General features: G+C 40.1%; 50 protein-coding genes, 1 pseudogene and 1 riboswitch (1 of these 52 only partly in view). Of the genes and pseudogenes, 20 read left to right on the top strand and 31 right to left on the bottom strand.

The window, feature by feature from the left end:
- The 4 genes from M1F14_RS13435 to M1F14_RS13420 form a co-directional block, all read right to left on the bottom strand.
- Positions 1-1,150, bottom strand: the 5' portion of a protein-coding gene (locus M1F14_RS13435) for an FdhF/YdeP family oxidoreductase (RefSeq protein ID WP_181468505.1). It extends 1,133 nt beyond the left edge of the window; the window shows 1,150 of its 2,283 coding nt (coding positions 1-1,150); the start codon lies at positions 1,148-1,150; its stop codon lies beyond the left edge, outside the window.
- A 293-nt stretch (positions 1,151-1,443) separates the two neighbouring features.
- Positions 1,444-1,749, bottom strand: coding sequence for a DUF333 domain-containing protein (locus M1F14_RS13430; RefSeq protein ID WP_042843609.1), 306 nt, complete (start codon positions 1,747-1,749; stop codon positions 1,444-1,446).
- A gap of 48 nt (positions 1,750-1,797) precedes the next feature.
- Positions 1,798-2,130 carry a multidrug efflux SMR transporter gene (locus M1F14_RS13425; RefSeq protein WP_042843608.1) on the bottom strand — a complete coding sequence of 111 codons (333 nt, stop codon included), beginning with the start codon at positions 2,128-2,130 and terminating at the stop codon, positions 1,798-1,800.
- Between the two features lie 140 nt (positions 2,131-2,270).
- Entirely contained in the window at positions 2,271-3,470 is a 1,200-nt protein-coding gene (locus M1F14_RS13420; protein ID WP_405127784.1) for a sugar transporter, read from the bottom strand.
- 352 nt (positions 3,471-3,822) lie between these two features.
- Here M1F14_RS13420 and M1F14_RS13415 point away from each other — a divergent pair, with 352 nt between their 5' ends.
- Complete coding sequence (locus M1F14_RS13415) at positions 3,823-4,044, top strand: DUF2594 family protein (protein ID WP_042843606.1); 222 nt, start codon at positions 3,823-3,825, stop codon at positions 4,042-4,044.
- 189 nt (positions 4,045-4,233) lie between these two features.
- Here M1F14_RS13415 and M1F14_RS13410 read toward each other — a convergent pair whose 3' ends face one another.
- From M1F14_RS13410 to M1F14_RS13380, 7 genes are all read right to left on the bottom strand, one after another.
- Positions 4,234-4,512: a hypothetical protein gene (locus M1F14_RS13410; RefSeq protein ID WP_042843605.1), complete on the bottom strand. Its 279-nt coding sequence runs from the start codon at positions 4,510-4,512 to the stop codon at positions 4,234-4,236.
- A gap of 217 nt (positions 4,513-4,729) precedes the next feature.
- Positions 4,730-6,112 carry a sodium:alanine symporter family protein gene (locus M1F14_RS13405; protein ID WP_042843604.1) on the bottom strand — a complete coding sequence of 461 codons (1,383 nt, stop codon included), beginning with the start codon at positions 6,110-6,112 and terminating at the stop codon, positions 4,730-4,732.
- A 329-nt stretch (positions 6,113-6,441) separates the two neighbouring features.
- Positions 6,442-7,323 carry a protease HtpX gene (gene htpX / locus M1F14_RS13400; RefSeq protein WP_042843603.1) on the bottom strand — a complete coding sequence of 294 codons (882 nt, stop codon included), beginning with the start codon at positions 7,321-7,323 and terminating at the stop codon, positions 6,442-6,444.
- Positions 7,324-7,754: 431 nt separating this feature from the next.
- Complete coding sequence (locus tag M1F14_RS13395; RefSeq protein ID WP_181468506.1) at positions 7,755-8,477, bottom strand: cell envelope biogenesis protein TolA; 723 nt, start codon at positions 8,475-8,477, stop codon at positions 7,755-7,757.
- A gap of 232 nt (positions 8,478-8,709) precedes the next feature.
- Entirely contained in the window at positions 8,710-10,755 is a 2,046-nt protein-coding gene (prc, locus tag M1F14_RS13390; RefSeq protein WP_129465964.1) for a carboxy terminal-processing peptidase, read from the bottom strand.
- A gap of 19 nt (positions 10,756-10,774) precedes the next feature.
- A complete protein-coding gene (gene proQ / locus M1F14_RS13385; RefSeq protein WP_042843600.1) occupies positions 10,775-11,464 on the bottom strand; it encodes an RNA chaperone ProQ in 690 nt (229 codons plus the stop codon).
- Positions 11,465-11,574: 110 nt separating this feature from the next.
- Positions 11,575-12,057, bottom strand: coding sequence for a GAF domain-containing protein (locus tag M1F14_RS13380; protein ID WP_405127791.1), 483 nt, complete (start codon positions 12,055-12,057; stop codon positions 11,575-11,577).
- 132 nt (positions 12,058-12,189) lie between these two features.
- Between M1F14_RS13380 and yebS the strand changes: the two genes are divergently transcribed.
- The 3 genes from yebS to M1F14_RS13365 all read left to right on the top strand — a co-directional run bounded on the left by yebS (position 12,190) and on the right by M1F14_RS13365 (position 16,110).
- Positions 12,190-13,416: a membrane integrity lipid transport subunit YebS gene (gene yebS, locus M1F14_RS13375; RefSeq protein ID WP_042843598.1), complete on the top strand. Its 1,227-nt coding sequence runs from the start codon at positions 12,190-12,192 to the stop codon at positions 13,414-13,416.
- Entirely contained in the window at positions 13,391-15,730 is a 2,340-nt protein-coding gene (locus tag M1F14_RS13370) for a PqiB family protein (protein WP_048607308.1), read from the top strand. Before yebS ends, M1F14_RS13370 begins: the two co-directional genes overlap by 26 nt.
- A 146-nt stretch (positions 15,731-15,876) precedes the next feature.
- On the top strand, positions 15,877-16,110 hold the full coding sequence (locus M1F14_RS13365) for a DUF1480 family protein (RefSeq protein WP_042843596.1): 234 nt from the start codon (positions 15,877-15,879) through the stop codon (positions 16,108-16,110).
- A gap of 427 nt (positions 16,111-16,537) precedes the next feature.
- Here the strand turns inward: M1F14_RS13365 and M1F14_RS13360 are convergent, their stop codons facing one another.
- The 4 genes from M1F14_RS13360 to ftnA form a co-directional block, all read right to left on the bottom strand.
- The gene (locus tag M1F14_RS13360; protein ID WP_042843595.1) at positions 16,538-16,885 is read right to left on the bottom strand and encodes a YebY family protein; all 348 of its coding nucleotides are present in this window, start codon (positions 16,883-16,885) and stop codon (positions 16,538-16,540) included.
- Positions 16,886-16,950: 65 nt separating this feature from the next.
- On the bottom strand, positions 16,951-17,847 hold the full coding sequence (copD, locus tag M1F14_RS13355; protein WP_129465968.1) for a copper homeostasis membrane protein CopD: 897 nt from the start codon (positions 17,845-17,847) through the stop codon (positions 16,951-16,953).
- A 1-nt stretch (position 17,848) separates the two neighbouring features.
- Positions 17,849-18,235 carry a copper homeostasis periplasmic binding protein CopC gene (copC, locus tag M1F14_RS13350; protein WP_042843591.1) on the bottom strand — a complete coding sequence of 129 codons (387 nt, stop codon included), beginning with the start codon at positions 18,233-18,235 and terminating at the stop codon, positions 17,849-17,851.
- 233 nt (positions 18,236-18,468) lie between these two features.
- Positions 18,469-18,972, bottom strand: a complete 504-nt coding sequence (gene ftnA / locus M1F14_RS13345) for a non-heme ferritin (protein WP_042843590.1) — start codon at positions 18,970-18,972, stop codon at positions 18,469-18,471.
- 289 nt (positions 18,973-19,261) lie between these two features.
- Between ftnA and M1F14_RS13340 the strand changes: the two genes are divergently transcribed.
- A complete protein-coding gene (locus tag M1F14_RS13340) occupies positions 19,262-19,492 on the top strand; it encodes a DNA polymerase III subunit theta (protein ID WP_042843589.1) in 231 nt (76 codons plus the stop codon).
- Between the two features lie 153 nt (positions 19,493-19,645).
- Here M1F14_RS13340 and yebF read toward each other — a convergent pair whose 3' ends face one another.
- Together yebF and M1F14_RS13330 are read right to left on the bottom strand one after the other, a co-directional pair.
- On the bottom strand, positions 19,646-20,011 hold the full coding sequence (gene yebF / locus M1F14_RS13335) for a protein YebF (RefSeq protein ID WP_048607312.1): 366 nt from the start codon (positions 20,009-20,011) through the stop codon (positions 19,646-19,648).
- Between the two features lie 191 nt (positions 20,012-20,202).
- Positions 20,203-20,382: a YoaH family protein gene (locus M1F14_RS13330; RefSeq protein ID WP_042843587.1), complete on the bottom strand. Its 180-nt coding sequence runs from the start codon at positions 20,380-20,382 to the stop codon at positions 20,203-20,205.
- A 127-nt stretch (positions 20,383-20,509) separates the two neighbouring features.
- Here M1F14_RS13330 and pabB point away from each other — a divergent pair, with 127 nt between their 5' ends.
- From pabB to mntP, 8 genes are all read left to right on the top strand, one after another.
- Entirely contained in the window at positions 20,510-21,880 is a 1,371-nt protein-coding gene (gene pabB, locus M1F14_RS13325; protein WP_042843586.1) for an aminodeoxychorismate synthase component 1, read from the top strand.
- Positions 21,873-22,433, top strand: a complete 561-nt coding sequence (locus M1F14_RS13320; protein ID WP_105881033.1) for a CoA pyrophosphatase — start codon at positions 21,873-21,875, stop codon at positions 22,431-22,433. The genes pabB and M1F14_RS13320 overlap by 8 nt, the downstream gene beginning before the upstream one ends.
- Before the next feature lie 279 nt (positions 22,434-22,712).
- Positions 22,713-24,077: an L-serine ammonia-lyase gene (locus M1F14_RS13315; protein WP_131680768.1), complete on the top strand. Its 1,365-nt coding sequence runs from the start codon at positions 22,713-22,715 to the stop codon at positions 24,075-24,077.
- Positions 24,078-24,746: 669 nt separating this feature from the next.
- Entirely contained in the window at positions 24,747-25,709 is a 963-nt protein-coding gene (manX, locus tag M1F14_RS13310) for a PTS mannose transporter subunit IIAB (protein ID WP_215573047.1), read from the top strand.
- 82 nt (positions 25,710-25,791) lie between these two features.
- The gene (locus tag M1F14_RS13305; protein ID WP_042843583.1) at positions 25,792-26,592 is read left to right on the top strand and encodes a PTS mannose/fructose/sorbose transporter subunit IIC; all 801 of its coding nucleotides are present in this window, start codon (positions 25,792-25,794) and stop codon (positions 26,590-26,592) included.
- A gap of 13 nt (positions 26,593-26,605) precedes the next feature.
- Positions 26,606-27,457 carry a PTS mannose transporter subunit IID gene (locus M1F14_RS13300; RefSeq protein ID WP_042843581.1) on the top strand — a complete coding sequence of 284 codons (852 nt, stop codon included), beginning with the start codon at positions 26,606-26,608 and terminating at the stop codon, positions 27,455-27,457.
- A gap of 89 nt (positions 27,458-27,546) precedes the next feature.
- Entirely contained in the window at positions 27,547-28,005 is a 459-nt protein-coding gene (locus M1F14_RS13295) for a DUF986 family protein (protein WP_042843580.1), read from the top strand.
- Between the two features lie 151 nt (positions 28,006-28,156).
- Positions 28,157-28,298: riboswitch (yybP-ykoY riboswitch) on the top strand.
- A 48-nt stretch (positions 28,299-28,346) separates the two neighbouring features.
- Complete coding sequence (gene mntP / locus M1F14_RS13290) at positions 28,347-28,928, top strand: manganese efflux pump MntP (protein WP_042843579.1); 582 nt, start codon at positions 28,347-28,349, stop codon at positions 28,926-28,928.
- A 43-nt stretch (positions 28,929-28,971) separates the two neighbouring features.
- On the opposite strand, the gene rlmA is transcribed toward mntP, so the two are convergent.
- The 3 genes from rlmA to alr all read right to left on the bottom strand — a co-directional run bounded on the left by rlmA (position 28,972) and on the right by alr (position 32,278).
- Complete coding sequence (gene rlmA / locus M1F14_RS13285) at positions 28,972-29,796, bottom strand: 23S rRNA (guanine(745)-N(1))-methyltransferase (RefSeq protein ID WP_042844319.1); 825 nt, start codon at positions 29,794-29,796, stop codon at positions 28,972-28,974.
- 287 nt (positions 29,797-30,083) lie between these two features.
- Positions 30,084-30,821: a phosphatase gene (locus tag M1F14_RS13280; protein ID WP_042843578.1), complete on the bottom strand. Its 738-nt coding sequence runs from the start codon at positions 30,819-30,821 to the stop codon at positions 30,084-30,086.
- A gap of 224 nt (positions 30,822-31,045) precedes the next feature.
- Positions 31,046-32,278 (bottom strand): alanine racemase, encoded by a 1,233-nt coding sequence (gene alr / locus M1F14_RS13275; protein ID WP_181468507.1) that lies wholly within the window; start codon positions 32,276-32,278, stop codon positions 31,046-31,048.
- Between the two features lie 407 nt (positions 32,279-32,685).
- On the opposite strand from alr, the gene M1F14_RS13270 reads away from it, so the two are divergent.
- The 3 genes from M1F14_RS13270 to M1F14_RS13260 are packed head-to-tail and all read left to right on the top strand — an operon-like array spanning position 32,686 to position 34,604.
- Complete coding sequence (locus M1F14_RS13270; protein WP_181468508.1) at positions 32,686-33,435, top strand: GntR family transcriptional regulator; 750 nt, start codon at positions 32,686-32,688, stop codon at positions 33,433-33,435.
- Positions 33,436-33,438: 3 nt separating this feature from the next.
- The gene (locus M1F14_RS13265; RefSeq protein ID WP_042843575.1) at positions 33,439-34,290 is read left to right on the top strand and encodes a sulfite exporter TauE/SafE family protein; all 852 of its coding nucleotides are present in this window, start codon (positions 33,439-33,441) and stop codon (positions 34,288-34,290) included.
- On the top strand, positions 34,287-34,604 hold the full coding sequence (locus M1F14_RS13260; protein ID WP_181468509.1) for a DUF1634 domain-containing protein: 318 nt from the start codon (positions 34,287-34,289) through the stop codon (positions 34,602-34,604). Before M1F14_RS13265 ends, M1F14_RS13260 begins: the two co-directional genes overlap by 4 nt.
- A 62-nt stretch (positions 34,605-34,666) precedes the next feature.
- On the opposite strand, the gene M1F14_RS13255 is transcribed toward M1F14_RS13260, so the two are convergent.
- A complete protein-coding gene (locus M1F14_RS13255) occupies positions 34,667-35,536 on the bottom strand; it encodes an SDR family oxidoreductase (RefSeq protein WP_181468510.1) in 870 nt (289 codons plus the stop codon).
- A 557-nt stretch (positions 35,537-36,093) separates the two neighbouring features.
- Here M1F14_RS13255 and M1F14_RS13250 point away from each other — a divergent pair.
- Together M1F14_RS13250 and M1F14_RS13245 are read left to right on the top strand one after the other, a co-directional pair.
- Positions 36,094-37,581, top strand: a complete 1,488-nt coding sequence (locus tag M1F14_RS13250; RefSeq protein ID WP_042843572.1) for a SulP family inorganic anion transporter — start codon at positions 36,094-36,096, stop codon at positions 37,579-37,581.
- A gap of 10 nt (positions 37,582-37,591) precedes the next feature.
- Positions 37,592-38,443, top strand: a complete 852-nt coding sequence (locus tag M1F14_RS13245) for a universal stress protein (RefSeq protein WP_042843571.1) — start codon at positions 37,592-37,594, stop codon at positions 38,441-38,443.
- Positions 38,444-38,649: 206 nt separating this feature from the next.
- Here M1F14_RS13245 and M1F14_RS13240 read toward each other — a convergent pair.
- From M1F14_RS13240 to guaB, 5 genes and pseudogenes are all read right to left on the bottom strand, one after another.
- A pseudogene (locus tag M1F14_RS13240) lies at positions 38,650-38,918 on the bottom strand (integrase); the annotation flags it as partial.
- Positions 38,919-39,302: 384 nt separating this feature from the next.
- Positions 39,303-41,255, bottom strand: coding sequence for a DUF262 domain-containing protein (locus tag M1F14_RS13235; RefSeq protein WP_042843569.1), 1,953 nt, complete (start codon positions 41,253-41,255; stop codon positions 39,303-39,305).
- Complete coding sequence (locus tag M1F14_RS13230) at positions 41,252-42,532, bottom strand: DUF262 domain-containing protein (protein ID WP_042843568.1); 1,281 nt, start codon at positions 42,530-42,532, stop codon at positions 41,252-41,254. Before M1F14_RS13230 ends, M1F14_RS13235 begins: the two co-directional genes overlap by 4 nt.
- Positions 42,533-42,915: 383 nt before the next feature.
- Positions 42,916-44,493 carry a glutamine-hydrolyzing GMP synthase gene (gene guaA, locus M1F14_RS13225; protein WP_042843567.1) on the bottom strand — a complete coding sequence of 526 codons (1,578 nt, stop codon included), beginning with the start codon at positions 44,491-44,493 and terminating at the stop codon, positions 42,916-42,918.
- Positions 44,494-44,576: 83 nt separating this feature from the next.
- Positions 44,577-46,043, bottom strand: a complete 1,467-nt coding sequence (gene guaB, locus M1F14_RS13220) for an IMP dehydrogenase (RefSeq protein ID WP_042843566.1) — start codon at positions 46,041-46,043, stop codon at positions 44,577-44,579.
- 171 nt (positions 46,044-46,214) lie between these two features.
- Between guaB and xseA the strand changes: the two genes are divergently transcribed.
- On the top strand, positions 46,215-47,582 hold the full coding sequence (gene xseA, locus M1F14_RS13215; protein ID WP_181468511.1) for an exodeoxyribonuclease VII large subunit: 1,368 nt from the start codon (positions 46,215-46,217) through the stop codon (positions 47,580-47,582).
- A gap of 62 nt (positions 47,583-47,644) precedes the next feature.
- On the opposite strand, the gene M1F14_RS13210 is transcribed toward xseA, so the two are convergent.
- The 5 genes from M1F14_RS13210 to maeB form a co-directional block, all read right to left on the bottom strand.
- Positions 47,645-49,891, bottom strand: a complete 2,247-nt coding sequence (locus M1F14_RS13210) for a TonB-dependent receptor domain-containing protein (protein WP_181468512.1) — start codon at positions 49,889-49,891, stop codon at positions 47,645-47,647.
- A gap of 141 nt (positions 49,892-50,032) precedes the next feature.
- Positions 50,033-52,087, bottom strand: coding sequence for a S9 family peptidase (locus M1F14_RS13205; protein WP_230683863.1), 2,055 nt, complete (start codon positions 52,085-52,087; stop codon positions 50,033-50,035).
- 117 nt (positions 52,088-52,204) lie between these two features.
- Positions 52,205-52,999, bottom strand: coding sequence for an energy transducer TonB (locus tag M1F14_RS13200; RefSeq protein WP_181469337.1), 795 nt, complete (start codon positions 52,997-52,999; stop codon positions 52,205-52,207).
- A 128-nt stretch (positions 53,000-53,127) separates the two neighbouring features.
- Entirely contained in the window at positions 53,128-54,000 is an 873-nt protein-coding gene (locus tag M1F14_RS13195) for a ChaN family lipoprotein (RefSeq protein WP_181468513.1), read from the bottom strand.
- Between the two features lie 128 nt (positions 54,001-54,128).
- Entirely contained in the window at positions 54,129-56,408 is a 2,280-nt protein-coding gene (gene maeB / locus M1F14_RS13190; RefSeq protein WP_181468514.1) for an NADP-dependent oxaloacetate-decarboxylating malate dehydrogenase, read from the bottom strand.
- A gap of 615 nt (positions 56,409-57,023) precedes the next feature.
- On the opposite strand from maeB, the gene M1F14_RS13185 reads away from it, so the two are divergent.
- Entirely contained in the window at positions 57,024-57,644 is a 621-nt protein-coding gene (locus M1F14_RS13185) for a LuxR C-terminal-related transcriptional regulator (protein WP_042843561.1), read from the top strand.
- The last annotated feature ends 27 nt before the right edge of the window (positions 57,645-57,671 follow it).

The raw sequence follows: 57,671 nt of genomic DNA, 5'->3' as shown, positions 1-57,671 counted from the left end.
TGACTAATTGCTGTACGTTTTTAGTTCCATGCTGATGCTGAGTTATCCCCATGCCATAGCAAATTATGGTGCTTTTCGCTTCAATATAAAGGTCTGCGATTTCATCAATAGACTCATGCGATAAGCCTGATACCCTTAAAATATCGTCCCAACTGGTCGTCAGTAAATCATTTTTTAACGTTTCATACCCATCGGTATGGGCTGATATAAACTCGGTATCTAGGAGCGCTTTTTCGCCTGAGTCAATGGCCGCCTGATGTCGCTCAATCAGCCGCTTCATGACCCCTTTGATTAAAGCTGTATCTCCCCCAATCCGCACTTTATAATAATGACCAGCAAGTGGGGTTGATTCTAATGTCAGCATTTCTATTACGTCTTGCGGATATGTAAAACGTTCAAGACCACGTTCTCTTAACGGATTAATCGCTATAATTTTAGCTCCCCGTTTAGAAACTTCACGTAACGAACTAAGCATTCGTGGATGGTTAGTCCCAGGGTTATGGCCGATACAAATAATTAAATCCGCTTTATCAAAATCCTCTAATAATACCGTTGCTTTACCAACCCCTATCGAAGCAGCTAGCCCAACACTTGTGGGCTCATGACACATATTTGAACAGTCAGGAAAATTATTTGTTCCGTATTCTCTGGCCAGTAATTGATATAAAAATGCCGCTTCATTCGAAGTTCTACCTGACGTATAAAATTCAACAGTATTTGGATCAGAATAACTCCGCAGACGCTCTCCTATTTGTTGAAATGCATCATCCCATTCGACCGGTTCATATTTATCTGTTAATGAATTATATTTCATTGGGTGCGTTAAACGTCCTTCATTCTCTAAATGAAAATCATCCCAATCAAGTAATTCAGTTACTGTATGTTTTTCAAAAAAATGGGGGGTAGTACGTTTTGACGTGGCCTCCCAAGCAATGGCTTTGGCTCCATTTTCGCAGATATCGAAAGAAGCGGTATGTACTGGATCTGGCCACGCACACCCCGGACAGTCAAAGCCGTCGACCTTATTCATATCAAACATTGCAATAATATCATGACCCACTTTCATTTGTTCACGCAATGCTTCTGCAACAGCTTTAACTGCCCCCCAACCGGCGGCAGGTCCAGTGTATTCTTCAATTTTCTTTTTCATTTGTCATTACTCTTTAATAAATAGAACATGTATTTATCTGTGTTTTTATAATTATCTAAATTGCTTTTACAATTTAATACTAGTAATTAAAAAATTAAATATCAATAATTAAATTAAGGACTTAAATAGATGCTCGCAATTAGATGATGGACAAATGAATGTTTTAAAATAAAAATAAAACCTAATAAATAATTATTAAAATTATTTTATGAATTTAATGTTTAATATTTAATAAGTAATCAACCTCATATTAACGATTAATAAGAGGTTAATACATTTCATAAAAAGATGAGTTATATGCAAGCACCGGATTGAATAATATCAGCAGCGCAACGTTTACCATTGGCGAATTGACAAACCGCAGTTTGAGTTCCATTTAACTCTAGAGTAAGTGCAGGTAAACCGCCAGCCGAAACACAAGCTTCTTGTACCCCTGGGCCCAAATTAACAATTTGTTGAGCATAATTTGCAGCTACGGTATCTGCTTGGTCGGTTTTATTTCCACCAGAACTGCTACAGGCGGATAAAGTGAAAACGAATGCCCCAGCAGCAACCATTGACATTATCGTTTGTAACCGCAAATTGATTCTAAGTCTCATTTCTTTCTCCGCTAACACTCGCTCTACATAATGATTTTGTAGCACTTATTAATGCGTACCACTCTTTGAGAGTAGATTGATGATTAAAACACCAACTATAATAAACAGCATACCAATAATTGCAGGTAAATCGAGCTTTTGGTTGTAAATATAAATTGCAGCAATAGAAACTAACACAATCCCTAACCCTGACCAGATCGCATAAGCTATCCCTAATGGCATTACTTTGACTACTTGCGAAAGTCCCCAAAAAGACACCGCATAACCAATCACCACCACTAAAGAAGGCCAAAAACGACTAAAACCATCTGAAGCCTTAAGCGTTGTCGTAGCAATAACCTCAGCGATAATAGAAATAAATAAAAAGCTCAGCCCTTTCATACATTTTCCTTATTATTAAAATTATTAACGGTAAAATTTACCCTATACCTTTTATTTATACAAATAATGAACAATAAAAAGCCCCATCTTTCTTTACGAAAGACAGAGCGTTATTTTTATAAATTTTCTTACAAAACTGACTAATGGCTTGTTGAAACTGCAGTTTTATCTTCCAGCGATTGACTATAGCGTTTAAATAAGTAAATACACAAAATCAATGTAATTATACCAATACACCCGCCAATATAACCAATATTAGTCATCCCCATATGAACAATAACTAGGTTCCCCAGTAGCGCACCGCCACCAATACCTATATTAAAAATCCCTGAGAAAATTGACATTGCCAAGTCAGTTGCATCAGGAGATAAATCAATCACTTTAACCTGTAGACCTAAGCCGATACACATCATGGCGATACCCCAGAAAACGGATAGCATAATCAACGACCAGACATCTGAGCCTAAAGGCATTAGCAATAATAAACACACCGTCATTAGGGCAATTGCTGTTGGTAAGAAAAACAACGAAAACTTGCTACTATAACGACTAAATATAACACTCCCGATAATGCCAGCCCCACCAAAAATCAGTAACAATAATGTCGCAAAATTTTGGCTTTGCAATGCGATTTCACGGACAAAAGGTTCAATGTAACTGTAAGCAGTAAAATGAGCAGTCACAGCTAGAACAGTTAACGCAAACATCCCCACCAGTGCGGGACGTTTAAATAAGACGGGGACACTTTTTAACGAACCGGAGTGTTCACTCGGTAAACGGGGTAGGAAACGTATTAACACTATCATGGTAAATAAGGCAATAACACCAATACATAAAAAGGTGACCCTCCACCCTAAAAATTGCCCTATTACACGCCCAATTGGTAGCCCTAAAACAGTTGCTAATGCGGTACCTGTTGCTAATAAGCCCAACGCTTGCGCCTTCTTGCCTGCAGGTGCAACACGAATAGCTAAAGAAGCCGTTATCGACCAAAATACCGCATGCGATAAAGCAACGCCAATTCGCCCACCAATTAGTATTTCAAAGCTCCATGCAAACCCTGAAATAATATGGCTAACAATAAAAATGACAAATAAAAAAGCTAATAATTTACGACGCTCAATTTTACTGGTTAATAACATTAAGGGTAACGACATCAATGCTACGACCCAAGCATAAATCGTAATCATTAACCCTGTATGAGCGACTGACATGTCAAAACTTTGTGCAATATCACTAAGTAGTGCAACTGGGACAAATTCTGTTGTATTAAAAACAAACGCTGCAACCGCAAGAGCGACTACGCGGATCCACGCTGTTCTTCTAGAAACCTGAGTCATATTCATCTTAGCCTTCATTTCCCACAAGTAAAATGCACTAACTGATTAACAGCTTGTGAAAGTTGCCGCGAAAGGATATTAGTATTCGATATGGGTTTGATTAACCATTCAGCTCTTATTTAAGCTAAAACCCATTTTTGTGAATTATATCACAACTTTCAGTGGGGCTTAAAGGTCAGGCTTCCGCCAGCAAGCACAAAAACAGGAAGGTTTCCCTGTTATATCCCCCTTAACGTATCTAGGTTCCCCTTGTTTAGCAAATAACTATTACGCTCATTTATCTGAAAGCACATATCATTCCTTTTTATGCTACAATCTCACGATTATTTTTTATTTTTAAAGGACCTTGTTAATGAAAAACCATTTCCCTACTGATCCTGACGTGAATACTTTAGCTGATGAGATAACTTGTTTAAAAAATTTACTCACTCATATGCTTAAAGCTATTGGTCAAGCTGATGCAGGTAAAATTTTAATCAAAATGCAACGTGAAATCGCACTCATAGAAGATGAAAAACAAGCAGAAACCTATAAAAACACGTTAGAACAAATAAAAACGGCCTATCGCCAATAGATTATTTAGCGATAAATGCTATTTTAAGGATATATATTCTATTGAGTGGTTTAAACTGCACAAATAACTAAGTTTTGAATTTTTAAATCAACTATCTTAGTTCTCGAATTAAACCATTCTTTATTCATTTAGCTCCCCCTTCAGACCCTATGAAGGGGGCTTTTTTTATCTACCAACACAGTTTATTAATTAAACATTATTCCGCTTATAAATATCTTGGCAGTACTGCACGTACTCATCGAGTGTTGTAGTTGAAGTTTGTTTTTCCCAACATTTTTGTTCTTCGAAGGCCCATACTTTGAACAATTGACCAAGATTGGCTCCTGACATCCCAACCTCTTTATAGATCCTATGATAAAAACCTTGTTCAGAACGGTAGATTTCAAATTTAAATGCAACTAGTCGTGCGGGATTTGTCGTTGTCATAAAATCATTACCAAACACCAACGTTTTTTCCAGAATATCCATTTGGTCTCCTTGTGAATAAGTCAAAAGTTAATAGATAATATTTCATAAGTGAAAATTGATTAACTATTCTTAGCATAGCGCATTTAAACCTATTGCGTAGTTTGGTTTACATAAAACCCATTGAAAGCACTTAGAGATGATTAACCAAAAAGGGGTAAGGATACACACTAATTTAATGAAGAAGCTTCACCGAAGTGAAGCTTTTTACAGGGGGTATTTATGATTTGTTATCGTATAACTGTTTAGCCATATCAATACTATCCGCATTAACATCTTTTATATGGTCTCGAGTTAGTCGATACACTACAGGGCTCAATAACAACAATGCAATTAAGTTAGGGATTGCCATCATCGCATTTAGCGTATCAGCCAATAACCAGACAAAATCAAGTGATTGGGTTGCACCGATTGGTAAAGCGATTAACCAAAGCACTCTAAACGGTTTGATAGCCCTTAATCCAAATAGATACTGCACACATTTTTCACCATAAAAACTCCACCCTAAAATGGTGGTAAATGCAAAAACAGCTAACGCAATAGCGACAATATAATTCCCACCCGGTATTGCTGATTGAAATGAAAAAGCGGTCAGCGTTGCGCCTGTCTGGCTAGTCAACCACCCTCCAGTGATAATGATCGTCAAACCAGTGACTGAACACACAATAATAGTATCAATAAACGTACCAAGCATTGCAATTAGCCCTTGGCGAATAGGGTTCTGTGTTTTCGCCGCAGCATGGGCAATAGGAGCACTTCCTAAGCCTGCTTCATTGGAAAAAACCCCTCTCGCAACCCCAAAGCGAATCGCAGCCCAAACAGCAGCACCGGCAAAGCCACCTTGTGCCGCCACAGGGTTAAACGCAGACGTCACTACTAAGGAAATTGCAGCAGGGATTTGCGTAAAATAAATACCAAGTACAATTAACCCTGCACCAAAATAAGCGACAGTCATAAATGGTACTAACTTACCAGCGACATCAGAGATACGGCGTAATCCACCAATCAACACTGCACCAACAAGTAAAACCAATACCCCTGCTGTTAACCACTTATGCACTCCAAAGTTACTTTCTAGTACATCCGCCACTGAGTTAGCTTGTACCGTATTACCGATGCCAAAACTTGCACATGCACCAAAAAAAGCAAATAGAGTACCTAACCAAATCCATTTAGGCCCCAATCCATTTTTTATGTAATACATTGGGCCACCAATATATTGCCCATATTTATCCACTTCACGAAAACGAACTGCAAGTACAGCTTCAGAGTATTTAGTTGCCATTCCAACCAACGCTGTCATCCACATCCAAAAGAGTGCTCCAGGTCCTCCCATCACAACAGCAGTTGCCACCCCTGCAATATTCCCAGTCCCAATTGTTGCAGACAATGCTGTCATCAAAGCATTAAATGGCGATATTTGCCCTTCACCGCGTGACTCGTTTTTTTGAAATAATAATCTAAAACCTGTTCCTATTTTCCTTATTGGCAAGAACGCGAGCCTAATTTGCATGTATATACCAACGCCTAAAATCCCAACTAGCATAGGTACGCCCCATACTATCCCGTTGAGTTCACTTAACCACGTAGTTATTAGCTCCATCTTACCCCCAAGTTAATCACTCTTATTTTTTAATTAACATTTATTAAACAAATCACCATCAATTTAATAAAGATTAAAAATGAAATAAAAGCGAACAAAAATTTAAAAAATTACCACTTACGATGCAAGATTGTGAGAAAGCTCACTTGTGATTAATATGTTTTAATTACCGATACAGTTAAATTGTGAATAAATCTTAAGCTTAAAATTTCTTACTGATTAACAGCTTTCTTGGTACAAGTGAGAGGACTTTTGTCCATAAAAAAAGCCCAGTAATAAAATGATTACTGGGCTTAGTTTTTAGATTTCGACTAAACAGTTAAGTTAGACTATTTTAAATACTCACCTGAACGCAGCGCTTCGATTCGTTTATCTAATGGTGGGTGAGATAAAAACAATTCACTAAATGCTTTTCCTCGGCCATTGATACAAAATGCCATTAAGCGCCCTTCTTCTTGCGGCTCATAACTCGTTTTCAGTCGTTGTAATGCGGCGATCATTTTTTCGCGCCCGACTAGTTTTGCCGACCCGGCATCTGCATGGAATTCACGATAACGAGAGAACCACATAGTGATAATGCTGGCTAAAATACCAAAAACAATTTCCAACACCATGGAAACGGCGAAATACACCATAGGGTTACCGTTACTACTTTCACTTTCATTATCGCTGTTTGACATAAAGCCTGCCGCGAGTTGTGCGATAATACGTGAAATAAAGATAACAAAAGTATTCACAACCCCTTGTAATAAGGTCATTGTTACCATGTCACCGTTCGCAATATGGCTAATTTCGTGAGCAATAACCGCTTCCGCTTCGTCACGACTCATATTTTCTAATAAACCAGTACTTACTGCGACTAACGAAGCATCACGACGGGCTCCCGTAGCGAACGCATTGATATCCGGCGCATGGTAAATAGCCACCTGTGGCATTTGGATACCAACTTGTTGTGCTTGGCGCTCTACCGTTGACATTAACCATTGCTCTGTTTGGTTGCGAGGAGTTTCAATTACCTCACCACCAACTGATTTCAAAGCCATCCATTTAGACATCAGCAGTGAGATAAATGCACCACCAAAACCAAATAACCCCGCCATGATCATCAAGCCTTGGACACTACTACCTCTAATACCGGTTAAGCTTAAGATTATTCCAAACACAAACATAACGGCTAAGTTTGTGAGTAAGAATAAAGCAATTCTCATCATTTTTTTGTATTCCTTGGTAAAAACTAATATCACGTAGAATTTACTTTATAAATAAGGTTTTTTCACACTATTTCAAGTCAATTAACATCAAAATATTAAAAAACAACATAACTTTACATTGAAACCACTAAAACGGGTTACTATTTTCTCTATTCAATCACAATAAAGAATGATTAAATTTAACCAATTGTTTTTAAAAGCTCAATTTATAACCAGCTCACATTAAATTGTTCCAATATTAAAATGATAATGCTGGTTATTATACGTATGGAAATTTATTCGTGCATTTAATTATATTTCCAGCAACTTTATTCGCTAAATCGATAAATATCAGTCTTTATTAGACTATTTCAGAAAAACAAAGCCACCTTAAGATGGCTTTGTTTTTTAACTAACCCATTATTATACAGTTAGTTGCAAACACTTTCAGTTTAATTTGATTTTTCTTTCGTTGTTTTCGCTGATTGTTTATCTGCTGCTTTGGTTACTTTTTCTTTTACTGTTTTGCTTGAGGTTTTATCTGCTGCTTTGGTTGCTTTTTCTTTTGCTGCTTTTGCCGAATCTTTATCGGTGGCTTTAGTTGCTTTTTCTTTTATCGCTTTTGCCGAATCTTTATTGGTGGCTTTGGTTGCTTTTTCTTTTATCGCTTTTGCCGAATCTTTATCGGTGGCTTTAGTTGCTTTTTCTTTTATCGCTTTTGCCGAATCTTTATTGGTGGCTTTGGTTGCTTTTTCTTTTATCGCTTTTGCCGAATCTTTATCGGTGGCTTTGGTTGCTTTTTCTTTTATCGCTTTTGCTGGATCTGATGCCTTATCACTCTTTTTAGCCACCTTTTCATTTACCGTTTTATTTGCTCTATCTCCCGTTGCCTTTACTGGATCAGAAATAGAGGGCTTACTTGATTGCTTGGCAACACCAGAGCCAATGGTTGCTCCTGCAATACCCGCTTTACTGTTAATATCATTTTTCAATGATGTGGTGCACACTTGTTCTGAGCGGCTAGTGGAGCCATCATTACAAATGAACTTACCGCTTTCACAGCGATCGACCCCACCTTTGCTCCCTGAACAAGGGTAGTTTCTTGCTGTCGCTGTGTTTATTGATGAAGCCATCATGATACTAACTGCGATTAAACCTATAACTAATTTACCCATGGTATTGCCTCTTTGATTAAGAACCCTTATCAAAAGTTTAGAATAAATTAATTAAAGGTAAAGAAATCTAGAATGACACGATTATTTTAGGCGATAAAAACTATCTAATATCTGTTTTAACTTTTTCTCAGACATTAAGTCATCATCGATGACTTTAAATAAAAGAAAACCCCATACAAATCATAGATAAGTATGGGGTCTGTTATTTAAAATGAGCTTTAACTTTACTTAGTTATTGATTATTACCTGATAGCATCTTGGTATTTTGACTTGCCAAGTCAATCGCCATTTTAACCGTTTCATCTAAGTACGGATCAGGGCCTTCATAATCCTTTGGTAAGTCATCAATTGATTTTAGTAATGGCTTACCTTCACGTACATTTCGTTCATTTATACGTTTAAGTTTAGTTGCTTCGATTTCATTATCTTCTTTTTGACGCTCAGCATAATTAAGCGAAATTAGATTCTTACTCTCTTTATGCGCTTTATAGCGCGCAATATCTTCATCGATATAATTGAATTCAGGGTCTTGGCTAATCCGCGCTAGATGCTGAGTTTTGATTGGCGATAAGTCTGATGAAATATCACCGACACGTGCATAGTTTGCTGGAGGAATGCTATCCCATGGCAATGCATTGTCTTCAAAACTTTCACCTGTTTCAGCAGGATCTTGACCTGTTGGCATCACGACATCAGGTGTCACACCCTTACGCTGTGTACTCCCACCATTAACACGGTAAAACTTCTGGATGGTATATTGTACTGAACCCAATGAAGGCCATTCTGGCTTTAACATTTGGTCGTACACACGACTTAAACTACGATGTTGTTGTACCGTGCCTTTACCAAAAGTTGGTTCGCCCACGATTAATGCACGCCCATAATCCTGCATCGCTGCTGCAAAAATTTCAGATGCAGATGCACTAAAACGATCAACTAAAACAACCAGTGGGCCTTTATAGTAAATAACGTCGTCATCATCGACATCTTGACGAACTTGACCATTGTTATCACGAATTTGAACCACTGGGCCTTTTGGAATAAATAAACCAGATAAAGCAACAGCTTCAGTTAATGCCCCACCACCATTTCCGCGTAAATCAATGACCAACGCAGAAACATTATCTTTCGCGATATTTTGCAGTTGTGTTTTTACATCATTAGTTAAACCAACATAGAAACCAGGAATATCTAACACAGCAACTTTATCTTTGCCTTGCTGTTTGATAGTCAGTTTTACAGCACGGTCTTCAAGGCGGATTTGCTCCCGAACGATGGTGATGATATGAGGCTTCGCCCCTTTGGTATCAGAAATAACTTCTAACCGAACTTTACTTCCTTTTGGCCCTTTAATTAACGCAACCACGTCATCAAGGCGCCAACCAACTACATCCACAATCGGTTTGCCCGTTTGCCCTACACCAATGATTTTATCACCGACTTTTAACTCTTTGCTCTTCGCCGCAGGCCCACCCGCCACGAGGGAGTTAATCACCGTATTTTCATCATCTTGCTGTAAAACCGCGCCAATTCCTTCCAATGACAAACTCATTTCAGAATTGAATTGTTCAGTATTACGAGGTGAAAGATAACTCGTATGTGGATCAATTTCGCGTGCAAATGAATTAATAATCAGTTGGAAAACGTCTTCACTTTGTGCTTGCGTTAGACGTCTCAAAGCAAAGTTATATCGCTTGGTCAGTTTTTCTTTGATTTCTTTATCGTCTTTACCTGAAAGCTTTAAATTCAACCAGTCATAACGTACTTTTTGGTCCCAGAGACGATCAAGTTCTTGTTTATCTTTAGGCCAAGGGGACTTAGAGCGGTCAACTTCAATAGAATCCGTCGCGTTCAAATCAATAGGTTGTTCTAAGCGAGCTAATGCATATTTAAAACGCTCAAAACGCCGTTCCTGCGATAGGTTATACAGGTCATAAAACGTATCTAATTTGCCGTCCTCAAGCCATTGACCTACTTTACCTTTATCTTTGGTATACTGATCAACGTCGGATTGAAGTAAAACATTGTGACCGAAATCTAACATATTGAGATAGCGGTCAAATATTTTCCCAGAAAACGCTTTGTCTAAATCAAATTGACGATAATGTGAACGAGTGAACCTTGATGTGACCCTTTCACTCACAGTGCCGTGCTGAGCGCTCTGTTTTAAGACAGGTAACTGAGCCGCAGTGACCGGAGCCACTGCTTGAGTATTAGCAATTGCACTACCGAAAGTAGCCAAACTGACAACAAGTGCAATTTTAAGAAGTTTGTTCATGACCTGATTGACCTCCGTATCAGAACTTTAAATGTTCCGCGCGTACAATCATTGCCAGTCCAGTTGGCAATTGAACCCTAACACCGTCTTTTGCAATTTCCAGCACAGAGGCGTCCATCACACTAGTACCCACTTTCACTTTCAATGATTGACCAATTTGAAGTGTGTTGATATCAGTGACTGATTTCAGATTCTGTTCTGGGGCTGGGTTATTACGACGGGGGGGTTTAGCTGATGTAGTTTGCGAGCGTTCTTTATTGTCTGATGGGCGACGGCGAGGCGCTTTCTCTTTAGTGGTATCTTGACTACGGGTGTTTTTTTCACTCGGCTTTTTCGCTGCTGGGCGCTTTTGCGCTTTTTGTTCAGCACGTTGCGCTTGAACACGAGCTTTAGCTTCAGCTAATTGTTGACGCGCATGAGCAATATGCTCTGCGTCTAATTCACCACAGTCTTCACCATTTAGGTCAACGCGTTTTGCGCCTTCTTTAACACCGTAGAGATAACGCCAGCTAGAGGTATACATACGCAACGCAGAACGTAATTGCGTTTTGCTAATACCGTCTTCTTCAGTTAAACACCCTACGATATCTTGAAAAATTCCGACTTTTAACGGACGTGCTTCGCCTTCAGCGATAAAACAGCGAGGAAAACGCTCTGCTAGAAATGCGATAACTTCTTTACTACTATTCAACTTAGGTTGATTTTCCATGAAATTTCCTGATAACAACGATTTTGCCAACCTCACGGGCATGAACAAGCCGACATTATAATCGTGTTGCTGACAATTGCCACGTTACTATTAATTTAACTGACCAATATTTAGTAATATTTTGGCATAGAACACATTGCCAGATGTTGACACAACTGGTTTACAAGGTGCTTTAAGCCTTTTTCATCCTCTTGGTCGAATTGGCTAATATTTGGGCTGTCGATATCTAAAACCCCAATAATTTGCCCATTTACCACCAAAGTAAACACAATTTCAGCGTTACTTGCCGCATCACAAGCGATATGACCTGGGAATGCATGAACATCTTCTATACGCTGAATTTGGTTGTGACTAAAAGCCGTACCACAGACCCCTTTACCAAAGGGTATTCGAACACATGCAACTTTACCTTGAAACGGACCTAATACTAATTCTTGCCCATTACTCAGGTAAAATCCAGCCCAATTAACCCCCTCTAAGCGCTCATACAGTAATGCACAAGTATTTGCTAAGGTGGCAATTAAATCATATTCTCCTGCTAATAATGCAGAGAGATTATCTGAAAGTTCAAGATAATACTTCTTTTTATCCATAATTATTTTTAGTAATAATCAAGTAATTAATGAAACATCTGTAAGAGTAACTCTAAGGTTACCAATTTGTCACTTTGAGGTAAATTTTTTTACACTAGATTACATCTAAGTGAAACCCTAAAATGAGTAAATATGAACAACATTAACCACACTGACTTGATTTTACAGCGTTGTAGCCATTGCAACCAAAAAATCCTCGCTCCGCGATTTAGCTTACGACAAGTCGTTATTTGCCCTCGTTGTTCTAGTCAACTCAATGATGGCCGGTCATGGTCAATCAAGCGGTTATCCATATTGTCTATCACATTATTGATGCTAGCACCGATCGCTTTTTTACAACCACTAATTTCTATTCATCTGCTGGGAAGTCAAATTAATGCCAATGTAATAGAAGGTGTTCGCTTAATTAATCATCAAGGTGACCCGCTCACAGCAAGTATTGTGGCTTTTTGTGCGATAGCTGCTCCACTATTATTGCCAATATTAATTTTAATGTTACTTATTGGTCAGCGAATAAATTTAAACCTTCGCCCTATTTTACTGGTTCTGAAACACATCAAAGAATGGGTTATGTTAGATGTTTACTTAATCGCTCTCGGTATAGCGGCAATTAAAATGCAAGATTACGCCAGCGTGTTTATAGGTAATGGTTTAGTTGCTTTTATCACGATGGCTATTTTAAGTTTATTGATCCTCATCCACATGAATTTAGACGAACTATGGCGTCGGTTTTACCCTATTGATGACCAAGGGGAACAACCACATGCGCTGGCCTGCACCGCTTGCCACTTTACAGGGCCTTCTAACGCTCAAGGGAAGTGTCAGCGCTGTCATCGGCCATTACAATCTCGCAACCCCTATAGTTTACAAAAAACATGGGCTGCGCTAATTGCCGCCATGGTGTTATTGTTTCCCGCTAACCTGCTACCCATTTCAGTTTTTTATCTGAATGGGCAGCGTTTGGAGGACACAATTTATTCTGGTGTTGTAGCCTTAATTGACTCGGGTAACTGGCCTATTGCCATTATTGTCTTCATTGCCAGCATATTAGTGCCCTTCATCAAGATTATCATCATGATATTATTACTATTTTCTATACAGTTAAAAAGCAATACCGACCCTGTTCTTCGTATGAAACTACTAAAATTTGTTTCATGGATAGGCCGCTGGTCAATGTTAGATTTATTCGTCATTGCCTTAATGATGACATTAGTTAACCGTGATCAATTAATGTCTTTTACTATGGGCCCTGCCGCATTTTACTTTGGTACAGCAGTTATTCTAACAATCATGGCTGTTGAATGGTTAGATAGCCGCTTAATATGGGATTCATATGGAAAATCAAAACCTGCAAAATGAGCCTTCTGAAGAAGCTACAGAAGCCACACTACGCAAACGAGGGCGTATCTCCCCTTTCTGGTTATTACCGCTGGTAGCGATTTTTATAGCTGGTTGGCTTCTTTTCCAACATTGGGTTGAGCGTGGAACTGATATTACGATTGAGTTCTCTTCTGCCCCAGGTGTCGTCGCAAATCGAACACCTATTCGCTACCAAGGCGTTGAGGTTGGATTAGTTCAATCAATTGCTATTAGCAAAAATATGAAATCCATTATTGTTACTGCCAGTGTTAACAAAGACATGCGCTCTGCGTTAACTTCAGGCACAAAATTTTGGTTAGTTACACCTAAAGCCTCATTGGCGGGCGTTTCCGGCCTTGATGCATTGGTTGGCGGTAACTATATTGGAATGCTGCCAAGCACTGGGACAGAGCAATTCTCGTTTGTGGCACAAGACACGCCACCACAACTAAATATTGACGAAGGTGAACTTCTAATCCACTTAACCGCACCTGATTTAGGTTCATTAAACGAAAACTCACCCATTTATTACCGAAAAGTCCCCGTGGGTTATATCTCGGATTATACCATTTTACCGGATAACCAAGGGGTATCTATATCTGCGGTGGTCAAAAAACACTATGCCAAACTCGTTCGTAAAGACAGCCAATTTTGGAATGTATCTGGCTTACAAGGTAGTTTTGACCTTAAATCCGGTGCTAATATCAAAATGGAAAGCCTTTCTGCTGTCATAAATGGCGCTATTACTTTTGACTCACCGCAAGGCAGCCCCCAAGCGGAAGAAGGCCAACGTTTTGTGTTACAATCTAGCCGTGCCGTTGTCAAAGCTGCTGAACAAGAAGGTAAATCCCCTTTAACTCTTGCCTTATGGGCCAATGACACCTATGGCGTAAGCAAAGGACAACCTGTTGTTTATAAAGGTATTCAAATCGGTGAGGTGTTACAACGTCACCTATCCGCCGATAATGTCAATTTTAAAATAGCCATATATGATGAGTTTAAGCACCTCATTCGTGAAGACAGTAAATTTGTCGCCAATAGCCGTGTTGATGTCCAATTGGGGCTTGGTGGACTACAGTTCCAAGGCGCGACACCGCAAGAATGGTTAGATGGCGGCATACACTTAATTGCGGGGCAAAGCCAAGGGAAATTACCAGAGAAATTCCCTTTATACCGCAGTGATGACAATGCGAAAGCCGGTATTTTAGGGGCATCTCCACCAACTACAATTACTCTTAATACAGCGACATTACCAGATATACAAGCCGGGTCGGTTGTACTTTATCGTCAATTTGCAGTAGGCAAAATTACCACCATTAAACCCACTACATCCGGTTTTTCCATTGATGTATATATTTCAAGTGAATATCGGCATTTACTGACTGATAACAGTGTTTTTTGGGCTGAAGGTGGAGCAAAAGTTCAGTTAAATAGTAATGGTTTAACAGTCCAAGCTGCCCCATTGAGCCGTGCGATCAGTGGAGCAATAAGCTTTGACAACATAGGTAATGGCACAGCGAATACTGCACGCCAACACATGCTTTACCCTAATGAAACATCTGCTAAGGCTATTGGTAGTGTAGTTACCTTAACAACATTTGATGCCTCCAAACTTTCTGAAGGCATGCCTATCCGTTATTTAGGCATAAACATTGGTCAGATAGAGTCATTAAAACTGTCCTCTGATAAAAGAGAGGTACAAGCGAGGGCTATTCTCTATCCAGAGTATGTCAGCACATTCACAAAACTAGGGAGCCGCTTTGCTGTTGTAACCCCTGAGTTATCACCCGCGGGCTTAAATAACCTTGACAGTATATTACAACCTTATATTAGTGCAGAGCCTGGACGTAGTAATAAAAACCGTTATCAATTTGAACTACAAGCTGCCAATATAACTGACTCTCGTTATTTAGATGGTTTAACCATTTACCTTGATGCCACTGATGTTGGTTCTGTTCAGGTGGGTACGCCGATTTTATTTAGAGGGCTGGAAGTCGGTGTGGTGACAGGCTTATATTTGGGAGAGCTTTCCGACCGCGTTTATGTTGCCACACGTATTGGCAAGGAGTATCAATATTTAGTACGTGATAACACTGAATTTTGGCAATCATCCGGCTTTAATTTCTCCTTTGGTTTGGCTGGTGGAGTTATGAAAAGCGGTACATTCAAGCAGTTTGTCCGAGGTGGTATCACTCTCGCCACCCCGCCAACAGTGCCTTTAGCGCCGAAAGCTAAGCCGGAACAGCATTTCATTCTAAAATTAGAAGCCCCTAGTGATTACTTAAACTGGGGTACATCAATACCTAAAAAATAAACACTACAAGGGTGCATATAAGTAACATAATGCACCCTCTCTTGTTTATCGGTGAAAATTTATTTTGGAAATCAATTCCATTTATACTATGATTAATTCTGTTGAGCTTAGTATATATAGATAACGTCGATAAATGAGGTGCTATTATGTGTTTTGTGAAATTGAAAATATCTTCCTATGAAATTAATGATGCGGTTATGGCTTCACATAAAAGTGATACGGTAAGTATCCCTTGTGATTCTGATACCGATTTCTGTATGCAATTAGATGGTTGGGACGAACATACCAGCATCCCTGCCACCTTAGATGAAAAACCTGTTTTACTCTATCGCCATCACTATGATAAAGAAAATCATCATTGGGTCATGAAATTAGCATAGTAGGTTAATCATGTTATACAGCCTATTAGCTCGGGTATATAAATGGGTAAGAACAAATAGAAAGGTGATTACTAGTGTGTTAACAAACAAACCGATAGGCAAAAAAAGAGGCCTGGTAGATTCCGATTACCGGGCCTTGGGAAATGGCTCTGGCAGAGCCGTGCGCTAAAATTGCCATTGAGACGTAACAAAGTACACCCTAATACTAGCTTTCAACTCACGTTCTTACCACATTTATTATCAATTATTTCACATATTATTAACACAATTTATTGTTTGATTTTCTAATATTGAACTATTTGTTCAATAGGTTATACCTATACCATTAATCAACAAAACCTTTCAATTGTATATCACACTGATTTATATAAATAAAATAATAGAAAACACCATTCCCTCTGCGTAACCAACCCTATTTCCAGTAACCTTACTTACTGGGGCATAATTTTTCAGCGGCCTCTTTTAATGGCTGTATTCTTTCTTTAACACTTTTAGTTGTTTCAATAGGTGCTAATAAAACATCAATCGGCTGAGCCTTAATCTCTTTTTTCTCCATTAATTCCGTCGCTATCTCATTTAATGGATATTGCATCAATGTTGCAGGGTTAATGACGACCAATGCACCATTGTTACGGCACTCAAGCATCACCTCCTCACGAATAAACGGCCAGTCCTGACCAAATTGTTTTTTACTGACTGTTGCCAATGGTGCGGAGTATGCTGCACTCATTGTTCCAACAAGTAATAATGAGCAAATAATGAGTTTATATTTCATTAAAATGACCTTGTTAAATATTAAAAATATCTTCACTGTATTATCAAATAAATACGAACATTTGGCTATATCGGTTGATAAGTAGCAAAAATAGCAACGGCTAGAATTGCCATAGTACCCAATAACAATTCAACCCAACTATTAATGATCAAATAGTTCAAACGCCCTCTGTGTTTTAGGCCTGGAACGATATAGTAGCGATTAATCAAAGCTAACATTACCATTCCTAGAACTAAAATAATTTTAAACCAAAGCAATGATTGGTACTCAGAGCCCGAAAATGCCAAAGGCCATTCTGGCAAAATCGTTATTGCACTAATAACCCCGGTTAAGATGACAAGCACAACTGCAACATGCCCAATTTTTGAAAACAACCGCATAGTACTGATTATTTGTTTATCCATCCCCTGCACCAACTCTTGTTTATGACGTAAAAACTGAATACAAATTAAGAATGGCCATAAACCACCAAACCAATAGGCTGCACTAATGAGATGAATGAACTGATTAATACGATGAAAAGCCCCAATAACGCCATCGGTCATGGCTGCATGCCCAATAAATGCATGGAGACCAAGCAGGACAATAGAAAGAAGTAATACTAGGTTTAGACGTAGCTTTATGGATTTTATACATAAAACCAGCAAGAGGATAACAGCAAACAGCAGTTGCCAGCGCCATATTTGACCAAATGACGTGCCAAGCACCCCCTGCCATATAGCCCAATCGATACTATCTTCCCAACCATCCCCCATCAAACCAGCTTGAGCAAGCAACCAACCAAAGGTTGTTAATGAAGTGATAATAGCGCAAAAGAAGATACCTTTATTAAGGTAACGGACTAATAAATAGCGAAACTTCCCACGACTGAGAAGCACTGCAAATATTGACATACCACACATCAATATTGCAGCGATAAAATGGATAAAACGAATTAACGTATAAAAAGCTTCTAGTGACATATCATTTCACTGTAAAGCTATAAGTCCCTTTTGTTTTGTGCCCATCCACAGAGACCACACTCCAATTAACATCATACTTACCAGCAACGAGTTTATCCTCAACAGGAACAATAACTTTAGTGTCATTACTTGGGTCTAATGCTGCCTTGCCTGTTTTGACAATATTTTTTTCAGGGCCAACAATATTGACTTTAGTGAAATTAACTTCAATCCCCTCAGAAAAGCTTAATGTAATTGATTCAGGTGCTTGCTCTACCGCGGCACCTTCAGCTGGTAGTTGGTCTTTAAGATGAGCATGAGCAAAAGCTTGTTGGAAGGACATACCTAAAAACAAAACGGCAATAGCGCTAAGTTTACGCCATGAAGATTTAATATGGTAGATTGGCATAGTAACCCCTTAATTTGCAGGTGAATTTAGAATTATTACCAATCATTATACGGAAAAAAACCAGTTTTACCGCTTAAAAATAGGTTTTGACCCTCTATCCTGTGAGTTTTCACACAAAATGAAAAGAAAAAGGCTTGTGGTCATTGAAATAAACTTTCATAGCCACAAGCCTGACAAGGTCTTTATACTTCAAATAGATATATTAACTTAATAAATACCGATAGTGCTTCAAATTAGATATGTGTTGCTGCAGATAAGCTTTTTAAGTCTTTATCTAACAAGAATAACGCCTTGCCAGATTCACCAACCATATCAAGTTTATCCAATACTGATTTAAATAGTTTTTCTTCTTCGTGTTGCTCAGCAACATACCATTGTAAGAAGTTAAATGTTGAATAGTCTTGGGTTGTCATGGCTAAATGAGCCAGTTTGTTAATTTCGCGTGTGATTAATTGTTCGTGCTCATATGTTTGGGTGAAAACATCTGCAATCGATTTGAAAGCAACAGGAGGCGCTGCAATTTGCCCTAATAAAGGTAATGCACCTGTATCGCTAAGGTAATCAAATAAACGCTGCATGTGCTCCATTTCTTCTTGTGAGTGCGACTTTAGAAATGCAGCTGCACCTTCGTAGCCTTTATCGCTACACCAAGCACTCATTTGCAAATAAAGATTAGCAGAATAAAATTCAAGATTTAATTGCTCATTTAGTTTATTGACCATGTCTGTAGTTAACATATTTATGCCTTATCAGTTAATCGTTCATTCTTATATTATGCACAGTATTACAATAATTAAAACCCTAAAACAATCTTAAAACAAAAAAATCCAATTTACTGATTATTAATAACTTTTGTTAAAAACAATAATAATCAATCTCATTATCTTTTCTTGGTTTATATTTTAATTATCACGATAACAATCATTCGTCTTTATTTTTTCGACATCATTTTTTAATATTCTATTGAGATTTTTTCTCATTAACCCATTATAATAAATCAGTGAGAATTAACTTTTGAGAACCAAAATGAACTACAACCTTGCTTTATTACCTAAAGATGAAATGGATAAGATCAACGTTGACCTTTTAGCCTCCGGTGTTGCATTCAAAGAACGCTATAACGTCGCCGTCATCGCCGAAGCCGTCGAACGGGAACAGCCCGAGCACCTAAGGGAGTATTTCAGAGAAAGGTTGGTTTATTACCGCCAACTTTCACAAAATTTTGCGCGTATGCCTTATGAACCCAGAAATCGCTAAATTGATTACTCGGTTTACTACCCAATATTTTTATTTGGTCACGAAGTAAATTTATTATCCATACACTAAAAAAGGGAGCCTTTTTCGGCTCCCCTTTAGTTACATTAATACGAAAGAAAATGGGTCTTTTCTTTGTTAACTAATATTAACTGCCTATTTAGTTGCGTTATAGGTAACCGTATTATTTTGGCAATCGACCGAAACAGAATAACGTAGGTCAGATTTTGCCCCTCTCACCACCAATGGAACAGTATAGCCTGTTTCAGTTTTAGTCACTTCACTATCATTGACCCATGCAACTGCCTTTTTACCTAACGTGGCCTTCTCTTCTGCCCAACGCGGTAACCGATTATGCATAAAATCACTTTTAACCTGAGCCGCAATCTGTGGTTCAGTTAATGTACCACAACTGACAAAGGGTTCCGCTTTACCTTCTTCATCGTTTGCGCTTAAAGCAAACGAACTAAAAACCAATGCACATGTCCCCAGAACAACAGCAATTTTATGATTTGCTTCCATAGCACCCTCCGATACCCATATAAGGTAAAGATTTTTGATTAGTTTAGCTGCCCATTTAAACCTATTAGAATATGTTAAATTTACCAGTTACTTACTGGTCATTTTCTAACTAGTATCAATGAATAAAATGACTTAACTAATATTAATCTATCAGGTCTGCGCATAAATGTTAATAGTATGTTTACTAATTATTAATTTTCATCATCGAATAATACGTGAATTTGCTCTTTACCTTGGTGGCTTTCCCTAATTTCTTGAGCCACTATTGCAATGGCCTCTCCACTACTCATCCCTTGCGCCATCAACTGATGAATTCTTTCAACCGCTTCTTGTTGCTCTTCATGATTAAGTGCTGGTATTCCAGAAAGCATGGTTTAAACCTCATAAGTAAAATACTAAAATCAATAATTAAGATTTTAACATCTCTTCGATTATTAAGATAAGAATATATGTTAACCTGTTCAAATCCACTTGTTGCGGAATATTATATTTATCGACATGACTATCAATAAAAAACAGTTACCTTATCGCCCAACTGCGGCAATCGACTATTTTGCGCCTATTGCACATCTGCCATGGGCAATGTTATTACATTCAGGAAATGCAAAACATTCACATAATCGATTTGATATTATTGTCGCTGACCCTATTGCGACACTGACTACCTACCACAGCGAAACAACCATCACAGAGCAAGGTCAACCTTCAACGACTTCGGGTTCAGACCCCTTTGATTTGCTAAAACAATTGCTCAATAAATACAGGTCGAACAATAATGAATGCATAGATTTACCCTTTAATGGTGGTGCATTGGGCCTTTGGAGCTACGATTTAGGTCGTCGCATTGAAAAACTCCCTAACCTCGCCAAAACAGAATTACAATTTCCTGATATGGCCATCGGGATCTATTTATGGGCACTCATTATTGATCATCACACTAAAACAACTACATTAATTAGTTATGATGATATTGAAGCTAGGTTAGCTTGGTTACAGGCACAAAAAAAACCACGTAAAAATAAATTCCAATTAACGTCCCCTTGGCAATCAAACATGTCAGAAGAGACATATCACCAAAACATCGCGCATATTCATGAATATTTACGTAATGGTGATTGCTATCAAATCAATTTAGCTCAAAGATTTAAAGCTAAGTATAAAGGGGACGAATGGAATGCATTTCTAGCTCTGTTAGAAAGTAATGAAGCCCCTTTCTCTTCCTTTATTCGTTTACCTGAAAACGCTGTCATTAGCATGTCCCCTGAGCGGTTTATTTTTTTACAGGATGGCGATATTCAGACACGCCCAATTAAAGGAACACTTCCCCGTCTAGAAAATGAACAGGATGACCTTGCTCAAGTAGAAAAATTAGCAAACTCAACCAAAGACCGTGCAGAAAACGTCATGATTGTCGATTTATTACGTAATGATATTGGCCGAGTTGCCCAGCCAGGGTCAGTGAATGTCCCTGAGTTATTTGCAGTGGAGTCATTTCCTGCTGTACACCATTTGGTTAGTACGGTCTGCGCAAAATTAGATGCACAGTATTGTGCTGCTGACTTATTAAGAGCGTGTTTCCCTGGAGGGTCAATCACCGGAGCACCTAAAATACGAGCAATGGAAATCATTGAAGAATTAGAACCGCATCGTCGACATGGATATTGTGGTGCAATAGGCTATATTAGCTTTTGTGGAAATATGGATAGCAATATTACTATTCGTACTTTATTGACCTATAAAAAACAAATTTACTGTTGGGCTGGTGGTGGTATTGTTGCTGATAGCCAAGCTGACAGAGAATATCAAGAGACATTTGATAAATTAAGCCTGATTTTACCTGTATTAGGAGCACTAAATAAAGATGACTGAACTGAATAACTTTATCAATCGTTTTCAGTTTACTTTGCCGACAACCCGCCAGCCTGTATTCAAGGCGGGTAAATCGGCTGCGGTTCTTTTGCCAATAATCAATAAACCGCACCCAACGTTACTTCTTACGCAACGCTCCCCTTTCTTACGTTCTCATGCGGGAGAAGTGGCTTTTCCTGGGGGGGCAAGTGACCCCGAGGATGGCTCACCCATCAACACCGCCTTACGTGAAGCTTACGAAGAAGTGGCGATCCCCCCGGAAAAAGTTAAAGTACTTGGCCAACTCGCCCCACTCCAAAGTTATGGTGGCTACGAGGTCACCCCTGTAGTTGGGCTTTTACCTAATAATATTCGATATCAAGCGAACCCCAGCGAAGTGGCTTCTATCTTTGAAGTTCCATTGTTTGATGCACTTTCACTTCAACGCCATAAATTCGTGGATATAAAGCGTTCAGGGCGGCACAGTCGCATCTTTTTTTACTGGTATAACGGGCGGTTAGTTTGGGGTTTGACTGCCTCAATAATCCACCAATTAGCTTTACAACTAGATTGAGCCTTTCATAACTATTCACCATATAGCGCCGTTATTACAGTGTGATATTTTTAGATAGCCGTTATATAGCGTCAGATCTTACAAAATATCCATCTTTATACTGGCTACTTTTTAGACAATTCACAGACATTTTGTGCTATTTACCTTCAATTCACACTCCTCAACTACCTTATTTCAAAAAATACTTTAAACTTACTGGTTAACACTACTAAATAACAGTAAAGTAGCGCCTTTTAAAATAAAGCACTATATTTTCATCTTTTTTTTAAGGAGTCCTGCGTGATAAGCGTTTTCGACATGTTTAAAGTGGGCATTGGCCCTTCAAGCTCTCATACCGTCGGTCCGATGAAAGCTGGGAAAGAATTTGTCGATGATTTGGTAAGCAAAGGCATATTGCCTAACGTTACTCGTATTTCTGTGGATGTTTACGGGTCATTATCGCTTACTGGAAAAGGGCACCATACTGATATCGCCATTATTATGGGGCTAGCAGGTAATATGCCTGCCACCGTTGACATTGAATCTATTCCAACTTTTATCAAAAATGTGGAAGAGTCAGAGAAACTCCCGCTAGCTAATGGAACTCAGGTTGTTGACTTTCCAAATGAAGGCGGCATGAATTTTCGTCAAGATAACCTGCCTTTACATGAGAATGGCATGACAATTCATGCATTTAATGGTGATAAAGAAATTTATACCAAAACTTATTATTCTATCGGCGGTGGTTTTATCGTCGATGAAGAACATTTTGGTCAATCCATCCTTGATAGCAAACCTGTGTCGTATCCATACAATTCTGCTGACGAATTATTATTGAATTGCAAAAAATCAGGTCTTTCTATTTCTAGTTTAATGATGAAAAATGAGCTAGATCTCCATACTAAACAAGAAATTGAAGAATACTTCGCTGATGTGTGGCACACGATGCAAGCTTGTATTGAGCGTGGCTTAAATACTGAAGGTGTCTTACCGGGCCCTCTACGCGTTCCTCGTCGAGCACCGGCACTAAATCGACTGGTCACATCATCAAGTAAACTTTCAAATGACCCGATGAATGTTATCGACCTTATCAATATGTATGCCTTAGCCGTTAATGAGGAAAATGCCGCAGGAGGTCGCGTTGTCACTGCCCCTACCAATGGAGCATGTGGTATCGTCCCCGCCGTATTAGCTTATTACAATCATTGTATTGAGCCTGTTACTCCTGAGCTGTATATGCGCTATTTCTTAGCTTCAGGCGCAATTGGCATTTTATATAAAATGAACGCATCAATTTCAGGAGCTGAAGTTGGCTGTCAAGGTGAGGTCGGTGTCGCATGTTCAATGGCTGCTGCAGGCCTTACCGAGCTATTTGGAGGCAGCCCAGAGCAAGTTTGTATCGCCGCTGAAATTGGCATGGAACACAACTTAGGACTAACCTGTGACCCTGTTGCTGGGCAAGTACAAGTGCCTTGCATTGAGCGTAATGCAATCGCATCAGTCAAAGCCATAAATGCAGCAAGAATGGCATTACGTAGAACCAGTGAACCTCGTGTTTCTCTCGATAAAGTGATTGAAACTATGTACGAAACAGGGAAGGACATGAATGCCAAATACCGTGAAACTTCCCGCGGTGGTTTAGCTATCAAGGTGCAATGTGATTAGTTTTAACCTACGGTAAACACGTTAACGCCCTCTTCATTCTATTATCAAGTCGATAGCATTGAGGGCGTTTTTATCTGCAATTAAGCGCTCATTCGGTTAGCACTGTCTTTTCCTACCACAACCTTCAAGTTTAATTAATCATTTCCCCCACAAAAAACCTTGTTTTTTACTGTTTATTATATATTTCATCAACAGCATCAAAATGGAAGCTATGCTATTTTATGCTAAAAGTGCTTCTTTACATTATTTATCAACAATCAAATCCCCCCGCCAACCCGCCCATTTTTTAACCAAAAAATCAATGACAGCCTATTTTTGCTTAATTTTTTGTTACCTGTAACACAATAATAATCCACCAAATTAAAAATTGATGAAAATAAAACCCAACAAAAAACAAATAAAAAGATAATAATCGCAAATTAATAAGTGATTTTAGGTATATTCTTATTTTTCTGACGCGAAACAAGTTTTTAGGTTAAAACAAAATGTTATGCTACATATGGACTCGATACTAACAAGATAAGTAGCTGGCTTATGGATACCATGAGTAATTTGTAATTATTCAGCTAATATTATGATACAGGGGAAATTGATAAAGAGGAGTCTAACTTTAGCATCCGTTTTATCTACAGATAATATTTCGTTTTATCTATCTATGAGGGAAAAATAGTGAGTATAGCTATTATGATTGGTACACACGGAGTCGCTGCAGAACAGCTTCTTCGAACAACCGAGATGTTAATAGGCGAACAAGACAATGTTTCGTTTATTGATTTTATCCCTGGGGAAAATGCAGACACCCTGTTTGATAAATACACTCAAAAACTAACTGATTTAGATACTTCAAAAGGCGTACTGTTTTTAGTTGATACATGGGGAGGTAGCCCATTTAATGCCGCAAGTCGTATCGTTAATCAACATGAAAACTATGACATCATCACTGGCGTAAATGTTCCAATGCTAGTTGAAACCTTTATGTGTCGTGATGATAACCCCACCTTGAGCGAACTGATCACTGTAGCATTAGAAACTGGTCGTGGTGGCGTTCGTTCATTTAAGTTCAAAGAAGTTGAAACAGCGCCCGCAGCAGCGGCACCAAGTACTCCTGCTCCAGCGCCAATCAAAGCTGGTCCGGGTGAACATATGGTAATAGCCCTTGCCCGTATTGATGACCGTCTAATTCATGGCCAAGTGGCAACTCGCTGGACCAAAGAAACGCAAGTTAAGCGAATTATTGTTGTCAGTGATGAGGTAGCAAAAGACCAAGTCCGTTCAACATTACTCAAACAAGTCGCTCCACCTGGGGTAACCGCTCATGTTGTTGATGTCGCTAAATGCATTCGCGTTTATAACAACCCGAAATATGCAGGTGAGCGTGTTATGTTGCTGTTTACTAACCCAACAGACGTTAAACGTATTGTCGAAGAAGGTGTTGAAATCAAGTCCGTTAATATTGGTGGTATGGCTTACCATGATGGTAAAACCATGGTAACCAATGCGGTTTCAATCAACCAAGAAGACATCGATGCATTTAATTATTTGAATGACAAAAATATTGAGCTTGAAGTCAGAAAAGTTTCATCTGACAACAAAGTCCACATGATGGACTTAATTAGCAAGCTCAAAAAATAATGCTTAATACAATTTTTTATTTTAGTTCTTTATCCATTACTCAAACAGATTTTAAAACTTGTTGGTTACAGGAGATTAAACAATGGAACTTACCGTTGTTCAAATAGTACTGGTCTTCATCGTTGCATGTATCGCGGGGATGGGGTCAATCCTCGATGAATTCCAGTTTCACCGCCCTCTCGTTGCCTGTACGCTTATTGGTATCGTTTTGGGAGACATGAAAACAGGTATCATCATCGGTGGTACTTTGGAAATGATAGCTTTGGGGTGGATGAATATCGGTGCCGCGGTCGCACCTGATGCTGCACTCGCCTCAATTATTTCAACCATTTTGGTCATCGCCGGTGGGCAAAGCATTGGTGCTGGTATCGCATTAGCCATTCCTCTTGCAGCTGCTGGGCAAGTATTAACCATTATCGTACGTACCATTACTGTTGCGTTCCAACACGCAGCTGATAGGGCTACAACGACTGGTAACTTGACTTATCTAAGCGTAGTTCACGTTTCAGCACTGGTCTTGCAAGCTATGCGCGTTGCTATTCCTGCGCTTATTGTTGCTGTTTCTGTAGGGACATCCGAGGTTCAGCAACTGCTAAGTTCAATCCCTGAAGTTGTCACAAGTGGCTTAAATATCGCTGGGGGTATGATTGTTGTTGTTGGTTATGCAATGGTCATTAATATGATGCGTGCAGGCTATCTGATGCCGTTCTTCTACCTAGGCTTTGTCACTGCAGCCTTTACAGATTTCAACCTCGTTGCTCTGGGTGTCATTGGTGTTGTCATGGCCGTACTTTACATCCAACTCAGCCCTAAATACAACAAATCTCAAGTTGTTGTGAGCCAAGGGAATAGTAACAACAATCTTGATAATGAATTAGACTAGGAGGAACGCAATCATGGTTGACACAACTCAATCTACAGAGAAAAAACTGACTCAGAGCGATATTCGCGGTGTTTTTTTGCGTTCCAATTTATTCCAAGGCTCTTGGAACTTTGAACGTATGCAAGCTCTCGGCTTCTGCTATTCAATGATCCCTGTTATTCGCCGCCTTTATCCAGAAAATAATGACGACCGTAAACAAGCGATTAAACGCCATTTAGAATTTTTCAATACGCACCCATACGTTGCAGCGCCGGTCCTTGGCGTGACGATGGCAATGGAAGAACAACGCGCTAATGGTGCAGACATTGATGACGGGGCAATCAACGGTATCAAGGTCGGTCTCATGGGGCCTCTTGCTGGTGTCGGTGACCCAATTTTCTGGGGAACAGTACGCCCTGTCTTTGCGGCACTCGGTGCTGGGATCGCGATGACAGGTAGTTTACTCGGCCCATTACTCTTTTTCTTTTTATTCAACCTAGTACGGTTACTCACCTTATACTATGGAATTTCATATGGTTATAAGAAAGGGATCGATATTGTTCAAGATATGGGGGGCGGCTTCCTACAAAAATTAACAGAGGGAGCTTCAATACTTGGTTTGTTTGTTATGGGGGCCTTAGTAAACAAGTGGACACACGTCAATATTCCACTTGAGGTTTCGCGCATCAAAAACCAAACTACAGGTGTAGAAGATATTACGACTGTACAGATGATCCTAGACCAATTAATGCCTGGTTTAGTGCCATTGTTATTAACCTTCGGATGTATGTGGCTCTTACGCCATAAAGTTAATGCATTATGGATTATTATCGGTTTCTTCGGTCTTGGTATCTTAGGTGCTTGGCTGAAATTCTTAGCACCATAATTCTCTTGTAATTATTTGAATTGGGAGGTTGCAGCCTCCCTTTTTTAATTTTAAGCTCTGCACATGTTTACTTATCCAAGGGCGCTCCAATGACTTTCAATGATGCCATTCTCGCTATTATCATTTTGCTCATGCTTGTGTATGCAATTTATGACGAATTTATTCAGCATTTACTGAAAGGCAAAACGTTATTAAAGATCAACTTAAAACGAAAACATCGTATTGATGCCACCATTTTTATTGTATTAATATGTATTGTTATTTACACAAATATTGTTCGCCATGGTAATTTATTAACCACTTACTTATTATTGGTTACTATATTCATGTCTATTTACTTGGCATTTATAAGAACACCTAAGCTATTTTTTAAACAAACTGGGTTTTATTTTGCCAATACTTTTATTTTATACGAAAGAATAAAAACAATGAATTTATCTGAAGATGGCATATTAATAATAGGGTTAGAACAAAAGAAAATTTACATAAAAGTATCTCATCTTGATGATTTACAAAGAATTTATGAGTTTTTAATTAATCATAAATAATCATTATATATATTCATAATAAAACTAAGGTTAATTAAATTTATAATTAACCTTTTTTTTCTTAATACCCTAGTTGATAATAATTCTCACTAACGTTTAATATCCACAATTAATTAATTGTTGCCTTTAAAATAAAATGTGGTATCTTTCTTTCAACGTCATTGGGGAGTAGCCTGTTCTGGTATTATATATATACCAGAAAGTCCGTATCAACATACTCGTTTGGTTTCAAACGTGGTGCGGACACCAGATTCGGTTGGCAAGACCATAGACACATAAATAAGCCTTTTGGTTGGGGGTAATTTATGTGTATATGGAAACACCCAACCGAGGTTCTTGTTATGAGCTTTTACGCTACCCTTATCTTAGCCCTTGCACTATCCATGGATGCCTTTGCTGTAGCCATTTGCAAAGGTGCTGTTTTGCATAAACCTCGCTTCAGAGAAATTCTCCGCACTGGATTTATTTTTGGCTTCATTGAAGCCATAACCCCAATTATAGGTTGGGGTATTGGGATACTTGCAAGTCAATATGTCATTCGTTGGGATCATTGGATTGCATTTGCTTTATTATTTGTTTTAGGTGCTCGTATGATTTGGCAGAGCATTAAAACAAAAGATGAAGAATGTTGTTCAAAGCCGTCAAGTCATAGCTCAACAAACCTAATATTATCAGCGATAGCCACTAGTCTTGATGCAATGGCAATCGGTCTTGGTTTAGCATTTTTACAAGTAGACATCGTTCATACTGCAATGACTATTGGCTTAATGACGATGATAATGGCGACTGTTGGGATGATGATCGGCCGTTATGTCGGCCCATTATTAGGGAAAAAAGCCGAAATTGTAGGTGGATTAGTATTAATTGGTATCGGGTTTAATATCTTATTCGAGCACCTTGAATTATTTATGTACGCTTCATAATTTTGTTGCCCCCTAATTATCTTAGGGGGCAATTTTAAGCGTTCTACTCACCCTGATATTGGTAAACCCGGATCAAGAAATCAGCAGTATAATTCTTCACATTAGATAATAATAAACCTTGCTTAACTTCTTCAGACGCACGCCAAGCAAATGGCGTCATTGCTAGCAATTCATAAGCTTCGCTGCCTGCCAGTGACATTTTATAATTTAACCGTGTTTCGTCTAATAGAACAAAATTAGGTAGATTTTCTTCTTTAACAGGATGCAATTTCACTTCATCATAAATCAATGCTTTTAATTCTTGCAGATGTTCTGCTGCTGGAGTGACGGTAATTAGAGTCCCCTTAGATATTAAGATACGGCTTAATTCTTCCCCTTTGCATGGTGCATAAATTCGGACAATACTACCGAAACTTGTATCCGCAAAAGGTAATCGGTGGCTAGTCCCCACACAAAAATGTACTGATTTATAACGCTTAGCCGCGTAACGGATTGCCGCTTTAGACACATCTAACCCAAAGACCGTGGCTTGCTCGTCTTGCTTTTTCAGTTCTTGTGCAAAATAATCAGTGTAATACCCTTCCCCACAACCAATATCTAGCAAACTCATATTTGATGACGGAATAAATTGGGCTATTTTTTCTGAAACTTTGTCACGCATCAGGTGATAATGCCCCGCATCAAGAAACTGCCTACGAGCCTGCATCATCTCTGCGCTATCACCGGGGTCTTTTGAACGTTTATGTTGCACAGGTAATAAATTAACATAACCTTCTTTTGCACAATCAAACTGGTGGTTAGCTTCACAACGAAAGCTATTTTGTACTTTTTGAAGGGGTTTAAAACAAAGGGGGCATTGATAGTTCATAAACATCACTGATTTAAAAATAATGAGCAGTATACCAATCAGCCATCATGCAGCGCCATAGAATTATTTCCCATGACACCGTGACGTTAACGATATTCCATTAAATTATTTTACAGGCTTACCCGCCTGCGCAGATTTTTCTTTGCTCTCTTTTTTCTCTGCTTTTAATTTATTATCATTAAACTGATATTATATTCTTCACCTAATGCAGAACTAAAAATAAAAGCCGGACTCATATCTGACTGAGCGGCTTTCATTCTTATTGCAGAATATCCTAAGCAATATACTTAGAAATCAGCAAATTCAGGGATTGGTTTACGCCCATGAGATTCAAGAAAATCAAGCACACGACGTGGTGTTACATTCAGGATCTGAGATTGTGGGAAATCAATAGAGTCCAGCATTTCAATGACACGGTCAAAACGACCTAAGTAACCTGAAAAGTGAGAGTCAGACCCCAGCGAAACCCAACCTCCACTGTCTTTAACCGCTTTTGCAATTTCTAAACAGTTCTTTTGACTACCCGCTCGGGAATGGAGAAATGATGAGTTATTCATTTCTAAAGCAACATTACTTTCTTTCGCCGCTTGAGCAACCGCTTTAATATCGATGGGGTACTTAGGGTTTCCAGGGTGCGTAATGATTTGCACTTTACCACTGCGGATCGTTGCAATCATGGCTTCTGTATTATCAGCTAAACTTTGGGGCTCTAATACCGGCTCATGAAAACCCGCTAATATAATATCCAGATGACGTGCTATTTTTTCATTACAGTCTGTCTCACCCAGCTTATTTTTTATATTAGCTTCAATACCATACAGTAAACCAACACCATCAACAATCCGAGGTAAGATAGGCATATTACCAAAATGCCATTCATGAGGGGCATCTTGCATTTCAGGTCCATGGTCTGTGATCGCAAATAGCTTTACACCACGGCTTGCCGCTTCCGTAAAATATTCACTCACCGTACTATATGCATGGGTGCTGGCAATGGTGTGCGCATGTAAATCAACTTGATACATAATATAATATCCTTCTAATTCTTCTATTTGCTTTATCACTTATAACGACTTATTCAAGCTAACATATCAAGGTTAAGGTTTCGATACTAATTAAGCTAAACAGCACTTTATAGACCTATACTTTATAAACTTATAACAATACATTGCACTTTATCTGGAATCGTATTTAATATGCAAAAACCCGCGATAATCGCGGGTTCAAGTTGAATATTTCGAGATTAAAACTAGTCGACTAAAACACGTTTATTTGTTGCGCCCCACAGGATCGACATCTCTGTAAAAAGTGCGCCACTGATATCTTCAACTTCTTCAGCCGTTATCTCGGCATTCCCTTGTTTACCAAAAAATACGACTTCATCACCTGGGCTGACTTGTTTTAAATCAGTAACATCCACCATAACGGTATTCATTGATGTTTTTCCTAACACAGGAACAGTTTGGCCATTGATCAATGCATGACCAGTATTACTAAATACTCGACGGTAGCCATCAGCATAACCAACAGGAATATTGGCCAAAACAGAATCTCGTTTCAAAGTATAAGTTCTGTCATAACCCACAGTATTTCCTTTAGGGTAATGATTCACCGCAGCAATATTTGATTTAAGCGTCATTACGCGTTTATAGTCGTTCGTTGCAACGGTGTCACCATAAAAGATCCCTCCTACACGCACCATATCTAGCCACGACTCGGGGACAGTAATAGTTGCATAAGTATTCGCCACATGCAGCATCACATCTTCACGCTTTATTCCAGTTACCGCCAAGACTTGTTGTGATCCTTTCTTGAATTTTGCAAGATCTTTACGGATTTGAGCTTCATCTTCCTCTGGATAGTGAGACATAATTCCCACGATTTTTAATTGCGGTAATTCTGAAATCTGCTTCGCTTCATTCAAACCAGCGGCATGGCTTACTTCGAGCCCATTACGGGACATCCCTGCCGAATTTAGCGCTAAATGAATAGGAATGATTTTATTTTGTTGTTTTGCAATCGCATTCAAACGTTGCGCCATTGCTAAATTACCAATGAGTTCTTCCGTGTCATATTGTGTCGCTTGTGCCATTTCCTGCTCAGTCGCATTTCTCACTCGCATTAAACGGCCTTTAAAACCTAAGTCTCTCACTGTTTTTAATTCTTGGTTGTTTGTTACACCAATACATTGAACATTGTTTTCAATCATAATGGGGGTAACTAATGAAAGGTCATGACCGTAAGCATCCCCTTTCAATACCGCGCAAAGAGAGGATTTATCGCCTAATAGAGCTTGAACTTTTTGCACATTAAATTCTAATGCGCTTCGTGAGATTTCAATCCATGAGTTATTAACCACTACGGATTGGGTTTGTACTACAGGTGTTGCTACATCATTAGCATTAGTATTAAACGGTTGTTGGCATGCTGTCGTAGCAACAAATAGCGGTAGTAATGCAAGATATTTTAAACGAAAAGCCACAAATTATTCCTTAACTATAGTGATATTCACCCCAATCCGTTGTTGTTCTCATTTTGGGGACGTTGACCTGCATAAATACATTTCACCGTGATAATATCAATTTGAATAATTTGAACAAGTAATAATTCACTTTTAATGCATAAAAAGTCACGTTGTACGCATAAACATAATCAATGTTTCTTATCGCACCTAATCCTCCCCAACCCATTACTTATATTTATTACACTGTTACCATCCATTTGGCTTATTTCTTGGTGGCTTGATAGCAGCTTATTTAATGCTTACCACATGGCTATCTTGCATATCATATTCGCCCATTATTGGGGCTCTATAGGGCTATTTTTAATTACATTCGTCACCTCATAGACAACATTGACATAGGGACATCATGATGTCATGATGATGATATGAATATTAATCCTGAACATTTACCGCTTTACGCAAAAATCGAATCAGCTCTCGCGGCTGATATTTCCAATGGTATATACCCCCCAGGCAGCCAATTGCCTCCCGAAGATCGCCTAATAGAAAGGTTTAATGCAAGCCGCACAACAGTACGCAAGGCGATTGAGAACCTTGTATTGCGCGAACAAATTGAAATCCGGCGTGGTAAAGGGACCTTTGTGACCATGCCTAAAATCAACCAAGAACTCACTGAGTTGACTGGGTTTGTTGAGGATATGCAAGCCCTTGGTCGTATCCCAACGGCTCGCCTATTAGACAAGCAAATCGTATCTGCCGATACACATGTAGCTGAGCAACTTGGCATCTTATCTGGAAGTGCCGTAATGCGGCTCCAGCGTGTCCGCCTTGCCGATGGCATCGCCATGTCTTTCGATGAAACCTATCTCCCTCAAGAAATTGGAGAAAAAATTATCACACACGATTTAGATGCTGAACCCATCTTTTCTCTACTCGAAGATAAATACGCTATCCCATTAACTGAGGCAGAATATCGCCTTGCAGCTATTACAGCCCCTTCTAATGTCGCTCTTGCTCTCAATATTGATACAGGTAGTGCTATCTTTTTAATCGAACGAACATCCTATACCACAGGCCACCAGCCCATTGATTATGAAAAGCTCTACTATCGCGGTGATCTGATTAGCTTCGCCACGCGTTTAACTCGTCGTCCACGCACCTCACCGAAAGCCTAAATAATGGACGCTCTATTACTGTTTATCGCGGCTTGTGCAGCAAGTGCGCTTGGTGGAATACTGGGGATGGCAAGTGGCATTTTTATTGTGCCAATTCTCACGCAAATTTTTGGTGTAGAAATCCACATCGCCATTGGAGCAAGCCTGGTCTCCGTCATAGCGTGTTCATGTGGTAGTGCAGGTCAGTTTCTCAAAAATCGCCTAACCAATACCCGTCTAGCCATTGTACTTGAAACAGCCACTACATTTGGTGCCTTGACAGGGGTGTTGTTAATTGGGCTCATATCACCCCCTGTACTGTATGGCCTCTTTGCCATGATCCTCACAATTTCAGCTAAACAGATGTTAACTCGCCGATATGAAGTCATTGCTGCTACTCCAATTAATCAAACTCGCTGGGCTACAACCTTACGCTTACATTCCAGTTTTCCAGAAAGCCAATCTAGGCAGGAAGTCCCCTATTACGTCAGTCGTGTTCCTCTTGGGATGATATTCATGTACGGGGCGGGGTTGATTTCGGCATTATTAGGAATTGGCTCTGGTGTACTCAAAATACCTGCCATGGATAGCGCCTTGCGTCTTCCCATTAAAGTTTCAAGCGCTACATCCAATTTCATGATTGGGGTGACAGCAGCAGCCAGTGCAGGGGCTTATTTTGTTCGAGGGGATATTGACATTAATGTTGCTGGCCCTATCGCCTTAGGTTCAGTTATTGGCTCAATTATCGGAGCACGCTTACTTATAGGGCTACCTGCCGATAAATTGCGTATCTTTTTTGTCATCATTCTGGCGTTTTTAGCATTTCAAATGCTTATGAGCGCTTTTGATATACACATTTTTGCTGGGACACTATGAAGTCTGAGAAAGGGTATTTAGAATTACGGGACCAAGTCATCGCTCTGTTACTTCACTACGGAACATGGTTAGCGACAACCTTGATTGCCATTGGTGTAGCCTTAACCGCTTTAAAACCATTTTGGGGCACATCCCTACTTCCACTACATGGCTCTGACATTGTGAGTGCGGGCATTGCATTGTTTATTCTTTTGCCTGTATTACGCGTTATTTTAATGCTAGCCTTTTTTATACGTGACCGAGATTATGTTTATGTCGCGATTACGACTCTTGTACTCGTCTTTATCGCCGCAGGCGTTATTATTGAACTGTAATATTGATCCCTGCTTATTTCCCTTTTCCCTATTGACCCAGCGAACTAGATATTTCAAGTCAGTTATCTACTTTTTTTCAGCATGTTAACTTCGTTACGATAAAAATCTTCGAGTCGATCACCTCCTACAGGTTCACCTAAGTGGCTTTCCCCCATAAATGTCAGAAAAAATTCAATTGGGCCATAAAACTTTTGCGGCGTGAAATGCCGAACTGCAAAAATACTTCCCCTACGAACCCAGTCAGGGAGATAGCTAATTTTGATATCTTGTCCTAAGGCTTGGGCTGCACAATTGGCAATATCATTTAGAGAAAGCACTTCAGGCCCTCCCACGGATAGTTCCTGCCTTACTTGCCCCTGATTAAGGGCCTTAACGATAAATTCAGCCAAATCTTTACCCGAAATTGGGTTAATTTGCACATGACCATCACCGAACAAATAAACTCGCCCAGAAGCTGCCATCTTCAAAAAATCACCCATATCACTAAAGTAGCCGTTGGGACGAACGATAATAGAAGAAAGAGAAGATTGTTTGAGTTCATCCGCAAAACGTTCTTTTGCTTCAAATATCTTTAAGTGTCGGTTTTTATCGCCATCGATAGCTGAAACATAAACAAATTGCTTTACCTCATCAGCTATTGCTTCATCTAATAGGTTGATATTACCTTGATAATCAACATCCATATAGGTCAAACCATCTTTTTGTCGGGTTATTCCAACCGCACTAATAACGACGTCTATTCCCTCAGTAACACCATGCAGTGTGTTCGGTTCCGTCACTTCCCCAACATAGATATGATCGGCACTAGCCACCAACCCTTGTTGGTTTTGTCTCCTGACAAGCGCTCTGACCCAATAACCTTGTTTTTTTAATTCTGCAACGAGATATTGCCCCAAATAGCCTGTAGCACCTGCAACTAAAACTTTTTTCACATTTAAACCTTAGGGTAGCCACAAATTAAGTTAATTGAATACTGACATTATCGTCTTTCAAAATTAACCCTACTCTATGCTCTGTGATACCGTCAATAATACCGTCAAAATTATCTACTATTACTCGTAATTAAAAACGATAAAAATAAAAAAATCGTTATGGCTATCTGGAGCGCTTAGCGAACCGGTGGGATACTCCGTTGGCTTTCTCTTACTAAGCTCCCCAGAAACTCAACTGGTAGTGGCCTGATTATGTGTATAGGGCCCCCTTAAGTTGCCACTACAGATTATCTACGGTATCATGAATAGTTATTTTTATAATCTAAACTCTTATAGAAAGGAACTCGTTTTGCATATTACGCCACCCTAGGCGCCTGACTCTCCTCTAAAGTCACATTTATCAACGTGACTCACTTTATGCCGTATCCACCAATGGCAGGTCTTTGGTCGAACAAATTCACCCCTAGTAAAAAATATGGCAATCTGCGCATGAAGTTAATCGTTGTTGCGATTTAATTTTGTATGCCTGCATTGTCTCTCAGTTTATAAGGCTATCTATGCTCGAAAAAATGAAACTTGAATGGTTTTCCAACATCAAGGGAGACCTCTTAGCAGGTACTGTTGTTGCCTTAGCGCTAATACCTGAAGCGATTGCATTTTCCATCATCGCAGGTGTTGACCCCAAAGTGGGTCTTTACGCTTCATTTTGTATTGCAGTTGTTATAGCGTTTGTGGGTGGTCGCCCGGGTATGATCTCCGCTGCAACAGGCGCAATGGCATTACTCATGGTTACGTTGGTAAAAGAGCATGGTCTTGAGTATTTGCTTGCTGCAACATTGCTCACCGGTTTGATCCAAATAGTTGCTGGTTACCTTAAGTTAGGGAGCCTAATGCGTTTTGTATCTCGTTCTGTCGTAACAGGTTTTGTTAATGCGCTTGCTATTTTAATTTTTATGGCTCAATTGCCTGAGCTTACCAATGTCACTTGGCATGTGTATGCTATGACGGCGATAGGTTTAGCTATCATCTATTTATTTCCATATATCCCGATTATCGGCAAAGCTCTCCCTTCACCCTTAGTATGTATTGTTGTTCTCACCGCATTTGCGATGATCGTAGGTTTGGATATCCGAACCGTTGGTGACATGGGGGAATTACCGGACACGCTTCCTATTTTTCTATGGCCTGATGTGCCACTAAATTTCGACACGTTGATGATTATCCTTCCTTATTCCTTAGGTCTTGCCATTGTAGGTTTATTAGAGTCAATGATGACAGCCACGATTGTTGATGATTTGACGGATACTCAAAGTGACCGAAACCGTGAATGTAAAGGTCAAGGTATTGCCAACATTGGCTCTGGATTACTCGGTGGTATGGCTGGTTGTGCCATGATAGGGCAGTCTATTATCAACGTAAAATCTGGCGGTCGTGGGCGACTATCTACCTTTAGTGCGGGCCTATTTTTACTTATCCTTGTTGTATTCTTGGATGAATGGATAAAACAGATCCCGATGGCGGCGCTGGTGGCCGTTATGATCATGGTTTCAATCGGAACCTTCTCATGGTCATCAATTAAAGACTTAAAAAAGCATCCATTATCAACCAATATCGTCATGATCACGACCGTTATTGTTGTGGTGGCAACACATAACCTAGCGATTGGTGTCTTCGTTGGTGTTTTATTGGCAACGTTATTCTTTGCAAACAAAATTGGTCGCTTCATGGTAGTTAAAACAGCGCAAACTGATGATGCTTCACGTACTTATCGTGTGGTTGGTCAGATTTTCTTTGCCTCATCTGAACAGTTCATTGATTCCTTTGATTTTAAAAAAGCGGTTGATAAGGTAACCATTGACTTAACCCAAGCGCATTTTTGGGATATTACTGCCGTGTCGTCTTTAGACAAAGTCGTTATTAAGTTTAGGCGGGAAGGTGCGACAGTTGAAATTATTGGAATGAGTGAGGCGACAGAAACTATTGTTGATAAATTTGGCGTCCATAACGATCCAAAGGAAGTTGAAAAATTAATGGCAGGCCACTAAGGAGAAACTTATGAATAAGATAATTACCTGTATTGATGGCTCTGCGGTTTCTGATCAGGTATGTGCAGCCGCTTGTTGGTCTGCTAAACAGTTGAATAAACCTGTTTTGCTACTGCATGCTATTGAAAAAAATCACTCACCAGCTACAGAAGATTTAAGTGGAGCCATTGGCCTTGGCGCCCGCTCTTCACTTCTCAATGAAATGGCCGCTTTAGACGAACAACGCAGTAAAGTTGCTTTATCCCTTGGTAAGGAAATCTTGGCACACTCCAAGGCTCTTTTGGTTGCCAACGGTTGCCATGATGTTGAAAAAACACAGCGTCACAGTGGTATTGTTGAAGCCATTTGTGCTCTTGAAAATGATGCAAGACTCATTATTATTGGGAAGTCTGGTCAACAACATGCTGGAGATTTCAAGACACTTGGCTCTCATATTGAACAAATTATTCGTAGAGTCCACACACCAATACTAATTGCGAATCAGTCATTTAAAACACCTAGAAGCTTTATGCTTGCTTATGATGGCAGAGAAACTGCGGACCAAGCCGTGCAACGTATTATTGAAGGTGGGCTGTTACATGATTTGACCTGCCATTTAGTCACTGTAAAAAATAGCGCACCAAACATAGAAAAAAAATTCCAGCAAACGAAAGAGTTATTAACTAATAGCGGCTTTGAGGTGAAAGCTAGTTTATTAGAAGGGAAAATTTTTGATGCTTTAATGAAGTACAAAGAAAGCAGTGGTGTTAATATGCTTGTGATGGGTGCTTTTTCTCACTCTAAATTAGCAAGTATATTTTTAGGTAGTAATACAATGGAAATGATTGAGCAAACAGAAATACCTATGATTGTTTTGCGCTAACTTTGTTCTACTTTGCAAAAATGTGTATTTTTTAACTTTGTAATTGGAGAGATTGATTAGCCCTCTGTAGATTATAGGCGGTCCGTGACCGTCTTTCTTCGTAGCAATTAGCTCGGTATCGCATACCGAATGGTGTCCAAGGCTTGCTTAAAGTCCTCCGGCATCGTTCGGCCAGTTTCAGCCTAGTGGTACATGACCCTGATTTATTCAGGCGTCAGAGTTCGATCTCTCTGCTCAAACCTAGCAATACTTACTGGCCTTACCAACTCTGCTAGGTTCTCAACCTTCTAGCCTCGCTCAGTAGCCTACCGGTATATCTGGAGTACAATCTCACGCGCAATGAGTCACTGTTGCGGGCCTTCTCCTTCGCTGGCGACTTTCCATCGGCGACCATCCACTTGGCTTCACCAAGTCACTCACGGGCTTTTGCCATAGTGATACCCCCAACGCCATAGCGACCAAAGGTGAACGACTCTTATCTGCCATTAATGGCATCTGCTTGCGATAATACCAACTTTAATACCCCATTCAACTTGTGCTTGACGCTGCTAATCAGTGCCAGATACGGCAAGCTATAAAAACAAAAAAGCCCACTTTTACATGGGCTTAAATCGTTATTTTGCTAGTCAGTGCCAGCTAATTCTTATTGCAGGATTATTCCCACTCGATGATTAATGCTGTCTTAAAACACTATAAAATCAATAAAATAGCATTATCTCTGCATGTCGATACCATACAAAATACCATGGTAAGAAAACTTGGAGACTGTACTGATCGTGTCGCCCGACGCAAAACGCTTTTAGACTGACAACTTGCACACCACAAAGGATATTCGTCCAAAAGCGGTTATTCAAAGAAGTCAACGCCCTGGGTTGGATCTTCCGCTTGCCTCCACCAGACTTACATCATCACGAAGCAATGTCACCATCGCTTCATGATGTGCTGTTATCTGCTGATCGTCCCAGTTTGTATTTCGGGTGATTTCCGCCATTCTCTTGAGCTTGGGACTTTGAAGTTCAATTGTATCCTTGAAGTTTTCGGCCTTCGCTCTGGGGAGGCTATTGCTGAATTTTGAGTTCGCGCTGACGCTTACGAGCGCGAGGTTGCCAAGCAGGTTAAGGCTAGAACCTGAAACAACCGCGCCCGACTGTTCTTTGTCAGGATGCTGTGGATAGAAGTGCTCAATGGAAGTTCTGAACTGAAATTTGAAATCTCGTTTTGAGGAGTCACTCAACAGAAGATAGTCGAGATACGAAAAGACGATACGGCTGATACCAAACCCTTGTGGTTGCTGATCTTTCTCAAAGGAGAATGTCTCTTTAACCTTGCTGCGGGCATATCCCTTCAACAAATCGGCAAGATCCGCATGTTTCACGTCTCGAGGGGCTTTAACGGAGAGCCAGCGAAGAACTTTGGTAATCCAGTGCATCGTTCGCGGAGAAGTGTAGGTAATCCGAAGCATGGACTGAAGCAGCAATACATCTCGGGTATGTGGGTCAGCACTCCCGTCCTCCTCTAAGCTTCCATTGCTGGCCGAGAAAACATGGATGTACGTCGGGGTTGGCTTCTTGTCCCCGCCTCCTTTTTTCAGTCGCTGGAGAGACCAATCGCCATCGTCACCGATGTTTGCCGTGAATTGACGCTTCAAGATGAAGCCATCGAAGAGGTTGCGGCACTTGAGAAGCATAAATGCAAAACTACGCACCCAATCGGCTTTAGCATCGGGTACATTATTTACGGCGTCGTCAAATGACTTGATGAGGCGCTTGTCGTCAAGCAGGCCTTCGTCTTCGACCTCATCGCCTTTCATAATTCTTAGAACGTGTAGCAGAAAGGCCGGAAACTCAATAGTCGAACGAAACCGCTCGTTGCCCTCGTCTTCAGTGGAATTTGACTCGAGCTCTTTAGCGTATTTTGACAACGCCTCATCCAAGGACAACGATACCCCTTCGGAGGATTGCCTTGATGAATTAATGCCGGATTGCGGACGACTTTCCATTAGCGAAGCGAAGCTGGTCACCTCCAGCCAGGACCATTCATCACCAAATACTTTGTTTCGCAAACTTGTGTCACCACGGGTCAGAGACATCTGGACATAAGAATCCATGTCAGCACAGGAATCCCAAACCCACGCAAAGCATTCGCGTTCATATTGATTGGGCAGTTTGCTCATCAGGCGAGCCTTAACAATATCAACCTGCTTGAGTTGCTGCCCACGAGTGTTCATGATCTCGAAGTAGCGATTGAGGTCGGTATTGGGTGGCAGCGAGGCACGGACGACAGTCACCTTCGTTAGCAAGAAATCGGAGAATTTTTCGCGTGAGCGATTAAGGTTTTCATTTTGTTTGAAGAACTGATTGATGATGCTGTAGCCTTCATGAATGCCAGCATCTGCATTACTCGTGGAGCCCTGCGGTCGAACGTGCTCCTTAGCCGCCTCCTGTGCTACTCGCAGCAGGGCCTCAGTTGCCCGTGCGCGCGACTCATATTGCAAGTGGCCTGCATGGCCAACCGACGGCTTCTCACCCTCACCGTCTTGCTCCAGGAAGGTCAGAAGCAGATAGAGGGTTGTAAGTCGTTGTTGTCCATCTATGACCTCGAACTCATCCTCTCTACCCCGCTTGATTACAACAAGGTTCCCAAGAAAATAGTTGTCCTGGCCCCCTACTACCGAGTCTTGAATATCGCTAATAAGTTGCTCAATCTGTTCGGCCCACCAAGCATAGTTCCGTTGATAAATAGGAATCAGATAATTGTCAGTGAATAACTTGCCTACTGTTAACAGTTCAGGTTTCAACTCCTTCTTGCTCATTGCAGCCCCTTGATAAAAGCAACGAGTTCCTTTTCGTGGTTATCGCTGTATGGCTTACTTGCTATTGGAAGTTTGCGGACAACACTTCCAGTCATCGCGTTACGTAGCAAAACAAAAGGCGATTTATTTGCATCGTTTTTACCTCGCGCTCGGTTGTCAGCAGATACAAATTGCACACGAAGTAACTCGACCCGCAAGGCATATGCCCATGCGAATAACCTATTTCGCACTTCATCTACATCTTCATCGCCAAACTTGTTTGTATAGCAAAGCAGCGCGGCAATGAACAATTCGTACACGTAGCGGTAGCGACTTTGAGATGGGCCAAAGTTTTTGAAACCTCTGTCAATAACCTCTTGTTCCAGTATCTTCAATTCGTCAAGCATGAATGTCACCATCTCGAAAAATGAGCGTCCTGCGATTATCGGGGCATCAAGCTGAAAGCGGCTGCGCCCGGCATTTCGTGCATCATGTGTAGAGGATACCGACCATGCACTTAGAAGTGGCATAGCGGCTTGTGCTGCAAGGTGATATCGCAGATTTGGCGAAAATGACCTGTGGGATCGTGATGAAATGCCCTTGAACATGCCGATGTCCCGAATAGTAAATTCGAGCGAGCTTTCGCCTCGTGACCACTTGGATATCCGGTATAAAAAAGTAGAAAAAAGCCTGTCCAGATCCTCATCGTTTACGGCTTCCCAAGCCTCAACGACAGCCACTTTCATAGCTGCGGACTCATCGTGCATTTCGCGCAGGTGGTGTGCTTTGAGCAAGTCGTGAGGGGCAAGCGGTTTGCCGCGATAGTTCTGGGAATCAAAGACACGAAATGCCTCATCAATATCGTCCGTCACAATACGCACCAACTGACATTTGTGACAGATAAAATCCAAAAACTCTTTTTTATCTTCCAACTGCGACAGGCGCCTTTGAAGCTCTATCCAAACTAGGGAGACAGGGGTTTCGCTGTTACCAGACATCGAAATTTGATGATTTATCGGATCTAAGGCCGCAAGAATCATTCGCAAAGTCAGCAGGCGCTGCTGCCCGTCGACTACATTGAGATACTCACCATCATCGTGAAGAATGATTGCACCCAAAACATAGGGAATATCTTTTCGTTCGGTATCTCGAAGAGCTTCGCTGATATCATCCACCAGTTGTAGAGCAGTCGATACATCCCAACTGTATGGGCGTTGATAGTTCGGTATCCGAAGGCCTTGCTTGAGTAGTTCATCCACGGTGACTGCACTAACACCGTTCTCTCCGTTAATCGCCATTCCTATGTCCCTTCATTGACGCTTTTCTATTTTCTCAGCGTATTTTCCGCAAACTTTATTCACCTATATGGATACTTCGATTCCGAGTGGCGGCTGTCTTGTTCACAATTTCTATCACGAGGTGCTCCTCTGGCGCATATTTAACGATCTGGGGCATAGGTCGAGAGAGCGGTTCTGATCAAAGCGAGCATCGATGGCATCAGCACAGCGCTGCAATGCACCCGGTTGTCGATACCATGGCATTTGCTGATACGGTCACATGGTATTTGCTATATCTTCGGTTCAGCGTCGGCCTTAAACCATAAAAAATGCCATTGATAATGCAGTCAATATCATCAATGGCACTCACTAAATCAAATAAAACAATAGGCTAAATAATAGCCTCACTCCCACTCAATTGTTGCTGGTGGTTTACCACTAATATCATATACGACCCTAGAAATACCGCTAATTTCATTGATAATGCGGTTTGATACACGGCCTAAGAAATCATATGGTAAATGCGCCCAATGAGCGGTCATAAAGTCAATAGTCTCAACAGCACGCAGAGAAACAACCCAATCGTATTTACGACCATCTCCCATCACACCGACGGAGCGAACAGGTAAAAACACGGTAAATGCTTGGCTAACTTTATGGTATAAATCTGCCTTATGCAGTTCTTCAATAAAGATAGCATCTGCGCGGCGTAGTAAATCACAATATTCTTTCTTAACTTCGCCGAGTACACGAACGCCTAAGCCTGGTCCTGGGAATGGATGGCGATATAACATGTCGTATGGCAGGCCCAGTTCAAGACCGATTTTACGTACTTCATCTTTAAACAGTTCTTTTAACGGCTCAACCAAACCTAACTTCATGTCATCCGGTAAACCACCTACGTTATGGTGTGATTTGATAACGTGTGCCTTACCTGTCGCTGAAGCGGCGGATTCAATAACATCAGGGTAAATTGTCCCTTGTGCTAGCCATTTAATGTTAGGAAGCTTCGATGACTCTTCATCGAATACCTCGATAAATACATGGCCAATTTTCTTACGTTTAGCTTCAGGATCGCTGATCCCTGCTAATGCACTTAAGAAACGATCTTCAGCTTTAGCATGAATGATGTTCAAGTCAAATTTACCCTCGAACATTTCCATCACTTGGTCTGCTTCATTTAAACGTAATAAGCCGTTATCAACGAATACGCAGGTCAAACGCTTGCCAATTGCACGGTTTAATAACAGAGCCGTTACTGATGAATCAACGCCACCTGAAAGTGCCAGCAATACATGATCATCGCCGATTTGCTCTTTCAAGCGCGCAACCGTGTCTTCTATAATTGCCGCTGGTGTCCATAGTGCCTCACATTGGCAAATATCTTTTACAAAACGTTTTAAGATATTTAAACCTTGGTGTGTGTGAGTAACTTCTGGGTGGAATTGAACCCCATAGAACCTTTTTTCCTCATTTGCCATGATGGCATATGGGCAGCTTGGTGTGCTTGCGATCGTTTTGAAGTCCGCTGGAATCGCAGTCACTTTATCTCCATGACTCATCCACACATCTAAAACAGGCTTGCCAGCTTCATTCAATGAATCATGAATATCACGGAACAGTTCACATTGCTCAGTAACTTCTACATTTGCATAGCCGAATTCACGCTCGCCTGAAACCTCAACTGCGCCACCTAATTGCATTGACATTGTTTGCATGCCATAGCAAATACCTAATACAGGTACGCCTGCATTGAACACGTAGTCAGGAGCGCGTGGGCTATCTGATTCCGTGGTGCTTTCTGGCCCACCAGAAAGAATAATACCATTTGGATTAAATTCTCGAATTTGCTCTTCTGTAACGTCCCACGCCCAGAGTTCACAATAAACGCCAATTTCACGGATACGACGGGCAATCAGCTGTGTATATTGCGAACCGAAGTCAAGGATAAGAATGCGATGCTTATGGATATTTGTTGTCATTTGAGGAGAATTCCAAAAATTCAAGTCAAAAATAAAATCGGTGGTGCGTATTAATTAACCGCACCACCCTGAAACGTTATCGATTATTGCCCCAAACGGTAGTTCGGAGATTCTTTTGTGATAGTAACGTCATGAACGTGGCTTTCTTGGATACCAGCACCACTAATACGAACAAATTCTGCTTTTGTTCTTAACGCATCAATAGTACCACAACCTGTCAGCCCCATACAGGAGCGTAGCCCGCCCATTTGTTGATGAATAATTTCTTTTAAGCGGCCTTTATACGCCACACGGCCTTCAATCCCCTCAGGGACAAGTTTGTCAGCCGCATTATCAGATTGGAAATAACGGTCTGAAGAACCTTTAGACATAGCTCCTAATGAACCCATACCACGGTATGCTTTATAGGTACGACCTTGGAATAAAATAGTTTCTCCTGGCGATTCTTCAGTCCCCGCAAACATAGAGCCAACCATGACACAAGCTGCCCCAGCGGCAATCGCTTTAGAAATATCACCAGAAAAACGAATTCCCCCATCTGCAATCACAGGGATACCAGTGCCAGCCAATGCCTCTGCCGCTTCTGCAATAGCAGTGATTTGAGGAACCCCAACACCAGTAACAATACGTGTAGTACAAATAGAACCTGGGCCAATCCCTACTTTTACAGCACTAACGCCTGCCTCTGCCAATGCTTTTGCACCTTCGGCTGTCGCAACGTTACCACCAATAATTTGTAATTCTGGGTATTTTTGACGCGTTTCACGAATACGCTGTAATACACCTTCAGAGTGACCATGAGATGAGTCAATCAATAATACATCAACGCCAGCAGCAACCAGCGCGTCAACACGCTCTTCGTTACCTGCTCCGGCACCAACGGCTGCGCCAACACGTAAACGCCCCTGTTCGTCCTTACAAGCATTAGGCTTACGTTCTGCTTTTTGGAAATCTTTAACGGTGATCATCCCTAACAAATGAAAGTTATCATCAATCACTAAGGCTTTTTCTACACGTTTTTCATGCATTTTTTGTAACACGACTTCACGCGCTTCGCCTTCTTTCACAGTAACTAAACGCTCTTTCGGCGTCATTACCGCAGTAACTGGCTGGTCAAGGTCAGTGACGAAACGGACATCACGGCCAGTAATAATCCCCACTAATGAATTGTCTTTAGCTACCACAGGGTAACCTGCGAAACCATTGCGTTCAGACAACTCTTGTACCTGACGAATTGTTGTATCTGGCGTCACCGTAACAGGGTCTGTCACGACGCCACTTTCATGTTTTTTCACACGGCGGACTTCTTCCGCTTGGCGCTCGATGGTCATGTTTTTGTGGATAAAACCGATACCGCCTTCTTGAGCTAGCGCGATTGCAAGATCAGATTCAGTAACGGTGTCCATGGCTGCAGAAAGCATAGGAATGTTTAGGCGGATGTTTGCAGTCAGTTGAGTTGATAAATCTGCAGTATTTGGCAATACCGTTGAGTGTGCAGGAACGAGTAAAACGTCGTCGAAAGTTAGTGCTTCTTTTTTAATGCGTAACATAGGCAATATCCCACCAGGCAGCGTTATGGAAAGGTATAAAATATTGCCGCGGAATTATACACACCGTAATCGGTTGCTTCCAGCCTTTTTTTGAAAAAAAACTTGATAACTCCAATGGCTACGTTAGTATCTATCAATTAAGTCCTTGTTTTAAAATTTGATCTAGCTCACATGTCGACATCACAAAATAGTGCTATTTACTCAGTTAGTAAACTAAACCAAGCGGTTCGCGAACTTCTTGATAACCAAATGGGCCGTATTTGGCTAACTGCTGAAATTTCTAATTTTTCGCAGCCAAGTTCAGGTCATTGGTATTTGACCTTGAAGGATGACCGTGCACAAGTTCGTGCAGCGATGTTTCGTGGGCAAAATGCGCGTGTTACATTTCGCCCACAAAATGGCCAACAAGTTTTAGTCAAGGCTACCGTGACTTTGTATGAGCCTCGCGGTGATTACCAATTGATCATCGAAAGCATGCAACCTGCTGGCGAAGGCTTGTTACAACAACGCTTTGAGCTTTTAAAGCAAACTCTGAATGCGCAAGGCTTGTTTGATGCCACCTATAAAAAAACTTTGCCTAGCCCAGCTAAATGCGTCGGTATTATCACTTCGGCAACCGGGGCTGCATTACATGATATTTTAAACATTTTACGCCGTCGTGACCCTTCACTGCCAATTATCATTTACCCTACAGCGGTTCAAGGTGAATTGGCACCAGCCCAAATTGCGAGAATGATTGAGCTGGCAAATTTGCGTCAGGAATGCGATGTATTAATCGTTGGTCGCGGTGGTGGTTCACTTGAAGATTTGTGGGCCTTTAATGAAGAAATCGTTGCTAGGGCTATTTTTGCTAGCCAACTGCCTATAATTAGTGCTATTGGTCATGAAACTGACGTGACGATTGCGGATTATGTTGCCGATGTTCGAGCACCAACGCCTTCTGCCGCAGCAGAGTTAGTCAGCCGTAACCAATTAGAGATGCTACGCCAGATAAAATCAGCACAGCAACATCTTGAAATGGCAATGGATTATTACGTGGCGGGTCAACAACAAAGGTTTGCTCGTTTACATCATCGTTTACAGCAACAGCACCCGCAATTGCGTTTGGCAAGGCAACATAACCAGCTTAATTTATTGCAACAAAAACTGGCGCAGTCGATGACTCGACAACTACAAAATTCAACGGTTAAATTCGAAAAAGTTAATCGCCGTTTACTGCAAAATGATTTGCGCCCTCAATTGCAAAAACAGCAGCGACAGTTGCAGCAGACACAGTATCATTTGCAGAATATGGTCACGAGTTTGGTTAATAGTTACCGCCAACGTTTCGCAGTAGCTTGTTCAAAAATGGAAGCGGTTAGCCCATTAGCTACCTTAGCTCGCGGGTTTAGTATCAGTGAAACCGCTAAAGGTACAGTGTTGAAAAAAACCAGCCAAGTGAAAATCGGCCAACCACTGAAAACTCGCCTTAATGATGGCTGGGTTGAAAGCCAAGTTACCCATATTGAAAAGGTTAAAGCCAAAAGAGTATCGAAATGATTATTTTATCCACTTATCTCGATAAAAATAACGAGATAAGTGGTATTAAACTGATACGTTGATTAGAAACGCACCTGTCCGCCAATCATATAAGTACGCCCTCTAGCTGTTGCATTGTTTTTACCGCGTTCTTCCATAATAGCGGTAGAATTTGCACGATTTAGTGCATCCGAATAATTTTTATTCGTTACATTATTAATCGTCATCATCAATTTAACGTTTTTATTAACTTCATAGTCTGTATATAAATCAATGATTGTAGGTTGTTTTTCATACTTATCTTTTAGTGCATTTCCATCGTTATCAACGATAGACTCTACACCAATTCGTTTTGAAGGGCCGGTCCATGTAATAGTTGTACCTACGGTTAATTTTTCATCCAATAAACGCACACCTGAATCCAAGGTCACATAATAATCAGGAAGCTCAGTGAAATCTCCCGCACTAAAATCAGCAACCTTAGCTATGGAGTTAGGTTGATCCCCAGTTTCTTTGGTATAGGATAATGTTGAATAAACTATACCTGCATCATAATTAGCCTGTAATTCATAGCCACGTAGATTAACATCATGAGGCTCATTGACATACATATAGCTTTTACGCATAAATTCTGGGAATTCTTTGTCCCATACATCATCATTCATCAAACACCAAGCCAGTTCAGCATTTGATCTTGGGCGACAAAGTAAATAAGGCTTACTCGTAATATAGTCTTTAATTTTTGTATGGAACCATAATGCCTTCATATTAAACTGGTCACCTTCAAAAATTAAATCCGGTTTAAAGCTATTAAAACCAACTTGCCATGTCTGTGATTTCTCTTCTTTTAAGAATGGGTTCATTGAATTACCACCTTCTTGAGAATAAAAAACCTCTTGCGTATTCGGTGCTCTCATTGAATGCGCATAACTAACAAATGGCTGGAATTCAGGAATAATTTCTGCTGATAATAAAACTCCGGGGTTAAAACCATTACCCCGTAAATTTAAAGTCGCGGCTTCTTGTGGAAAACAAAAATCTTGATCGCCACATGCAGGTTTGAAACCTTTTAAGTGGTAATTCATATAGTTCAAATCAAAAATTGCTGTATAGATACCATACTTTGCTTCTAGTTGTGTATAGGCGCTCGCAAGATCTAACGACCCACTTGGCGAGAATGGGTTATAGTTCAACGTATCTTGGTCAATAACAGAACTAACCTCGCGCTCATATTTCGTTTTAGATAACTTAGAACCTACTTTCCATTGAAAATCAACATCACCATATGAAAACCGACTTGTATTAGAAAGATTAAGTCCATCGCCAATATTTTTAGACTTACCTTGCCTTAATGCCCAACCTAATGAGTCACCTTCAAATTGTTGGTCGTTTTTACCATGGCTCGCTAAAACCTCAACATCAATTAACTCATTCAGCGGCGTATATTTATATTTAATATAATAATCTTCACTATTAATTTTTCTTCTCGTGAGCTTATTTTGTAAGAAACGACCACTGAATTCTAATTCATGGCTGTCATTAGGTTTATATTTCAATTTGGCTAATTGCGATTGGGGCTTTTGTTTGAAAGTGGAATCAGTGGCAAACTCGTCACTATCAAACCCATCACCATTTTTATAACTACCAGGAATATTATGGCCACTAACTGCAATTAAGCCGCCAAAATAACCATCATCTTGTAATAATGTTTTCCCTGCAACCGCCACCATTCCATTATAACCGAGACCATTATCTCCCCAACTAGCTTTACTACGGAGCCCATATAAATTATCTTTAAAAATCACATCATCAATACCGATAGTGCGGAAATTTGCGCTCCCTACTAAAGCGTTAACACTATTTCCTCCATTTAATTGCCCTTTTTCTACTTCAATTTCAACAATAAAATTTGGATCAATTAAAGCGCCAAAATCATTATTTGGTTGTTGTCCATGTGTATATTGACTCGGGGAAATTCCATAATAACTCTGCGTGATACCATCAACCATCATATTCACGCGCCCAAAACCACTCAGACCACGGAGATTAACATTCACCGTTCCTTGGCTGCCATCCATTTGGGTATAAGTACCGGGCATCGTGCGGATAATTTTGTCCATCGACTGTAATTTATTTTCCGTACCAACCGCATTGTAAGCACCGGGTTTTTCTAATGCTTTGACGAGCGGGGTTTGTTTCTGCGCACCCGAAACTTTTAACTGGCTAAAATTAACCACATTATTTTTCTGCTGCGTATTTTCAGCTAAAGCAACCCCTTGGTAGCTAGTGGCAATAATACCAGCTACCATAATTATTGTTTTATTATTCATTAAACCATTCCTGTAAACGTACTGAGTGTCATACGCTCACATTGCTAACACAGAACAAAATAGTGCCTGTGAAAAGGCCCAGCAACAATGCCATTAATATTGTTGCTGCCCTAAGAACACCTAATTTTTATAGGTTAATTATTATTTTAAATATGGAAAATATTTGGGTTTATCTTCAAGCATTAAGATAAAGCTATATTCACGAGCTATGTCGTCTAGCGCATTAAAACGCCCTGACTTACCACCATGCCCCGCACTCATATTGGTTTCTAATAATAATAATGAATCACCTTGTTTAATATCTCGCAATTTAGCTACCCATTTAGCAGGCTCCCAGTATTGAACTTGAGAGTCATGTAACCCTGTCGTCACTAGAATATGTGGGTAATGTTGTGCTTTGATATTATCATATGGACTATAAGCTTTTATTCTCCAGTAATCCTCTTCGTTTTCTGGATTCCCCCACTCATCGTATTCCCCTGTCGTCAGAGGAATTGACGGGTCTAACATGGTAGTCACCACATCAACAAATGGGACAGCGGAAACCACACCCTCATATAAATTAGGCGCCATGTTCACAACCGCCCCCATCAACAAGCCGCCAGCACTTCCCCCCATGGCATAAACATGCCCTGCTTTACCGTAACCTTCTGATAATAACCCTTTGGTTGCATCAATAAAGTCAGTAAAGGTATTCATCTTGTGGATTGTTTTACCTTGTATGTACCAGTTTTTACCTAAGTCACCACCACCACGAATGTGAGCAATCGCGTAAACAAAGCCACGATCAAGCAAAGACAAGCGGGATGAACTAAATGATGGGTCAATTCCGTAACCATAAGCGCCATAACCATAGACTAACAATGGGTTTTGCCCCTGTTTGAAAAGATCTTTACGGTAAACCAAGGAAACAGGGACTTTTACACCATCTCGTGCAGTAACCCAAATACGCTTACTTTGGTAATTTTGTTTATTAAAATCTTTAACTTCTTCTTGTTTTAGAAGCTGCTTTTCTTGAGTCAGCATATTAATTTCATATACTGAAGATGGCGTGGTCATTGATGAATAACCGTAGCGTAGTGTATCCGTATCAGGCTCAGGGTTATTCCCGATCCACGCCATGTAAGTTGGGTCATCAAAGCTTACTTGGTTTTCTTTATGCGTTAACCAACTGATTTGGCGGATATTCACCAAACCATTTTGACGTTCTTCCACAACTAACCAATTATTAAATAAAGCAAAATCTTCCAGATCTACCCCATCACGAGGGGCTATAAAGCTTAACCACGGCGCTGAAATATTGTCTGCAATGTATAAACCAAATAATGGGTGTTGGTGATTAGAGCGAATATAGAATTTACCGTTGAAATGATCAGGATAATACTCAACCCCTGTTTGACGTGGTTGTAGAATTTTAACTTCATTTTGTGGCTGGTTAGCATCAATTAACCGGTATTCAGACGTTTCAGTACTCGTGATACCAATTAAAATGAAATCTTTTGACGTCGATTTCGCTAAGCTAACGTAAAAAGTGTCATCCTTTTCTTCATACACCAGTTTATCTTGGGTTTGTTGTGTACCATATTGGTGTTTAACCACTTGGTAAGGCAACAATGTTTGCTTGTCCTTATTCACATAAAATAGTGTTTGGTTATCATTGGCCCAAACAATATTACCTGATGTATTGGTTAATATATTTTCTTGCCATTCGCCCCCCTTAATTTTGCGAAATGACACAGCAAATTCATTACGCCCTTGGCGATCTTCAGCAATAGCTAGCGTGGTGTTATCCGGCGAGATGGCTAATGCCCCCATGCGATAATATTCGGTGCCCTTAGCGCGTTCATTACCATCAACTAAGACAACCCATTCACCATCACTATTAATAGGGCGTCTTTCATATATCGGATAGTTTTTACCCGCAACGACTCGTGAACGGTATGTATAACCATTATAATTATAGGGAACTGACTCATCATCTTGTTTTACTCGAGAAAACAACTCATCATAAATTTCTTTTTTTAACGAACTTCCAGATTGAAGTTGTTGCTGTGTATAGTTGTTTTCTTGTGTTAAGTATTCAATAACTTCTGGTGACTTTCTTGCATCATCCCGCAGCCAATAGTAATCATCGATACGCGTATCACCATGAATAGTCATCGTATGAGGCTGTTTTTGTGCCTTTGGTGCAATCATTCTTTCCTCCGCAAAACTTGCGTTTGTCTGTAGTCCCAATAATACAATGAGACAAAATTTAACGGCTTGAGAGAAGCCTGACAATAGATTTAAATGTGTTAGCATTTCTTACCCTGATTAATCATTGATGATATTAAAATCAATAGGTAACTTCACCGTTACCTTTCCATTAACTAACATATCAATTGGTGGTGGTGGCAATGGTTCAGCTCTCAAAAGGACACGTTGTGCTTCTCTATCTAATGATTGCGTCCCGGAGTTTTTAATTAATACACTGTCTAATACATAACCTTGTGCATCAACCTCAAATTTTATGATAGGACGCCCTATTCTATTACGCCTTTTCGCATCATCAGGGTAGCGCTTAAACTTGTTCAACTGCCCCAGTACCATTGCTTCCCATTGACGTTTGCTATCACCCGCTTGAGAACTGCTATCAACTTGTGCAGCAACGCGCTGTGTTTGTTGTTTAGCCACCGCCTCACTAGTCACCGGGGCAGAACTCGCTTTTGAATTATCGCTTTCAATTTCACTTATTCGTTTGTTACTAATTTCCTTATGTGCTTTTTTGACCTCTGGTTGTGTTTTCTTTTTTTTAATTTTCGCCACTAATAATTCAGCATCTTCATTAACTGGAACAACCGGTTCAAGAAACTCATCGTCAGGAGTTAGCTTTGCTTCGCTTGCTATCGAGAGTTCTTGTGTTTTCCCAATATTAGTTTCAGTTAATTGTTTTGCTTCTGACTCAAAAGAGAGTTCCATTACCACTGAAGGTGATGGTAAGTAATCATCCCATTTATCTTCTATAGTACGAATAAAGAAACCAATAACCATTATGTGTAAAAGAACCGCTAATACAACTGAGCTACTGGTTTTTGTTGCTTGTTCATAACCTAAAGTCATCGCCACCATTTTCATCTTTCTTATCATAAAAAAAGTATGTAAATGATAATCAATAACAAATGTAAATGAAAAGTATTTATTGCTTTTAATGTTAAATCATTCGCATAATTAATGAATATTACTTATCTTATGCGAAATTAATTATTCTTTGGCGTATACCAAACATAATCAGCATGTAAGTTTTCAATTTGATTACCCTCTTCGGAGATAATCAAAACTTTAAATTCTATTTCAGGAGCTAAATCTTGTAAGTGTAAAGGAACCCCGATTGCACGGGTTGCGTGGTACCCACCGGCATACAGCAACGCAGGTTTTGGCGCATTGATTAACGCTTGTGCCATTGCCCGATCACGCATCTGCTGAATAACAGTCATTTTTTCTACTTGTTCAACGGTAAGTTCCCCACCATGTGAGCTTTTAATCGTTTTCCGAATTGTATCTTGTACTACTGACTGCGTTGAATACTGGCCTTTTAGTACAGGTGGATTAGCATAAGCCTCTGTAATAACCTGTTTATCTAAATTAGCGCTCAACAAAGGATATGGCTGACTAAGTAAATGCCTTACCAGATTACCGTATAAGCCCCAAGGCCAGCCAGTATTCCACTTAATAGCCGCCTGTAGCTTTTCATCACGTATATAAAGGTTACTTTGCATCTGAGCTTGCACCTTGGTGATATTGTTTTGCTGTGAAGGCGTAATCATTTCAAGTAACACAGAGCCTTGAGGGCGAAGCTGTTGCATTTCCTGAGCAACCCACTGCTCTATTTGGTGATGATACAGATTGTCATGCTTTTCCCCCACAACCACATGAGTGGATTGTGCGAGTTGCTGGATAAGTTGTTGAGGCGTAATTGGTTTTCCGGTAGACAAATCAACCAATTGATTTGGCCCAGTAAGCTGATTATCTAGTTGTACTATGGACGGTGTAACTTTTTGCACACAACCGCTAATAATGAATAACCCGACGATAAAAATGGATACTTTTGATATTAATCTAATTGAAATCATTATACTTTCCGTATGCTGTAGTCTACACTACAAAATACAGATAATGAGAATCATTTTCAATTAAAAAAGACTTCTATTTTATAAAAACAGAAGTCTTTACAGATAATGTTAAGTTATTAACACAAAACCTATAGCGGGTTAGTTTGTGCTTCTACAACGGCTAATGCCACCATATTCACAATGCGACGTACTGAAGCAATTGGCGTTAAAATATGCACAGGCTTCGCTACTCCCATCAATACTGGCCCTACAGTAACACCATCAGAGCTAGTCACTCGCAGTAAATTATAACTAATACGAGCTGCTTCCATATTAGGCATAATCAATAAGTTAGCTGAACCTTTTAATGGGCTATCAGGCATCACATCTTTGCGAATTGATTCGATTAAGGCCGCATCGGCATGCATTTCACCGTCAATTTCAAGGTGCGGATCACGTGCTTTAACCATCGCAAGTGTATCGCGCATTTTTTGTGCTGATGCGCAATCCGAAGAACCAAAACTAGAACGAGAAAGCAGAGCAACTTTTGGTTCAATACCAAAGCGACGTACGGTATCTGCCGCCATTAAAGTAATTTCTGTTAGCTCTTCAGGTGTAGGGTCTTCATTAACGTAAGTATCGGCGATAAACGTGTTACCGGTTGGTAGTAGCAAGGCATTCATCGCACCTGCGGTATGAACACCTTCACGGAAACCAAATAGTTCTTTGACGACTTCGTAATGTTCACCATAACTTCCGACAGTACCGCAAATCATCCCATCCGCTTCGCCACGCAATACCATGATCCCACCAATTAAGGTTGGGTTATTGATTACAGCACGACGTGCCATTTCTTGTGAGACGCCTCGGCGTTTCATAATCTGGTAGTATTCTTGCCAGTACTCTTTATACCGTGGGTCATTTTCATTGTTTACTACTTCAAAATCTTTACCTAGTTCAATATGTAGGCCAAGCTTTTGAATGCGCATTTCAATCACACTAGGACGCCCAACTAAAACAGGGAACGCTAAACCTAATGAAACTAATTCTTGAGTCGCATGCAATACGCGCTCTTCTTCCCCTTCCGCCAAAACAATGCGTTTTTTCTCTGTTTTCGCTTGAGAGAAAATAGGCTTCATAAACAAGTTTGTTTTATAGACAAACTGATTTAATTTTTCGATATACACATCAAAGTCTTCGATTGGTCGTGTTGCAACGCCTGAATCCATAGCGGCTTTTGCAACAGCAGGAGCAATCTTAACAATTAAGCGTGGGTCAAATGGTTTAGGAATAATATATTCAGGGCCAAAAAATAAGTCCTGATTACCATACGCAGAGGCCACTTCTTCACTTTGTTCTGCCAAAGCCAAATCTGCAATGGCATACACACAAGCTAGTTTCATTTCTTCGTTAATGGTTGTCGCACCCACATCCAGTGCACCACGGAAAATGAATGGGAAGCATAAAACGTTATTAACTTGGTTAGGATAATCAGAACGACCTGTACAGATAATGGCGTCAGGACGAACCTCTTTGGCTAACGGTGGAAGAATTTCAGGCTCTGGGTTGGCAAGCGCCAATATGAGTGGGTCTTTTGCCATGGTTTTCACCATTTCAGGCGTTAAAAGACGAGGACCAGAACAACCTAGGAAAATATCGGCATTTGGTATCGCATCAGCTAAAGTACGCTGGCCGTTATCTTCAATCGCATAGGCCGCTTTAGTGACATCCATTTTTTCGTCACGCCCCATATAAATAACACCTTTTGAGTCACAAACTGTGATATTTTCACGTTTTAAGCCTAATGCGACTAATAAATTCATACAAGCGATTGATGCGGCTCCCGCGCCTGAAACTACTAGACGGACGTCACCAATCTCTTTTTTTACAATGCGTAATCCATTGATAACCGCAGCAGTACAGATAATCGCTGTCCCGTGTTGGTCATCGTGGAATACGGGTATTTTCATGCGTTCACGCAGTTTTTGTTCAATATAAAAGCATTCTGGCGCTTTGATATCTTCCAAATTAATACCACCAAAAGTTGGCTCAAGCGAAGCAATGATATCAACCAGTTTGTCTGGGTCTGTTTCATCAACTTCAATATCAAAGACATCAACGCCAGAAAACTTTTTAAATAGTACGCCTTTCCCTTCCATGACAGGTTTACCTGCCAAAGCACCAATATTACCTAACCCAAGAACTGCCGTACCGTTGGACACAACGCCAACAAGGTTACCTTTAGCAGTATAACGATAAGCTTTAAGTGGGTTTTCAGCAATTTCAAGGCATGGAACAGCAACGCCGGGGGAATAAGCTAATGCAAGATCGCGCTGGGTTGTTAATGGTTTAGTTGGAGTAACAGTAATTTTCCCAGGATGTGGAAACTCATGAAAATCAAGAGCACTTTGTTTTAATTTATCATCCATCGTCAAGTCCTTTCAAAATTGGTAAGGTAAGAGCGCTAACAGTATAAACACATCTCACTAGCAAATCATGATCATGCTGGCAATTTCCAGAAAAATCTTTCGGTTACGATGATATTATCAGCAATATGTCTGCAGATACCTTACCTGCGCTATCGTTTTATCCATTCAAAGTCCCTCTGCCTCTACCAATAATAAAAGTGATAACAGCAACATGTTTAAGATATTAATCTATTTCTCACAGACTAAGATATTTATTAATTTTATATAAATCATATATCATTATGTACTCCTTCAATTTAAAAAACATGCAAATTAAATTGTGAAAATATTATTTTCACTTTCATGATTATTTTTTTATCATTATCATATTAAAATATTAGATATTATTTACACCAATTTAATGTATTATCAAAATTTGTGATTATTATTTTTATATCGTGTTCTCATAACATATTTCAGTAACTTATTTCAGCAATGCAGGCAATATATAACAACCTAATACATAGTGACAAAACACTATTATATATATTAATTATATATTAAATAAATTATTTAACAGCCCACTCTCTATATGGAAAATATGATATTCCTTAAGACATGACAAAGGAACCGACTATGTCTAATTATTCAGTAATGATTATTGATGAACACCCGATCATACACTTCGGATTACGTCAACTTATAAATACCGATGATTACTTTACTATAATTGCTGAATGTTGCTGCTGTAACGACGCTTTGAATGTCGCAACACAGTTACACCCTAACCTAATAATAATTGATACTAATATTCGAGGGAATAAAACGTTTGAGACCATACGCTCACTTCGTAAGCATTGTATAAATAGTTATATATTAGTGTTATCTGCATCTACTATTAAGACTGATGTGTATAATGCTATCGATTCCGGTGCTCAAGGTTATTTATTAAAAAACAGTGATCTAGATATGCTATTTTATAGTATGAAAAAAGCATCAGAAGGCCAGCATGTGTTTAGTGAAAAAATATATCAACTGCTTATTACACGGCATCAATCTACTGACCCTTTATCAACACTAACTCGACGCGAATGTGAAATCATTCACAAAATGGCACTAGGCTTAAAAAATAGGGAAATAGCTAAATTGTTTTTTATTTCAGAGGAAACGGTGAAAGTTCACATACGCAATATTCTTAAGAAGCTACGTGTCCGCTCACGACTTGAAGCAAGCTTAATATATATGCGCTCAAAATAAATCTATATAATTTAATATTAACGCTCA

The organism is Providencia sp. PROV003, from assembly GCF_045040775.1.
Classification (GTDB): domain Bacteria; phylum Pseudomonadota; class Gammaproteobacteria; order Enterobacterales; family Enterobacteriaceae; genus Providencia; species Providencia huashanensis.
Note: the sequence above shows the minus strand (reverse complement) of the source record. Positions and strands in the feature narration are given on the sequence as shown.

Coding starts and splice junctions, on each gene's coding strand:
- M1F14_RS13250 (WP_042843572.1), top strand. CDS start 36,094: ATGCTCGAAAAAATGAAACTTGAATGGTTTTCCAACATCAAGGGAGAC.
- M1F14_RS13360 (WP_042843595.1), bottom strand. CDS start 16,885: ATGAAATATAAACTCATTATTTGCTCATTATTACTTGTTGGAACAATG.
- proQ (WP_042843600.1), bottom strand. CDS start 11,464: ATGGAAAATCAACCTAAGTTGAATAGTAGTAAAGAAGTTATCGCATTT.
- M1F14_RS13300 (WP_042843581.1), top strand. CDS start 26,606: ATGGTTGACACAACTCAATCTACAGAGAAAAAACTGACTCAGAGCGAT.
- mntP (WP_042843579.1), top strand. CDS start 28,347: ATGAGCTTTTACGCTACCCTTATCTTAGCCCTTGCACTATCCATGGAT.
- htpX (WP_042843603.1), bottom strand. CDS start 7,323: ATGATGAGAATTGCTTTATTCTTACTCACAAACTTAGCCGTTATGTTT.
- M1F14_RS13245 (WP_042843571.1), top strand. CDS start 37,592: ATGAATAAGATAATTACCTGTATTGATGGCTCTGCGGTTTCTGATCAG.
- M1F14_RS13265 (WP_042843575.1), top strand. CDS start 33,439: ATGGACGCTCTATTACTGTTTATCGCGGCTTGTGCAGCAAGTGCGCTT.
- guaB (WP_042843566.1), bottom strand. CDS start 46,043: ATGTTACGCATTAAAAAAGAAGCACTAACTTTCGACGACGTTTTACTC.
- M1F14_RS13430 (WP_042843609.1), bottom strand. CDS start 1,749: ATGAGACTTAGAATCAATTTGCGGTTACAAACGATAATGTCAATGGTT.
- M1F14_RS13410 (WP_042843605.1), bottom strand. CDS start 4,512: ATGGATATTCTGGAAAAAACGTTGGTGTTTGGTAATGATTTTATGACA.
- M1F14_RS13280 (WP_042843578.1), bottom strand. CDS start 30,821: ATGTATCAAGTTGATTTACATGCGCACACCATTGCCAGCACCCATGCA.
- maeB (WP_181468514.1), bottom strand. CDS start 56,408: ATGGATGATAAATTAAAACAAAGTGCTCTTGATTTTCATGAGTTTCCA.
- M1F14_RS13195 (WP_181468513.1), bottom strand. CDS start 54,000: ATGATTTCAATTAGATTAATATCAAAAGTATCCATTTTTATCGTCGGG.
- prc (WP_129465964.1), bottom strand. CDS start 10,755: ATGAACAAACTTCTTAAAATTGCACTTGTTGTCAGTTTGGCTACTTTC.
- yebS (WP_042843598.1), top strand. CDS start 12,190: ATGAACAACATTAACCACACTGACTTGATTTTACAGCGTTGTAGCCAT.
- M1F14_RS13370 (WP_048607308.1), top strand. CDS start 13,391: ATGGAAAATCAAAACCTGCAAAATGAGCCTTCTGAAGAAGCTACAGAA.
- M1F14_RS13395 (WP_181468506.1), bottom strand. CDS start 8,477: ATGGGTAAATTAGTTATAGGTTTAATCGCAGTTAGTATCATGATGGCT.
- M1F14_RS13210 (WP_181468512.1), bottom strand. CDS start 49,891: ATGAATAATAAAACAATAATTATGGTAGCTGGTATTATTGCCACTAGC.
- M1F14_RS13230 (WP_042843568.1), bottom strand. CDS start 42,532: ATGGCGATTAACGGAGAGAACGGTGTTAGTGCAGTCACCGTGGATGAA.
- M1F14_RS13305 (WP_042843583.1), top strand. CDS start 25,792: ATGGAACTTACCGTTGTTCAAATAGTACTGGTCTTCATCGTTGCATGT.
- M1F14_RS13420 (WP_405127784.1), bottom strand. CDS start 3,470: ATGACTCAGGTTTCTAGAAGAACAGCGTGGATCCGCGTAGTCGCTCTT.
- ftnA (WP_042843590.1), bottom strand. CDS start 18,972: ATGTTAACTACAGACATGGTCAATAAACTAAATGAGCAATTAAATCTT.
- copD (WP_129465968.1), bottom strand. CDS start 17,847: ATGTCACTAGAAGCTTTTTATACGTTAATTCGTTTTATCCATTTTATC.
- M1F14_RS13185 (WP_042843561.1), top strand. CDS start 57,024: ATGTCTAATTATTCAGTAATGATTATTGATGAACACCCGATCATACAC.
- M1F14_RS13405 (WP_042843604.1), bottom strand. CDS start 6,112: ATGGAGCTAATAACTACGTGGTTAAGTGAACTCAACGGGATAGTATGG.
- M1F14_RS13320 (WP_105881033.1), top strand. CDS start 21,873: ATGACTGAACTGAATAACTTTATCAATCGTTTTCAGTTTACTTTGCCG.
- pabB (WP_042843586.1), top strand. CDS start 20,510: ATGACTATCAATAAAAAACAGTTACCTTATCGCCCAACTGCGGCAATC.
- M1F14_RS13380 (WP_405127791.1), bottom strand. CDS start 12,057: ATGGATAAAAAGAAGTATTATCTTGAACTTTCAGATAATCTCTCTGCA.
- M1F14_RS13270 (WP_181468508.1), top strand. CDS start 32,686: ATGAATATTAATCCTGAACATTTACCGCTTTACGCAAAAATCGAATCA.
- M1F14_RS13415 (WP_042843606.1), top strand. CDS start 3,823: ATGAAAAACCATTTCCCTACTGATCCTGACGTGAATACTTTAGCTGAT.
- M1F14_RS13295 (WP_042843580.1), top strand. CDS start 27,547: ATGACTTTCAATGATGCCATTCTCGCTATTATCATTTTGCTCATGCTT.
- M1F14_RS13365 (WP_042843596.1), top strand. CDS start 15,877: ATGTGTTTTGTGAAATTGAAAATATCTTCCTATGAAATTAATGATGCG.
- yebF (WP_048607312.1), bottom strand. CDS start 20,011: ATGGAAGCAAATCATAAAATTGCTGTTGTTCTGGGGACATGTGCATTG.
- M1F14_RS13235 (WP_042843569.1), bottom strand. CDS start 41,255: ATGAGCAAGAAGGAGTTGAAACCTGAACTGTTAACAGTAGGCAAGTTA.
- M1F14_RS13425 (WP_042843608.1), bottom strand. CDS start 2,130: ATGAAAGGGCTGAGCTTTTTATTTATTTCTATTATCGCTGAGGTTATT.
- guaA (WP_042843567.1), bottom strand. CDS start 44,493: ATGACAACAAATATCCATAAGCATCGCATTCTTATCCTTGACTTCGGT.
- M1F14_RS13340 (WP_042843589.1), top strand. CDS start 19,262: ATGAACTACAACCTTGCTTTATTACCTAAAGATGAAATGGATAAGATC.
- M1F14_RS13260 (WP_181468509.1), top strand. CDS start 34,287: ATGAAGTCTGAGAAAGGGTATTTAGAATTACGGGACCAAGTCATCGCT.
- M1F14_RS13330 (WP_042843587.1), bottom strand. CDS start 20,382: ATGCTTTCTGGAATACCAGCACTTAATCATGAAGAGCAACAAGAAGCG.
- M1F14_RS13205 (WP_230683863.1), bottom strand. CDS start 52,087: ATGATTGCACCAAAGGCACAAAAACAGCCTCATACGATGACTATTCAT.
- rlmA (WP_042844319.1), bottom strand. CDS start 29,796: ATGAACTATCAATGCCCCCTTTGTTTTAAACCCCTTCAAAAAGTACAA.
- xseA (WP_181468511.1), top strand. CDS start 46,215: ATGTCGACATCACAAAATAGTGCTATTTACTCAGTTAGTAAACTAAAC.
- copC (WP_042843591.1), bottom strand. CDS start 18,235: ATGCCAATCTACCATATTAAATCTTCATGGCGTAAACTTAGCGCTATT.
- M1F14_RS13200 (WP_181469337.1), bottom strand. CDS start 52,999: ATGGTGGCGATGACTTTAGGTTATGAACAAGCAACAAAAACCAGTAGC.